49 protein-coding genes (1 of these 49 running past the window's edge) are annotated in these 57,671 nt (G+C 65.6%); 26 read left to right on the top strand and 23 right to left on the bottom strand.

The window, feature by feature from the left end; translation table 11 throughout:
* The 3 genes from GAK28_RS13025 to GAK28_RS13015 form a co-directional block, all read left to right on the top strand.
* Positions 1-781 carry the 3' portion of a YbhN family protein gene (locus GAK28_RS13025; RefSeq protein WP_291779654.1) on the top strand. 164 nt of this gene lie to the left of the window's left edge, so only the last 781 of its 945 coding nucleotides appear in the window; its start codon lies beyond the left edge, outside the window; the stop codon is at positions 779-781.
* Entirely contained in the window at positions 778-1,953 is a 1,176-nt protein-coding gene (locus tag GAK28_RS13020) for a serine hydrolase (RefSeq protein ID WP_291779651.1), read from the top strand. Before GAK28_RS13025 ends, GAK28_RS13020 begins: the two co-directional genes overlap by 4 nt.
* Positions 1,954-2,108: 155 nt before the next feature.
* Entirely contained in the window at positions 2,109-2,372 is a 264-nt protein-coding gene (locus tag GAK28_RS13015; RefSeq protein WP_291779648.1) for a T6SS immunity protein Tdi1 domain-containing protein, read from the top strand.
* A gap of 83 nt (positions 2,373-2,455) precedes the next feature.
* On the opposite strand, the gene GAK28_RS13010 is transcribed toward GAK28_RS13015, so the two are convergent.
* From GAK28_RS13010 to GAK28_RS12980, 7 genes are all read right to left on the bottom strand, one after another.
* Complete coding sequence (locus GAK28_RS13010; RefSeq protein ID WP_291779645.1) at positions 2,456-2,755, bottom strand: type II toxin-antitoxin system RelE/ParE family toxin; 300 nt, start codon at positions 2,753-2,755, stop codon at positions 2,456-2,458.
* Positions 2,752-3,021 (bottom strand): YlcI/YnfO family protein, encoded by a 270-nt coding sequence (locus GAK28_RS13005; RefSeq protein ID WP_291779642.1) that lies wholly within the window; start codon positions 3,019-3,021, stop codon positions 2,752-2,754. The genes GAK28_RS13010 and GAK28_RS13005 overlap by 4 nt, the downstream gene beginning before the upstream one ends.
* A gap of 52 nt (positions 3,022-3,073) precedes the next feature.
* Complete coding sequence (locus GAK28_RS13000; RefSeq protein ID WP_291779640.1) at positions 3,074-4,339, bottom strand: RNA polymerase sigma factor; 1,266 nt, start codon at positions 4,337-4,339, stop codon at positions 3,074-3,076.
* A gap of 51 nt (positions 4,340-4,390) precedes the next feature.
* Positions 4,391-5,161 (bottom strand): YciI family protein, encoded by a 771-nt coding sequence (locus GAK28_RS12995; RefSeq protein WP_291779636.1) that lies wholly within the window; start codon positions 5,159-5,161, stop codon positions 4,391-4,393.
* A 3-nt stretch (positions 5,162-5,164) separates the two neighbouring features.
* Positions 5,165-5,635 carry a VOC family protein gene (locus tag GAK28_RS12990; protein WP_291779634.1) on the bottom strand — a complete coding sequence of 157 codons (471 nt, stop codon included), beginning with the start codon at positions 5,633-5,635 and terminating at the stop codon, positions 5,165-5,167.
* 26 nt (positions 5,636-5,661) lie between these two features.
* Entirely contained in the window at positions 5,662-6,093 is a 432-nt protein-coding gene (locus GAK28_RS12985) for a YciI family protein (RefSeq protein ID WP_291779631.1), read from the bottom strand.
* 106 nt (positions 6,094-6,199) lie between these two features.
* Entirely contained in the window at positions 6,200-7,246 is a 1,047-nt protein-coding gene (locus GAK28_RS12980; RefSeq protein WP_291779628.1) for an HWE histidine kinase domain-containing protein, read from the bottom strand.
* A gap of 420 nt (positions 7,247-7,666) precedes the next feature.
* Between GAK28_RS12980 and GAK28_RS12975 the strand changes: the two genes are divergently transcribed.
* The 3 genes from GAK28_RS12975 (at position 7,667) to GAK28_RS12965 (ending at position 17,493) form a co-directional block, all read left to right on the top strand.
* Complete coding sequence (locus tag GAK28_RS12975) at positions 7,667-13,663, top strand: alpha-2-macroglobulin (RefSeq protein WP_291779625.1); 5,997 nt, start codon at positions 7,667-7,669, stop codon at positions 13,661-13,663.
* A 52-nt stretch (positions 13,664-13,715) separates the two neighbouring features.
* Positions 13,716-16,073, top strand: a complete 2,358-nt coding sequence (gene pbpC, locus GAK28_RS12970; RefSeq protein ID WP_291779622.1) for a penicillin-binding protein 1C — start codon at positions 13,716-13,718, stop codon at positions 16,071-16,073.
* 97 nt (positions 16,074-16,170) lie between these two features.
* Positions 16,171-17,493, top strand: coding sequence for a PAS domain-containing methyl-accepting chemotaxis protein (locus GAK28_RS12965; RefSeq protein WP_291779619.1), 1,323 nt, complete (start codon positions 16,171-16,173; stop codon positions 17,491-17,493).
* Between the two features lie 7 nt (positions 17,494-17,500).
* Here the strand turns inward: GAK28_RS12965 and GAK28_RS12960 are convergent, their stop codons facing one another.
* Entirely contained in the window at positions 17,501-18,103 is a 603-nt protein-coding gene (locus GAK28_RS12960) for a GAF domain-containing protein (RefSeq protein ID WP_291779616.1), read from the bottom strand.
* Positions 18,104-18,413: 310 nt separating this feature from the next.
* Here GAK28_RS12960 and GAK28_RS12955 point away from each other — a divergent pair, with 310 nt between their 5' ends.
* From GAK28_RS12955 to GAK28_RS12940, 4 genes are all read left to right on the top strand, one after another.
* The gene (locus GAK28_RS12955; RefSeq protein ID WP_291779613.1) at positions 18,414-19,178 is read left to right on the top strand and encodes an SDR family oxidoreductase; all 765 of its coding nucleotides are present in this window, start codon (positions 18,414-18,416) and stop codon (positions 19,176-19,178) included.
* A 108-nt stretch (positions 19,179-19,286) separates the two neighbouring features.
* Positions 19,287-20,681, top strand: a complete 1,395-nt coding sequence (locus tag GAK28_RS12950) for a sugar porter family MFS transporter (protein WP_291779611.1) — start codon at positions 19,287-19,289, stop codon at positions 20,679-20,681.
* A gap of 129 nt (positions 20,682-20,810) precedes the next feature.
* Positions 20,811-21,353 (top strand): DUF2058 domain-containing protein, encoded by a 543-nt coding sequence (locus GAK28_RS12945; protein WP_291779609.1) that lies wholly within the window; start codon positions 20,811-20,813, stop codon positions 21,351-21,353.
* A 5-nt stretch (positions 21,354-21,358) separates the two neighbouring features.
* Complete coding sequence (locus tag GAK28_RS12940; RefSeq protein ID WP_291779606.1) at positions 21,359-22,339, top strand: NAD(P)-dependent oxidoreductase; 981 nt, start codon at positions 21,359-21,361, stop codon at positions 22,337-22,339.
* A 37-nt stretch (positions 22,340-22,376) separates the two neighbouring features.
* Here GAK28_RS12940 and GAK28_RS12935 read toward each other — a convergent pair whose 3' ends face one another.
* The 3 genes from GAK28_RS12935 to GAK28_RS12925 all read right to left on the bottom strand — a co-directional run bounded on the left by GAK28_RS12935 (position 22,377) and on the right by GAK28_RS12925 (position 24,905).
* Positions 22,377-22,643 (bottom strand): methylated-DNA--[protein]-cysteine S-methyltransferase, encoded by a 267-nt coding sequence (locus GAK28_RS12935; RefSeq protein WP_291779603.1) that lies wholly within the window; start codon positions 22,641-22,643, stop codon positions 22,377-22,379.
* Positions 22,644-22,768: 125 nt separating this feature from the next.
* The gene (locus tag GAK28_RS12930) at positions 22,769-23,488 is read right to left on the bottom strand and encodes a bifunctional transcriptional activator/DNA repair enzyme AdaA (protein ID WP_291779600.1); all 720 of its coding nucleotides are present in this window, start codon (positions 23,486-23,488) and stop codon (positions 22,769-22,771) included.
* Positions 23,489-23,543: 55 nt separating this feature from the next.
* Entirely contained in the window at positions 23,544-24,905 is a 1,362-nt protein-coding gene (locus tag GAK28_RS12925) for an MFS transporter (RefSeq protein ID WP_291779597.1), read from the bottom strand.
* A gap of 157 nt (positions 24,906-25,062) precedes the next feature.
* Between GAK28_RS12925 and cyoA the strand changes: the two genes are divergently transcribed.
* The 6 genes from cyoA to GAK28_RS12895 all read left to right on the top strand — a co-directional run bounded on the left by cyoA (position 25,063) and on the right by GAK28_RS12895 (position 30,978).
* Positions 25,063-26,127 (top strand): ubiquinol oxidase subunit II, encoded by a 1,065-nt coding sequence (cyoA, locus tag GAK28_RS12920; protein ID WP_291779595.1) that lies wholly within the window; start codon positions 25,063-25,065, stop codon positions 26,125-26,127.
* Positions 26,128-26,197: 70 nt separating this feature from the next.
* Positions 26,198-28,171, top strand: a complete 1,974-nt coding sequence (gene cyoB / locus GAK28_RS12915; RefSeq protein WP_291779891.1) for a cytochrome o ubiquinol oxidase subunit I — start codon at positions 26,198-26,200, stop codon at positions 28,169-28,171.
* A 1-nt stretch (position 28,172) separates the two neighbouring features.
* Positions 28,173-28,796 (top strand): cytochrome o ubiquinol oxidase subunit III, encoded by a 624-nt coding sequence (gene cyoC, locus GAK28_RS12910; RefSeq protein ID WP_291779887.1) that lies wholly within the window; start codon positions 28,173-28,175, stop codon positions 28,794-28,796.
* Positions 28,793-29,191, top strand: coding sequence for a cytochrome o ubiquinol oxidase subunit IV (gene cyoD, locus GAK28_RS12905; protein ID WP_291779593.1), 399 nt, complete (start codon positions 28,793-28,795; stop codon positions 29,189-29,191). Before cyoC ends, cyoD begins: the two co-directional genes overlap by 4 nt.
* Positions 29,188-29,967 (top strand): SURF1 family protein, encoded by a 780-nt coding sequence (locus GAK28_RS12900; RefSeq protein ID WP_291779591.1) that lies wholly within the window; start codon positions 29,188-29,190, stop codon positions 29,965-29,967. The genes cyoD and GAK28_RS12900 overlap by 4 nt, the downstream gene beginning before the upstream one ends.
* 189 nt (positions 29,968-30,156) lie before the next feature.
* Positions 30,157-30,978 (top strand): DUF535 family protein, encoded by an 822-nt coding sequence (locus GAK28_RS12895; protein ID WP_291779589.1) that lies wholly within the window; start codon positions 30,157-30,159, stop codon positions 30,976-30,978.
* Here the strand turns inward: GAK28_RS12895 and GAK28_RS12890 are convergent.
* The 3 genes from GAK28_RS12890 to GAK28_RS12880 are packed head-to-tail and all read right to left on the bottom strand — an operon-like array spanning position 30,975 to position 35,032.
* The gene (locus tag GAK28_RS12890) at positions 30,975-33,449 is read right to left on the bottom strand and encodes a TonB-dependent receptor (RefSeq protein WP_291779587.1); all 2,475 of its coding nucleotides are present in this window, start codon (positions 33,447-33,449) and stop codon (positions 30,975-30,977) included. The two genes, GAK28_RS12895 and GAK28_RS12890, sit on opposite strands and share 4 nt — an antisense overlap.
* A gap of 21 nt (positions 33,450-33,470) precedes the next feature.
* Positions 33,471-34,490, bottom strand: a complete 1,020-nt coding sequence (locus GAK28_RS12885) for a FecR domain-containing protein (RefSeq protein ID WP_291779585.1) — start codon at positions 34,488-34,490, stop codon at positions 33,471-33,473.
* Positions 34,487-35,032 (bottom strand): sigma-70 family RNA polymerase sigma factor, encoded by a 546-nt coding sequence (locus GAK28_RS12880; RefSeq protein ID WP_291779582.1) that lies wholly within the window; start codon positions 35,030-35,032, stop codon positions 34,487-34,489. The genes GAK28_RS12885 and GAK28_RS12880 overlap by 4 nt, the downstream gene beginning before the upstream one ends.
* A gap of 287 nt (positions 35,033-35,319) precedes the next feature.
* Between GAK28_RS12880 and GAK28_RS12875 the strand changes: the two genes are divergently transcribed.
* Complete coding sequence (locus tag GAK28_RS12875; protein ID WP_291779579.1) at positions 35,320-37,038, top strand: glycosyltransferase family 39 protein; 1,719 nt, start codon at positions 35,320-35,322, stop codon at positions 37,036-37,038.
* A 378-nt stretch (positions 37,039-37,416) separates the two neighbouring features.
* Here GAK28_RS12875 and GAK28_RS12870 read toward each other — a convergent pair whose 3' ends face one another.
* Positions 37,417-38,034, bottom strand: a complete 618-nt coding sequence (locus GAK28_RS12870) for a YrbL family protein (RefSeq protein WP_291779576.1) — start codon at positions 38,032-38,034, stop codon at positions 37,417-37,419.
* Positions 38,035-38,153: 119 nt separating this feature from the next.
* On the opposite strand from GAK28_RS12870, the gene GAK28_RS12865 reads away from it, so the two are divergent.
* The 5 genes from GAK28_RS12865 (at position 38,154) to GAK28_RS12845 (ending at position 45,470) form a co-directional block, all read left to right on the top strand.
* Positions 38,154-40,064 (top strand): LTA synthase family protein, encoded by a 1,911-nt coding sequence (locus GAK28_RS12865; RefSeq protein WP_291779573.1) that lies wholly within the window; start codon positions 38,154-38,156, stop codon positions 40,062-40,064.
* Between the two features lie 110 nt (positions 40,065-40,174).
* Positions 40,175-40,582, top strand: coding sequence for a GntR family transcriptional regulator (locus GAK28_RS12860; protein ID WP_291779570.1), 408 nt, complete (start codon positions 40,175-40,177; stop codon positions 40,580-40,582).
* A gap of 23 nt (positions 40,583-40,605) precedes the next feature.
* Positions 40,606-41,514, top strand: coding sequence for an ABC transporter ATP-binding protein (locus GAK28_RS12855; protein WP_291779566.1), 909 nt, complete (start codon positions 40,606-40,608; stop codon positions 41,512-41,514).
* A 15-nt stretch (positions 41,515-41,529) separates the two neighbouring features.
* Positions 41,530-43,368, top strand: a complete 1,839-nt coding sequence (locus tag GAK28_RS12850; protein WP_291779564.1) for a hypothetical protein — start codon at positions 41,530-41,532, stop codon at positions 43,366-43,368.
* Between the two features lie 20 nt (positions 43,369-43,388).
* Positions 43,389-45,470, top strand: a complete 2,082-nt coding sequence (locus GAK28_RS12845; RefSeq protein ID WP_291779561.1) for a prolyl oligopeptidase family serine peptidase — start codon at positions 43,389-43,391, stop codon at positions 45,468-45,470.
* Here the strand turns inward: GAK28_RS12845 and GAK28_RS12840 are convergent.
* From GAK28_RS12840 to GAK28_RS12820, 5 genes are read right to left on the bottom strand one after another with little or no spacing between them, the layout of a single operon-like run.
* A complete protein-coding gene (locus GAK28_RS12840) occupies positions 45,464-46,333 on the bottom strand; it encodes a cobalamin-binding protein (protein ID WP_291779558.1) in 870 nt (289 codons plus the stop codon). The genes GAK28_RS12845 and GAK28_RS12840 overlap by 7 nt on opposite strands.
* The gene (locus GAK28_RS12835; protein ID WP_291779555.1) at positions 46,330-47,118 is read right to left on the bottom strand and encodes an ABC transporter ATP-binding protein; all 789 of its coding nucleotides are present in this window, start codon (positions 47,116-47,118) and stop codon (positions 46,330-46,332) included. Before GAK28_RS12835 ends, GAK28_RS12840 begins: the two co-directional genes overlap by 4 nt.
* Positions 47,115-48,152, bottom strand: a complete 1,038-nt coding sequence (locus GAK28_RS12830; protein ID WP_291779553.1) for an iron ABC transporter permease — start codon at positions 48,150-48,152, stop codon at positions 47,115-47,117. Before GAK28_RS12830 ends, GAK28_RS12835 begins: the two co-directional genes overlap by 4 nt.
* 51 nt (positions 48,153-48,203) lie before the next feature.
* Positions 48,204-48,518, bottom strand: a complete 315-nt coding sequence (locus tag GAK28_RS12825) for a DUF3011 domain-containing protein (RefSeq protein ID WP_291779549.1) — start codon at positions 48,516-48,518, stop codon at positions 48,204-48,206.
* Between the two features lie 17 nt (positions 48,519-48,535).
* Entirely contained in the window at positions 48,536-49,324 is a 789-nt protein-coding gene (locus GAK28_RS12820; protein ID WP_291779546.1) for a MipA/OmpV family protein, read from the bottom strand.
* A gap of 192 nt (positions 49,325-49,516) precedes the next feature.
* Here GAK28_RS12820 and GAK28_RS12815 point away from each other — a divergent pair, with 192 nt between their 5' ends.
* Positions 49,517-50,224 carry a response regulator transcription factor gene (locus GAK28_RS12815; RefSeq protein WP_291779543.1) on the top strand — a complete coding sequence of 236 codons (708 nt, stop codon included), beginning with the start codon at positions 49,517-49,519 and terminating at the stop codon, positions 50,222-50,224.
* 5 nt (positions 50,225-50,229) lie between these two features.
* Positions 50,230-51,522, top strand: coding sequence for an ATP-binding protein (locus GAK28_RS12810; protein ID WP_291779540.1), 1,293 nt, complete (start codon positions 50,230-50,232; stop codon positions 51,520-51,522).
* A 488-nt stretch (positions 51,523-52,010) separates the two neighbouring features.
* On the opposite strand, the gene GAK28_RS12805 is transcribed toward GAK28_RS12810, so the two are convergent.
* On the bottom strand, positions 52,011-52,310 hold the full coding sequence (locus tag GAK28_RS12805) for a hypothetical protein (RefSeq protein WP_291779537.1): 300 nt from the start codon (positions 52,308-52,310) through the stop codon (positions 52,011-52,013).
* 7 nt (positions 52,311-52,317) lie between these two features.
* Positions 52,318-52,599, bottom strand: coding sequence for a hypothetical protein (locus GAK28_RS12800; RefSeq protein WP_291779534.1), 282 nt, complete (start codon positions 52,597-52,599; stop codon positions 52,318-52,320).
* A 1,087-nt stretch (positions 52,600-53,686) separates the two neighbouring features.
* Between GAK28_RS12800 and GAK28_RS12795 the strand changes: the two genes are divergently transcribed.
* A complete protein-coding gene (locus GAK28_RS12795; RefSeq protein WP_291779532.1) occupies positions 53,687-55,249 on the top strand; it encodes a DUF6531 domain-containing protein in 1,563 nt (520 codons plus the stop codon).
* A gap of 4 nt (positions 55,250-55,253) precedes the next feature.
* Positions 55,254-57,476, top strand: a complete 2,223-nt coding sequence (locus tag GAK28_RS12790; protein WP_291779530.1) for an RHS repeat protein — start codon at positions 55,254-55,256, stop codon at positions 57,474-57,476.
* On the opposite strand, the gene GAK28_RS12785 is transcribed toward GAK28_RS12790, so the two are convergent.
* On the bottom strand, positions 57,473-57,671 hold a 199-nt coding region (locus GAK28_RS12785; RefSeq protein ID WP_291779527.1), incomplete at its 5' end, for an IS3 family transposase. The genes GAK28_RS12790 and GAK28_RS12785 overlap by 4 nt on opposite strands.

Here is a 57,671-nt window from a genome sequence, read left to right as displayed (position 1 = left end):
CTGGCATGTGGTCGGTTCCATCGTGGCGACGCTGGTGAGCTGGAGTTGCCTCGCGGCCTATGAAGTGTTCGCCGTGCAGACCGTCGTGCCCGGAAAGGTGCCCTTGAAGACGCGGATATTCTCCGGCTACACCACGCATGCCATCTGCAATGCCCTGGGCTTCCACGCGATCACCGGCACCGCCCTGCGTTACCGCGTGCTGTCGACGCAGGGCGTGCGTGCGCCCGACGTGGCACGCATCGTGGGCCTGGTCGGCTTTTCCGTCTCGATGGGTTTCGCCGCGGTGATCTGCATCGCGCTGCTCGTGGAGCCGGATATCGCCAATGGCTGGGGGCGCGCGCCGGGAGTGGTGTTACTCGTGCTTTTCGCGCTGTTGCTGCGTTGGCTGGCAGGCAAGCACGACGAACTGCGGATCTGGAAATTCTCCACGCCGGTGCCGTCCGTCCGCTCCGCTTCCGCGCAGATCGTGCTCGGCGTTATCGAGATGACCGGCGCGACGCTGGCAATGTATTTCCTCATGCCTCCGGAGATCGCCGGCGAATTCCTCGAGTTCGCACCGGTCTATGTCGGCGCGATCATCGCGGGCATCCTCAGCAATACGCCCGGTGGCATCGGTGCGTTTGAGGCATTGACGCTCGCGGCGTACCCACAGGAGCAACGCGCACAGGTGCTCGCCGCCCTGCTGGCCTATCGGGTCATCTATGGCCTGGGGCCGGCCCTGCTGTCCTCGATCGCGATGGGTATCTTCGAGCTGCGGCGTCGCGTGGTGTCCCGCGCATGATTCGTTCGCTGCGTTGCATGGCCTTGCTCGGCCTGCTGGTGCTCGGCGCCTGCGCCACGCCGCACGCGCGTCGTACCGATGTCCTGTTCTGGAACGAGCCGCAGCGGGAATCGGCGTTCCGTTCGATGGAAACGCATTACGCGAGCAACACAGTGCGCCATGGCATGCCGCATGCCTTGCCTGTCGGTACGCCGCTGCTGCCGCGCTTCGACGACGGCACAACCCTCGATAGCTACATGCACGACCACCATGTCGCCGGCATCATGGTGGTGCAGGACGGCAGGGTTCGCCTTGAACGCTACGGCCTCGGTGCGACGCGAACCACGCGCTGGACCTCGTTCTCCGTCGCCAAGTCGTTCACCTCGACGCTGGTGGGTGCCGCGCTGCGCGATGGAGCGATCCACAGCCTCGACGACAAGGTCGTCCGCTACATCCCGGAATTGGCGGCGGGCGCGTATCGCGACGTCACGGTGCGCCAACTGCTTACGATGACCTCCGGCGTGCGCTGGAACGAAGACTACGTCGATCCGGCGTCGGATGTCGCTCGCATGTACGAAGGCGAGCGCAGAAAGGGCGAGCCCTTGCTGGTCACCTACATGGCCCGTCTCCCGCGCGAATTCCCGCCGGGCGAGCACTGGGTCTACAAGACGGGCGAGACGGATCTCATCGGCATCCTCGTCGAGCGCGCCACCGGCAGGACGCTGGCGTCGTACCTTTCGGAGAAAATCTGGAAACCCTACGGCATGGCCGCGGATGCGATCTGGCTGAAGGATGAGGTGGACGGCACGGAGGCCGGTGGTTCCGGCGTATCCGCCACGCTCGCCGATTACGCGCGGCTGGGTCAGTTCCTGCTCGACGGCGGTGTCGCCGCCGGCAAGCCGGTGCTGGCGGACGGCTGGATCGCCGACGCCACGCGCAAGCACGCGGACATCGGCGTGCCGGGGCGTGGCTACGGCTACCAGTGGTGGACCTGGGACGACGGTTCCTTCGCGGGAATCGGCATCTTCGGCCAGCTGCTCCACGTCGATCCGAGGCGCCACCTGGTCATCGTGCAGCTCGCCGCGTGGCCAGTGGCCACCGACGACGCCCAGGCCAGGGCACGGGCCGCGTTCGTCAAGGCGGTGCTGCGTGCGGTCGATGCTCCGCCATCCGCCGGGATGGGAGTAAACTAGCGACTCCCCGCATGTATCCCTCCCTTCGTATGTCCCTTTCCTGGAACGACCTCACCTGCACGCCGGACAAGGCCGCCATCGACGCGCTCGCCGAATCCTGACGCTGGCGCATCGGCGACGCTTTCACTCCGCTCCTGTTCACCGCCCTGGGCGACATGTTCTACGAGTCGGACGAAGGCGGCGTGTTCTGGCTCAATACCGGCACGGCCGAAGTGGAGCGCGTGGCCGATGACGTCGAGGCCTTCAACACGCTGCTGCGCGAGGAAGTCGCCGACGAATGGCTACTGCCGCCGCTCATCGAAGCGTTGATCGACGCCGGCAAGCCCTGCGCCGAAGGCGAGTGCTACACCTACGTGACGCTGCCGATCTTCGTCGAAGGCGAGTACTCGGTGGAAAACCTCAATCCCGTGTCGATGTAGGAACACTTCGAACTGACCGGATCCATCCTGCAGCAATTGCAGGACGTGCCTGACGGCACGAAGGTCAACATCGACGTTACGCACTAGCCGAACCAGTCGTCCTCGCGCTGATGGCGAAGGGCGAGGAGGGTGACGTGGTCGGCGGCGATCTCGAAGAGCGCCACGTAGCCTGATGCTCCGAATGATACGACCAGTTCGCGCAGGAACGGGTTGCCTGCTTGCGCTTTGCGACAGGTGAAAGGGAAGTGTTCAAGCAGCGAGGTCGCGCGCTCAATCGTATCGAGCGCGCGCGCTGCTGCATGGGGATCGTGTTCGGAGAGGAAGTCGATGAAGCGGAGCAGGTCGGTTCGCGCGGTTTCCGTATAGCGAACCTCGTATGTCATCGTTTTCCCTTGGTCGTCTTGCCGAGGCGTTCGGCGATTTCCTTATGTACGTCGGCGGCGGCGTGGTAGACGCCGGTCCGCGCCGCATCTTCACGTGCAGCGAGCCCACGGGCGATGAACTCCCGCTGCATCCTGCGTCGGTCGATCGCCTCGGCCAGCGCGGTTTCCACGAATGACGAAAGCGTTTCGCCCGCATCGAGCACGTCCTCGGCCTGCTCGCGGAAGGCGGGCTCGACCCGGATCGAGGGAATGGTGGTGGTCTTCATGCGCGGTACTCGTGCATTGCAATTGCGATGCAGATTATCACGGCCCGGCGCGTCAGGCGATCAGGCATGCGTCGGCGCGGTGAGTGAGCAAGGTTTTCTCACGTTCGTTGCGGGTCATCGCGGCGGCGCGGAGAAAGGCCTCGCGCGCGTCGCCCAAACGCCCCAGGCGGTAGAGCAGGTCGCCCTGCACGCTGGGTAGTAGGTGGTAGTCACGCAAGAGAGGCTCGTCGAGCAGGGTCTGGAGGATCGCCAGTCCGGCGGCCGGCCCCTCCGCCATCGACACCGCGACGGCGCGGTTGAGTTCGACGACAGGGGACGGTGTCACCTCCACCAGCTCGCCGTAGAGTTCGGCGATACGTTTCCAGTCGGTGTCCTCGCCACGGATCGCGCGCGCATGGCAGGCGGCGATGGCGGCCTGCAGCGTGTAGGAGCCCGTGTGTCCGCCCAGGCGCGCGGCGCGCTCCAGCGCGGCGAGTCCGCGCCCGATGAGCAGGCGGTCCCATCGCCGTCGATCCTGATCGAGCAGCAGGACGGGCTGTCCATCGCGATCCAGGCGCGCTGCCGTGCGCGAGGCCTGGATCTCCATGAGGGCGATCAGGCCATGCACCTCAGCTTCCTGCGGCATCAGCTGGGCCAGCATGCGACCCAATCGAAGGGCGTCCTCGCACAGTGACGGGCGCATCCAGTCGTTGCCGGCCGTGGCGGCGTAGCCTTCGTTGAAAATGAGATAGATCACGCGCAGCACGGCCGCGAGACGTTCCATCAAGTCATCGCCGCGCGGTACTTCGTACACCACCTGCGGATCGGCCAGGCTGCGTTTGGCGCGGACGATGCGTTGCGCGATGGTGGCTTCGGCGACCAGGAAGGCGCGTGCGATCTCGTCGGTGGACAGGCCGCCGATCAGGCGCAGCGTGAGCGCGACACGCGCTTCTTCCGACAGCACGGGGTGGCATGCGGTGAAGATCAGACGAAGCATGTCGTCGCCGATGTCGTCGTCGAGCGCGTCGATCAGGGCGTCGTCGGCGGATTCGAGCAGGCCCTCCATGTCCTGGCCCAGTGCTTCCAGTTTGCGGCCGGCCATGCGTTCGCGACGGATTCGATCCACGGCGCGGTGTCGCGCGGTCTGCGTGAGCCATGCCCCGGGGTTCTTCGGCACACCCTCGCTCGGCCATTGTTCCAGCGCGGCGACCAGGGCGTCTTGTGCCAGCTCCTCCGCGAGCCCCACGTCACGGACGAGACGGACGATGGAGGCGATGATGCGTGGCGATTCGATCTTCCAGATCGCATCGATGGCGCGGTGGGCGGCGGGCGTCGTCATGGCGACGGATGACACCACCCGTCGCCATGCGAGGCAAGCCGCGCCGCGGCATCATCCCGCGACGGGAATCAAATCCCTCATGCGGTACAGCTCGCGGATCTCCAGGCGGGCCTCGTCGCCATCCGGGAACGGATAGGTCTCGGCCCAGGCGATGACCTCGTCGAGCGAGCGCACGCGAAGTACCCAGAAACCGGCCACCATTTCCTTGATCTCGGCGAAGGGGCCGTCGAACACGGTGGGCTGGCCCTTGCCGAAGCGCACCCGCTTCGCGTGCCGGCTCGACGACAGCCCCTGGCCGGCGATGAGGAAGCCGGCGTCCGCACCCTGGCGGTTGGCTTCCATCATGCGGCCGAGGATTTCCGGGCCCGGGTTCCAGTCGGTCTCGCTGCGCGGGTTGGCCTTGAGCATGACCATGTAGCGAGGCGTTTCCGATTCGCCCTCGGCAGGGTCGCCGAAGCCACCGAGCCCGCCGGGGCAGCCAATGGGCCGGATCTCGACCTCGGCGTGGCCGTGGGCGTCTTCCTCGGGCCAGTCCTTTACCCAGGTCACGGCATCGTCCATCGACTCGACATCGATGATGCTGAAGCCCGCGACCAGCTCCTTCGCCTCGGCGAAGGGACCGTCGACGGTGACGGCCTTGCGGCCGGGACCGAAGTGCACGCGGATATCTTCGCGGCTGGGCCGCAGGCCTTCGCCGGCGAGGAAGCGGCCGTCGGCGGCCAGCGTGTCGACGTAGTCGGCCATCGCTTCGAGCAGCTCGCGATGCGGCCGCACCCCGGCCTCGCTATCAGGGTCCGCCTTGCGGACGATCAGGAATCGCATGAGTCAGCCCCCTTCCGGCACCGCTTTCGGCTTGCCGGCGTTGACCATCCAGGATACGCCGAAGCGATCCACCACCATGCCGAAGCGTTCGGACCAGAACGTCTCGCCGAACGGCATGCCGACCTGGCCACCTTCGGCGAGCTGGTTGAACGCCTTTTCGCCCGTCGCCACGTCGTCGAAGCCGAGGGCGATGGAACAACCGTGGATGCCTTCGTACGTGAAGTGGGAGGGGCAGTCCGAGGCCATGATGACCTGGCCGTGGACCTCGACGCGGGCGTGCATGACCCGGTTGTCGTTTTCCTTGATCTGTTCTGGCGTGGCCTGCGGGCCGCCATCGGGGTCGCTGGACGGCGGCGGCGTGGGCGCGTCCTTGAAGCGGCTGAGCATGACGACCTTGCCGCCGAGCGCCTTCGCGTAGAACGTGACGGCTTCCTCGCAGGTGCCGTTGAAGAACAGGTAGGGCTGGATGTACATGGCGATGTCCTCGTGGCGGATGGGGGTCACTGGCGGCCGGCGATTTCGGCGCGCAGGCGATCTTCCTGCTCGCGGGCTTCGGGGGTGAACTCGGCACCGAAGTCCTCGTTTTCAAAGACGCGACGGATCTCGATCTCCGAGCTGCCCGGGCCGTCGAAGGGGGTGGGGCAGCGCTTCACCCACTCGATCGCCTCGTCGAGCAAGCTCACCTGGATCAGCCAGAAGCCGGCGATCAGCTCGCGCGTTTCGGCGAAGGGGCCATCGATGACCTCGCGGCGGTCGCCGGTGAAGCGCACCCGGGCGCCCTTGCTGCTCGGGTGCAGGCCGTCCATGGCCAGCAGGACGCCGGCCTTCACCAGCTCCTCGTTGTAATTGCCCATGGCCGTGAGCAACTGCTCGCTGGGCATTTCACCGCTTTCGGAGGCTTTCGTGGCGCGGACGATGACCATGAATCGCATGACGTTTCTCCGTGGGGTGGGCGGAAGTATTCCCGCCCTTCATGAAGTACGTCGATTGGGTCTGGTCCGAATCGACACGACGGGAAAAAAATTTTTCCTTTTTTTCTCAGCCGCCTTCGACGGAGGCGGGTGCCGTCTCCAGCCGGCTGGCGAGCCGTGACCCCGCACGGGCAGGCGCCTCGAAGATACAGCGCACGCCATCGGGCTCGAAGCGGACCTGGGCCATGCCCCGGGCCTGGTCGGCGAGCACCCGTTCGATGAAACGGGTGCCGAAGCCCCGCTGGCTGGGCAGGTGCACGGGCGGGCCGCCGCTTTCCTTCCAGTCGATGCGCAGCATGCCGCCGCTGGTCTGGCGGTAGGTCCAGTCGATGCGGACCGTGCCCTTGGCCGTCGACAGGGCGCCGTACTTGCCAGCGTTGGTCAGCAGCTCGTGAAGGGCCATGGCGACCGACACCGAGGTCTCGGGTCGGAGCATGAGGGCTGGCCCGTCGGCGCGGATCCGGTTGCCGCCCGGATCGTGCGGGGCGATGGTGGCGTCCACGACAGCGCGCAGGGCCACCTCTTCCCAGGAGCGGGCAATGAGTAGGTCGTGTGCTCCGGCCAGGGCGAGCAGGCGCTGTTCGAAGGTCTGTCGGGATTCGGCGAGGGACCGGTCGTCGCGAAAGCTTTGCGCCGCGATGGCCTGGACGACCGCCAGGGTGTTCTTCACCCGGTGGTTCAATTCGTTGATGAGGATGCGCTGCGCTTGCTGGGCATCGCGATGCGCGGAGACGTCGACGCAGCTTCCCCAGTAGCCCGCGAAGTGATCATCACGGTAGTAGGGTGCGCCGTTGTCGAGCAGCCAGATGTACTCCCCATCGTGGCGGCGCAGCCGGTACTCCATCGAAAAGGGTTCGCGGGCCTGGAAGGCCCCGAGATAGGTCGCCAGGCAGCGGTCGTAGTCGTCGGGATGGACCCCCTGCGCCCAGCCTTCGCCGACTTCCTCTTCCATCCGTTTGCCCGTGAAGTCGAGCCAGGGCTTGTTGAACCAGTCACAGAGCGCGTCCGTGCCGGAACGCCAGATCATGACTGGCGCGAAATCGGCCAGATCGTGGAACGCGGCGTCGCCGATCGCCAGCGCACGCTCGAAGGGAGTGTCTCGGTACTCGCTCATCGTGGTCACCGTCGCTAGCCGCGCCACATGTCACGTTCCCCCCCCTGCGCGACCTGTCCGTGATAACGCGCGCCCGCCCCCCGCGCGCGCGTCGTCCGCCGAGGAGAGACAGTGGCGGACGGGACGACGATAGCGCAATGCGCGGGCGTCGGACATATCACCATGGCATGACGTGAAGCCGCTCACGACGAGGGCCGCCCGTAGAAATTTTCAGAATCCTTCCATGGCGAGGTGGTCGCCACAAAAAATTCCGAAGAATGGCGGCGCTGTGTCAGAATCCCGTCGCCCGCGCGACATCCGTCGCGCGCAGGCTGTGCATGGGGATAACGGTCCTGCTGGCGTCGCCACTCGCGTGGAGGCGATGTCGTCGTATCCGCCGTCACGGTATCGGTCGTCATTCGACTCAAGGATCAAGGGAACATGGATCTTCTGCGCTTCATCCTCCTGCTGCCCGTGCGCCTCGTGCGCGGCCTCTTCGGCCTGCTGGGTCGCCTGTTGCGGCCGATCTTCGGCAACATGGCCTGGTCCGCGCCCGCCTGGGTGCCCGCGACCGGGCAGGTCGCCCGTCGCCATCCCCTGAAGTTCGTGGGGACCCTCGCCGGCGTGCTGGCCCTGGCCGCGGCCGGCTGGTTCGGCTGGCACTGGTGGGAGAATCGCCCGCGTCCGGTGGAGCCCAACCGGATCACCTTCGAGGCTCCCGCGCCCGACATTTCCGATTATTCACGTACCCCGGTCACGATCCATCCCTTCACCGTCGTTTTCTCCGCGTCGGCCGCGAAGCTGGAGTCGCTGGGCAAGCCGGTGACCGACGGCATCGCGATGGACCCGAAGCTGCCCGGCCAATGGAGCTGGGAGAACGATCGCACGCTGAAGTTCGTTCCGGCCGGTGACTGGCCGGTGGGCCGCAAGGTCGACGTGCGCTTCGACAAGGCCAAGGTGTTCGCGCCGCATGTGCTGTTGGCCGATGATCATCTGAGCTTCAACACCGAGCCCTTCACGGCCCGTGTGGTCAATGGCGAGTTCTATCAGGACCCGCAGGACCCCACCCGCAAGAAGACGATCATCCAGGTCGGCTTCAACTATCCGGTGGACGCCGCCCAGTTCGAGAAGCGCATCGCGCTCGACCTGCGCGAGCGCGATGCCAAGCGTGGCGACACGCTGAAGTTCAGCGTCACCTACGACGAGCGCCGTCTCAACGCCTTCATTCATTCCCAGCCCTTGCAGCTGCCGCGCGATGACGGTTCGGTCGGCCTGAAGCTCGACGATGGCGTGACCAGCAGTCGTGGTGGTGGCGGCACCGAAAATGCGCTCGAGACCTCGGTCCGTGTGCCCGGCCTTTACAGCCTCAAGCTTGACGAGATGTCGGCCACCCTGGTCGACAACGAGCGCTACGAGCCCGAGCAGGTCGTGGTGATGAATTTCAGCGGCGAGGTCAGCGACGCCGAACTGGGCAAGCACCTGCGTGCCTGGATCGTGCCGGAATCGGCCCAGGTGTCCGCGAGCAGCATCGGCGAGGCCGATCTGCGCCAGTTCACCCCGCTCAAGCCCGAGGTGGTGCCGACCGAGAACGACTGGTCGCAGGCGCAGAGCTTCCGTTATCACGCGCAGCCCGGGCAGCGCATCTACGTGCGCGTCGAGAAGGGCATGACCTCGTTCGGCGGCTATGTGATGGCCAAGCCGCGCGTGGAGCTTCTCACCGTCCCGGACTACCCACGCCTGCTTCGTTTCATGGCCGATGGCGCGCTTCTATCGCTGTCGGGCGACCACCGCATCTCCGTGGTGTCGCGCAACATGCCCGGCATGCGCGTGGAGGTCGGTCGCGTGCTGCCCGACCAGCTCCAGCACTTGGTCACCCTCAATTCCGGCAGCTACGCCAAGCCGCAGATGTATGGCCTGAGCCCGGACAGCATCGTCGATCGCTTCGTGAAGAAGGTGAACTTCCCGGACGACGGCCCGGGCAAGGCCCATTACGAAGGCGTGGATCTCGGCCAGTATCTGGCCGCCGGCAAGCGCGGCGTGTTCCTTATCAAGCTGTCTGGCTACGACCAGAAAGAAGCGCAGGACCAGCTCGACGCCCGTCGCAAGGCTGCTCGCGAGGAAGCTGCGCGCCAGGCGGGTTCCGATCCGGACGCCGCGGCCGCGGCCGTGGAAGCCAGCGATGATGCAGGCACCCACTACGATTGGCCGCGCGACGAACGCCTTGTGGTCGTCACTGATTTGGGCGTGATCGCCAAGCGCTCGCAGGACGGCAGCCAGGATGTCTTCGTGCAGTCCATCCGTTCGGGGTCGCCGGTGGGTGGTGCCACGGTGTCCGTGATCGCGAAGAACGGCAGCACGTTGTTCACCCAGACCACGGGTGCCGACGGTCGCGCGCACTTCAGCAACCTCGGTGGCTTCGCGCACGACAAGACCGCGGAGATGTTCGTGGTGCGCCAGGGCGAGGATCTCTCCTTCCTGCCTGTGACCTCCTACGACCGCACGTTGGACTTCTCACGCTTCGACATCGGTGGCGAACCCAACGCGCATAGCCAGGGCCAGCTTTCCGGTTATCTGTTCTCCGATCGCGGCATCTACCGCCCGGGCGATCTGTTCCACATCGGCATGATCGTCCGCGCCAACAGCTGGTCGCGTAGCGTCGCGGGCATGCCGCTGATCGCCGAAGTGGTCGATCCCCGTGGCACCACGGTGCGCCAGCAGCCCGTGTCGATGGACCAGGCCGGCTTCGCCGAACTGGACTACACCACGGCCGAGACCTCGCCCACCGGCAACTGGACGGTCAACCTGTACATCGCGAAGGACGGCAAGCCGTACTCGCAGATCGGCAGCACTTCGGTGCAGGTCAAGGAGTTCCAGCCCGACCGCATGAAGGTCTCGGCGAAGCTCTCCACAGCCGTGGCCGAGGGCTGGACCAAGCCCGACAAGCTCAAGGCGCTGGTGGACGTGCAGAACCTGTTCGGCACGCCGGCCGCTGACCGTCGCGTGGAAGGCTCGCTCGTGCTGCGTCCCGCCTACCCGTCGTTCCCGAGCTATCGCGACTACCACTTCTACGACATCCGTCGCGCGAAGGAAGGTTTCGAGGAAAAACTCGCCGACGTGAAGACCGACGACAAGGGCCACGCCGAGTTCACGCTCGACCTGTCGCGCTACGCCGACGCCACCTACCAGCTCTATTTCCTGGCGAAGGCCTACGAGGCCGAGGGCGGCCGCAGCGTAGCCGCTGCGACGCAGGGCATGGTCTCGTCGAACGACTGGCTGGTGGGCTACAAGTCGGTGGACAACCTTGACTACGTGAGCCGTGACGCGAAGCGCACGGTGAATCTCGTCGCCATCGATCCGACGGCCAAGCGCATCGACCTGTCGGGTCTCAAGCAGGCCATCGTCGAGACGCGCTACGTCTCCGTGCTGACCAAGCAGGACTCGGGCGTCTTCAAGTACGAGTCCAAGGCCCGCGAATCGGTCGTGTCCGAAACGGCGCTGACGATCCCGGCCGCAGGCCTGGATGTCACGCTGCCCACCGACAAGCCGGGCAACTTCGCCCTGGTGGTGAAGAACGCCGACGGCAAGGAAGTGAATCGCGTAGCCTGGTCCGTCGCGGGTGACGGCAACGTGTCGCGCTCGCTGGAGCGCAACGCGGAGCTGCAGCTAAACCTGTCGAAGAAGGACTACGCGCAGGGCGAGGCAGTGGACATCGCGATCCGCGCCCCCTATCCGGGTAGTGGCCTGATCACCATCGAGCGCGACAAGGTCTACGCGCACGCCTGGTTCCATGCGGATACCACCAGCACCGTCCAGCACATCACCGTGCCCGCCGATTTCGAGGGCAACGGCTACATCAACGTGCAGTACGTGCGTGATCCGTCCTCGGACGAGATATTCATGAGCCCGCTGTCGTTCGGCGTGGTGCCGTTCTCGGTGAACATGGACGCGCGGCGCAACGCCATCGCGGTGGAGTCGCCGACGCTGGTCAAGCCGGGCGACACGGTGACCTTCCACGTGACCTCGCCGGTGCCCACGCGCGCCGTCGTGTTCGCGGTGGACGAAGGTATTCTTCAGGTCGCCCGCTACAAGTTGGGCGATCCGCTGCAGTATTTCTTCCGCAAGCGCATGCTGGAAGTCTCCACGTCGCAGATCCTCGACCTCATCATTCCGGACTTCCAGAAGCTGATGGCGATGGCCGCTCCCGGCGGCGACGCGGATGGCGCTATCGGTCGCCAGCTCAACCCGTTCCGCCGTAAGCGCGACAAGCCCGTGGCCTACTGGTCGGGCATCGTCGACGTGGATGGTTCGCGCGACCTTACCTACAAGGTGCCGGACTACTTCAACGGCAAGCTGCGTGTGATGGCGGTGAGCGTGTCGCCCGACACGATCGGTACCTTCGAAGGCGCCACCACGGTGCGTGGCGACTTTGTGCTCTCGCCCAACGTGCCCACCACCCTGGCGCCGGGCGATGAAGCCGAAATCAGCGTCGGCGTCGCGAACAACCTCACCGGGCTGGGCGGCAAGGACGTGCCGGTGGCGGTCACGCTGAAGACCGGTCCGCAGCTCCAGGTGGTCGGCGACGCCTCCAAGACCCTGACCCTTGGCGAGATGCGCGAGGGTGTGGCGATCTTCCGCGTGCGTGCCACCGACAAGCTCGGCTCCGGCAACCTCAGCTTCACCGCGGGCGCCAACGGCAAGTCGGCGAAACAGAGTGTGGACCTCTCGGTCCGTCCGGCCTCGCCCATGCGCACCGACCTGGCCTTCGGTCGTGTCGACGCGCATGCCCGTGGCGATGTCACGGCGCTGCGCGACATGCACGACGAATACGCACGTCGCGACGTGTCGTTCTCCACCGTGCCGGTCGTGCTGGCGCGTGGGCTGGCGGCCTACCTGGTCGACTTCCCGCACTACTGCACGGAGCAGGTCGTGAGCGCGGCGATGCCGGCACTGATCCTCGGCAAGCGTCCCGAGTTCGGCGACGTGAAGCCGGCGCAGATGTTCGACGGCGACAAGGCGCCTGCCGATCCGGTCGCCGCGCTGTTCGACGTGCTGCATGCGCGCCAGAACGGGCAGGGCGGTTTCGGCCTGTGGACGGCTACGCCGGATACGAACGTCTTCGTGACCGACTACGCGGTGCATTACCTGATCGAAGCCTCGGATCGCGGCGTCGCCATTCCGCGCGACATGCTGACCTCGGCCGACAATGCGCTCAAGCAGATCGCCGCCGACGACAGCGACGACTCGCTGCAAGCGATGCGCCAGCGCGCCTACGCGATCTACCTGCTGACCCGCCAGGGCAATGTCACTACCAACGATCTGGCCTCGGTACAGCGTCGCCTCCAGGACATGCATCCGAAGGAATGGAAGAACGACCTCGCGACCGCATGGCTGGCGGCGTCCTACCAACTGCTGCACCAGGATCGCCTTGCCGCGGACCTGATCGCGGGTCCGCGCAAGCTGCTTGCGCGCAAGGGCACCGACGAAGCGTATTCGTATGCCTCGTACTACGACCCGGCGATCCGCGATGCGACCGTGCTGTACCTGCTCGCCAAGCACTTCCCCGAGCAGGCCCGTGGTCTTCCGGCCGATACGGTGGACAACCTGGTCCGTCCACTGGGCAAGGGGCACTACAACACCTTGTCCTCGGGCATGATCATCCTGGCGCTCGATGCATGGGCGGCGCAGGCACCGGACGACGTGAGCAAGCTCAGCATCGGCTCGGTCGCGGCCGATGGCACTGTCACGCCGATCGGCGCACCGAAGGGCTCGCTGGTGGACGCGCACTGGAAGGCCGGCGCGCAGCGGTTGCGCTTGGTCAACGACGCCGACGCCTCCGCCTGGAACGGCGTGGCCCAGGCCGGCTTCGATCGCAAACCGTCGACGCAGACGCGCAAGGACGGCATCGAGGTCACCCGCTCGTACACCGATACGAAGGGCAAGGCGGTGGACACGGTGTCGGTGGGTGACGAGATCGACGTGCACCTGCGCATTCGCTCTACCCGCAATGACGAAGTCTCCGACGTGGCCATCGTCGATCTCCTGCCAGGCGGCTTCGAGCCGGTACTCAACACCGAACCGCCGGCCGACGCGCCATCGAGCGACGAAGCGGTGTCGTCGACCGATAGCGACGTCACGACGGATCAGGGTGACGGGTCGGAAGCAGAGGGCGAAGGCGAAGCCGACGAAACGCCTGCGTGGCGTTCCCCGATCGGCACCTCGGCGTCCACCTGGTCGCTTGACTATGCGGACGTACGCGAGGATCGCGTCGTGGTCTACGGCGTCGCCACGACGGACGTCGCGGAGTTCGTGTACCGCATCAAGGCCACCAACGCCGGCAAGTTCATCATTCCGCCGGCGCTGGCCCAGTCGCTGTACGACACGAGCGCCCAGGCCACGGCCCCGGGCGGCGGCACGATCACGGTGGAAAGAAAGCCGTAACCCTGTAGGAGCGCGCTTGCGCGCGATCGCGCTCCTACAGATACGCCATCCAATGAAACGCCTGCTCCGCATCAAATGGCACAACGCCCTCGTGGCGTTGTTGTTGCTCGCCGCGATTCCCGTCGGGTTTCGCCTGTGGCCGCATGAGCCGCTACGCGCGTGGTTCCCGTCGTCCACGGCGGTCTACGATGCCGATGGCCGGCTGTTGCGGCTCACGCTCGCCAGTGACGACCGCTACCGTCTCTGGGTGCCGTTGAAGGACATCTCGCCCGCGCTGGTCGATGGCGTGCTGTTGCACGAAGACCGCTGGTTCCGCTGGCATCCAGGTGTCTCGGCATGGGGCCTGATGCGCGGCGCGTGGATGACCTACGTCCGCCATGGCAACCCGCAAGGTGGCTCCACCCTCACCATGCAGCTTGCCCGCCTGATCTGGCATCTGGACACGCGAAGCCCGGGCGGCAAGTTCGTGCAGGCCATGCGCGCGGTGCAGCTGGAGTTGCAGTACTCCAAGCACGACATCCTGGAGGCCTACCTCAACGCCGCGCCCTACGGCCGCAACGTGGAGGGCGCTGGCGCGGCGAGCCTTGCCTACTTCGGCAAGGCGCCCGCGAAACTCAGCCTGCCCGAGGCACTCACGCTCGCCGTGATTCCACAGGAGCCGGCGCGCGGCCTTCCCGGCAACGTGGGTGGCAACAGCGTCATCGACAACGCGCTCAAGGTCTCGCGCGATCGCCTCTTCGCACGCTGGGTGAAGGCCCACCCCGCCGACGCATCGTCTCGCGCGCTGTTCGACCTTCCGCTGCGCCTGCGCCCGTTGTCGCGCCTGCCGTTCGAAGCACCGCACTTTGTCGAGCAGGTGCTCGCCGAGCGACGCATCGACGGCGACGACGACATGCGCGTGACGACGACACTCGACCTCGGCCTGCAGCACAGCCTCGAACGGCAGGTCCGCCAGTACGTCGCCCGTTCGGGCGATCGCGGTATCCGCAACGCCGCGGCGATCCTGATCGATACGCGCGACATGGGGGTCAAGGCCATGGTGGGCTCGGCGGATTACTTCGATTCGTCGATCTTCGGCCAGGTCAACGGCACGCTGGCGAAGCGCTCGCCGGGCTCCACGCTGAAGCCCTTCATCTACGCCCTGGGCTTCGACCAGGGTCTGTTGCATCCGGAGACCATGCTGCGCGACGTGCCGTCGTCCTTCGGTCCCTACACGCCGGAAAACTTCGACGGTCATTTCCTGGGCCCCATCACGGTGACCCAGGCACTGGTACGCAGCCGCAACATCCCGGCGGTGCAGGTCGCCTCGCGACTGTCTAATCCGAGCCTGTACCAATTCCTTCGCGATGCCGGCGTGTCGCGCATGGCCAGCGAGAAGCACTATGGCCTCGCGCTGGTGCTGGGCGGTGGCGAGGTGACGATGCAGGAACTGGGCGGCCTCTACGCGATGCTCGCCAATCGCGGTGAACTGCGTCCTCTCCGCTTGCTTGCCGGCACGCCGCGCACGAAGGGCACGCGCCTGCTCAGCGAGGAGGCGAGCTTCATGGTCATGGACATGCTCCGGCAGAATCCGCGACCGGACGATGCGGTGGCGGCGCAGCCGTCGCGCTTGCCGCTTTACTGGAAGACGGGCACGTCATGGAGCTTTCGTGACGCGTGGACCGCAGGAAGTTTCGGTCCCTATGTGCTCGTCGTCTGGATCGGCAACTTCGACGGCTCGGGCAATCCGGCCTTCGTCGGTGTGGACGCCGCGGCGCCTTTGTTCTTCCGTATCGCCGACGCGCTGCGCGCCGAACGTCCGGGCTTGGCCGAACCCGTGCGCCGCAATCCGCCCAACCTGCACCGAGTGCCGATCTGCCTCGCCAGCGGCGACCTGCCCAATGCCTGGTGCCCCCAGGTGGGCAGTACCTGGTTCATACCGGGCAAGTCGCCCATCCGGGTCAGTACCGTGCATCGACCCGTCATCGTCGACACGCAGACGGGCAAGCCGGCCTGTCCTCCTTACGATCCGCGTACCACGCGGACCGAGGTGTACGAGTATTGGCCCTCCGATCTCGCGCGCGTGTTCGCCCAGGCAGGCATGCCTCGGCGTGTGCCTCCCCCTCTGCCGGACTGCCAGGGCGGCGGCCAGCTTGCCGGCGATCCGCCGAAGATCACCTCGCCGCTGAAGGGCAGTACCTACCAGATACGGGTATCCCGCCTTGGCAGCGAGAAGATTTCCTTCACCGCGACCAGCGACGCCAGCGCACGCACGCTGTACTGGTTCGTCGACGATGCCTACCTGGGCAGTGTGCCCAGTGGCCAGGTGCTGATGTGGGCGCCGGAGCGCACGGGGCGCTTCCTGGTTCGCGTGGTGGACGACCAGGGGCGCAGCGATTCGCGCGAGCTGGGCGTGGGTGCCGTGGAGTAGCGAGCGCATCAATCTATATGTGTATTCGGCAACGGCAGTTCAGCCGGCCTCGAAAATCGTCGATAAGGACGACCGTCATAGAGCGCTGGGGGTCGCCATGGCCATCGACATCATCGCCGGGATCCGAGGCCTGTTCGGCGGATCCTCGGACGACATACGCGGCAAGCTGGATGCGATAAATCGTACCCAGGCCGTCATCGAATTCGCCCTGGACGGCACCATCCTTGCGGCCAATCGCAATTTCCTGGATGCCATGGGCTATCAGGAAGGCGAGGTCGTGGGCCAGCACCACCGGATCTTCGTCGATGCGGAAGAAGCCGCGTCGCCGGAGTACGCCGCCTTCTGGGAACGCCTGGGCTCCGGCCAGCCGGATGTCGGCCTGTATCGGCGTCGGGGTGCGGACGGTCGGGAGGTCTGGATCCAGGCCAGCTACAACCCGGTACTGGATCGCCGGGGCCGGCCGATGAAGGTGGTGAAGTTCGCCACCGACGTCACCGAGCAGCGCCTGCGCACGGCCGACATGGAAGGACGGCTCGCGGCGATCGACAAGGCACAGGCCGTGGTCAGCTTCACCCTGGACGGGATCATCCTGGAGGCCAACGACAATTTCCTCGCCACCATGGGCTACAGCCGTGACGAGGTGATCGGCCAGCACCACCGCATGTTCGTGGACCCGACGGATCGGGAAAGTCATGAATACCGGGAGTTCTGGGAAAAGCTGGGCCGAGGCGAATACGACTCGGCGCTGTATCGTCGCGTCGACCGCCGTGGCCGGGAGGTCTGGATCCAGGGCAGCTATAACCCGATCCTCGACATGGCCGGGCGTCCCTTCAAGGTGGTGAAGTACGCCACCGACGTCACGGCGCAGACCCGGGCCACGCGCACCTTGCACGCTTCGCTGGCGGAGTTGGCCGATACGGTGCCCGCCATCGCCGAACAGGCGCGCATCACCAATGCCCTGGCCAACGAAGCCAGCCGCTCAGCCACCGATGGCGGAGCGCTCGTGGAAGCGGTGATCGCCACGATGTCGGCCATCCAGGCCGGCGCCCACGACATCGCGGAGATCGTGGGATTGATCGACTCCATCGCCTTCCAGACGAATATCCTCGCGCTCAACGCGGCTATCGAGGCGGCGCGCTCCGGCGTGCACGGCAAGGGTTTCGCCGTGGTGGCCCAGGAAGTACGGATGCTTTCGCAACGCAGCGCCGATTCCGCCCGTGACATTCGCGCGTTGATCGAGCGCACGCTGGAACGCGTACAGGAAGGCAACGACCGCAGCGGAGAGGCGGGCGCCGCCATGCGCGACATCGTCGCGTCGGTGACGACCCTCCTGGATCGCGTGTCCGATGTCGCGCAAGCCACGAATACACAGGCAGGTGGCATCGATACCGTACGGCGAGCCGTGGCCGAACTGGCCTGAAAACACCTCAGCGCTTGCCGCGCTCGGCCATGTAGAGACGGATTTCATCCTCGGCCAGTGCGGCGAGGGCGCGCATGCCGGTGGACTGGGTGTCGTCCAGGCGTCGTGGCCGGCTGTCGAAGACGCAGAGCGTGCCGATCGCGTGGCCGTCCGGTGTGCGCAGCGGGTATCCCGCGTAGAAGCGGATGTGCGGATCGCCGGTTACCATCGGGTTGTCGCGAAAACGTGCGTCCTGGCGGGCATCCTCCACGTTCATCGGCGCGCTGCCCATGATCGCGTGGCTGCAGAAGGCCCATTCGCGCGGTGTTTCGGCCAGGGGCGTGCCAAAGCGGGACTTGAACCACTGGCGGCGCGCGGTGAGCAGGGAGAGCAGGGCGACCGGGGATCCGGTGAGCTGCGCGGCCAGCCAGGTGATGCGATCGAAGGCGTCGTCGGGAGGCGTATCGAGCAGGCCCGTGCGCGCGACGGCCCGCAACCGTGCCGCCTCGTTGTCGGGCATCGGATAGGCGGGGTCTCGGTCGGGGCGCAATTCCGCCGACCACGGGGCTCCGCCGTCAGTGGAGCGTGCCGTGCGTTCCTCGAGCAGGGCGAGCACTGCGCTGCGTCGCATGCGGCGATGGCCACCGGGCGTCTTCCATGATTCGATCGCGCCGCTCTCGACTCACTTCTGTGCCGTGCTGATGGAGATGCCAAGCAGGCGCGCCGCATCGCGCGTGGTGATGGCGGGGTCGTCGGAAGGCGTGTTGTCGTGTCTGACCAAGAGTCGGGCATACGTTGGGATAACGAATCGACGCTAACACACGCTTGTCTTCGTTGTGCCAAGCCTGGGTTTACGAAATCAACGTTCGTGAAAGCCAGATTTCGCGAACGGACGACGAAGCATGGGATATCGCTATGCGCTTTCCGCCGGGAGTCCCTCCATGCCTTCGTTAGCCACCTATCCGAGCCTCGCCGACCGTAACGTTATCGTTACAGGGGGCGCGAGTGGCATCGGCGAGTCGTTTGTCGGACATTTCGTCGCGCAGGGCGCGCGTGTCGCCTTCCTCGACACGGCCGAAGACGCCGGGCACCGGCTTGCGGAGCGCTTGTCCGACGCGCGGCACGCACCGATATTCCTGCCTTGCGACCTCACGGATATCGCCGCGCTGCGCGATGCCGTAGCCCATGTGCGCGCCACCTTCGGCCCGGTGGACGTACTGGTGAACAATGCCGCCAACGACGTGCGCCACGACTTCGCGCAGACCACGGTGGAGGAATTCGACCGCAGCGTCGCGACGAATCTTCGCCATCAGTATTTTGCGACGCAGGCCGTTTTGCCGGATATGCGCAGCCGTGGTGGTGGCTCGATCATCTGCCTCGGCTCGACGGGATGGATGAAGAAGAACGCGGGCTATCCGATGTATGCGATGGCCAAGGCGGCGGTGGAGGGCTTCGTGTTCGGCATGGCGCGCGAGCTGGGTCGCGACCGCATTCGCATCAACTGCCTTGTGCCTGGGTGGGTCATCACGGAGAAGCAGCAGCGCCTCTGGCTTGACGAGGCGGGCGAGGACGAGATCCGTCGTGTGCAATGCCTGCCCGGTCACTTGATGCCGGAAGACCTCGCGCGTGCAGCGCTGTTCCTCGCCGCTGACGACAGCCGTATGTGCACGGGACAGAACATCATCGTGGATGGTGGATGGGTCTGAACCATCGCCGCGACGATCACCGTCGCCAGACGCGCCGACGACGGAACGAACACATGACGGGGCATCCAATTCCGAGAACCCTTTCACATTCCTGAAGGTTCCAGACCCATGGATACCGCAGTCAAACAAGAGGTCGACACCGCCCATCCCAAGGCGGCGATCGTCACTACCTGTATTCTTGCCGCGCTGGCGGGCCTCATGTTCGGCCTCGACATCGGCGTGATTTCCGGCGCGACCCAATTCATCCAGGCCGAGTTCAAAATCAGCGACCACATGATCGAGTGGATCGTCAGCTCAATGATGGCGGGCGCAGCCGTTGGTGCGCTCGGCGCGGGCTGGATGTCCTCGTCCCTGGGACGCAAGCGTTCGCTGATTCTGGCGGGCGTCTTATTCATCGCCGGCTCGCTGTTCTGTGCCTTGGCGGGGTCGCCCGAGATCCTGATCGTGGCGCGCTTCGTGCTCGGCCTCGCCATCGGTGTCGCGACGTTCACCGCGCCGCTCTATCTGGCTGAAGTAGCACCGGAACGCATCCGCGGCGCGATGATCTCGACCTACCAGCTGATGATCACCACCGGCATCCTGCTGGCCTTCCTCTCCGATACGGCATTCAGCAGCTCGGGCAACTGGCGCTGGATGCTTGGCGTGATTGCCGTGCCTGGCGTGCTCTTCCTCCTTGGTCTGTTCTTCCTGCCCGACAGCCCTCGCTGGCTGTTGCTGAAAGGACGTCGCAAGGACGCGCAGATCGTACTCGCGAAGCTGCGCGGCGACGAGAAAGTGGTGGACAAGGAGATCGCCGATATCGAGGAGCAGCTGAAGACCAAGCAGCACGGCTGGAGCATGTTCACCGAGAATTCCAACTTCCGTCGCTCCGTCGGCCTCGGCGTGCTCTTGCAGGCCGTGCAGCAGTTCACCGGTATGAACGTGGTGATGTATTACGCGCCGCGCATCTTCAAGGACATGGGCTACGACACGCAGGCGCAGATGTGGTTCACCGCCGCCGTCGGTTTGACCAATGTGCTCGCCACGCTGATCGCCTTCGGCCTGGTCGACCGTCTCGGTCGCAAGCCAATCCTCTATGTCGGCTTCACCATCATGGCGATCGGCCTGGGCGTGGTCGGCACGATGATGGGCATCGGCATCCATACGCACGCCCAGCAGTTCTTCACCGTTGGCATGCTGCTGCTCTTCATCGTCGGCTTCGCCATGTCGGCGGGCCCGCTGATCTGGACGCTGTGTTCCGAGGTGCAGCCGCTGAAGGGCCGCGACTTCGGTATCGCCTGTTCCACCTTCACCAACTGGGTGACCAACATGATCGTCGGCGCGACCTTCCTGAGCCTGCTCAGCGGCATCGGCAACGCCCAGACCTTCTGGCTCTACGCCGCGCTCAATGCCGTCTTCATCTTCATCACCTTCTGGCTGGTGCCGGAGACCAAGGGGGTGACGCTGGAGCAGATCGAGCGGAACCTGATGAGCGGCAAGCCACTGCGCAAGATCGGTCGTTGAGGTTCACGAATCGCGGATGCGATCCGCTCCCACCCCTTGGGTAGAGACTTCGCTACCAGCGGGTGGGAGCGGATCGCATCCGCGATTAAGGGCTAGAATCGGTGGCTCGCAATCCAGAACGCCACCGTCATGCGCAATCCCCTCCAGGAACAGCTCCTCAAGGCCGGCCTCGTCAAGAAGGACAAGGCCGCCAAGATCGTCCGCGACCAGGCCAAGCAGCGCCAGGGCAAGGCTCCGGCCGCCCCGGTGGAGGACAAGGTCGACACCCGCCAGCTCCAGGCCGAACGCGCCGAGCGCGACCGGGCTCTCGCCGCCGAGCGCAACGCCAAAGCCCGGGCCAAGGAAATCCGCGCCCAGGTGAAGCAGATCGTGGAAGTCACCCGGGTCAAGCGCGAAGGCGAGATCGCTTACCGTTTCACCGATGGCGAGCGCATCGCCAGCGTCCTGGTCAACGAGGCCCAACGCGGCCAGCTGGCGGCAGGCATGCTGGCCATCGTCCGCCATGGCGATGGCTACGAACTCGTGCCGCGCATCGCCGCCGACAAGATCCACCATCGTGCGCCCGACCTGATCGTCCTCGACCACGGCCGGAAAGAGGGCGATCCCCTGCCGCCGGACGATGACGACGAGTTCTACAAGCAGTTCGTCGTTCCCGACGATCTGGTCTGGTAACGCCCGTGGCCATCCTCGTCACGGGAAGCGCAGGTCATCTTGGCGAGGCCCTGGTACGTCGCCTTCGCGCGGACGGTCGTGCGGTGCGCGGCGTGGACATCAAGCCGTCGGCCTGGACGGACCATGTCGGCTCCATCGCCGACGAGGCGTTCGTCCGTGAAGCAATGCATGGCGTGGATGCCGTGATCCACAGCGCCACGCTGCACAAGCCACATGTCGCCACGCACAGCAAGCGCCAGTTCGTCGACACGAACGTCGCCGGCACGGTCGCCCTGCTGGAAGCCGCCGTGGCCCATGGCGTGCGCGCCTTCGTCTTCACCAGCACCACCAGTGCGTTCGGCGCGGCGCTCTCGCCTGCACCGGGCGAGCCGGCGGCGTGGATCGACGAGGACGTGGCGCCGATTCCCAAGAACATCTACGGCGCGACGAAGATCGCCGCCGAAGGCATGTGCGAACTCGTCGCGCGCAAGGACAAACTACCCACGCTCGTGCTGCGCACCTCGCGGTTCTTTCCCGAAGACGACGATAACGCCGGCGTGCGCGCCGAGTTCGACTCGGTGAACATGCAGGCGAACGAGCTGCTCTATCGCCGTGCGGACATCGAGGACATCGTCGAGGCGCACCTGCTCGCCGTGGAGCGCGCCCCCGCGTTGCGCTTCGGTCGCTATATCGTGTCCGCGCCGACGCCTTTCCATCGTGCCGATGTCGCCGCCTTGCGTGCCGACGCGCCGGCCGTGGTGCGTCGCCTGTTTCCCGATGTCGATGCGCTGTACGCCTCGCGCGGCTGGAAACTCTTGCCGTCGCTGGATCGCGTGTACGACAGCTCGCGTGCCGTGCGCGATCTTGGCTGGACGCCGAAGCGGGACTTTGCCTTCGTGTTGGACTGCCTGCGCCGCGGCGAGGACTTCCGCAGCGACATGGCCCGCGCCATCGGCAAGAAGGGCTACCACGACGAGGTGTTCGAGGTGGGCCCCTACCCCGTGTAGGAGCGCGCTTGCGCGCGACCCATCCCGCGATGCCCTCCTAAGCGGCGAATTTGCGCTCGTGCCGCAGCAGCCATTCCTTGCGCCACAGCCCGCCGCCATAGCCGGTCAGTGAACCATCGGCGCCGATGACCCGGTGGCAGGGAATCACGATGGCGATCTGGTTGGCCCCATTGGCCCGCGCGACGGCACGCACCGCCGTCGGCCGGCCGGCGCTGGCGGCGATCGCTGAATAGCTGCGCGTGGTGCCGGGCGGGATCGTCATCAGCTCGTCCCAGACCGATCGGGTAAACGGGGAGCCGTGCATCGCCAGGGGCGTCTCGAAGCGATGGCGCTTCCCGGCGAAGTAGTCGTCCAGCTCCGTCGCGATCCGGTCGATGACCGGCGTGCGGCCGAAAGCGATGGTGGAGCGTGCCGCTTCACGGAGCTTCTTCAGTTCGCCGGGGAGCGCCGCCCGGTCGAAGAACTCCAGCGGGTGCAGGGAGGCGGTGTCGGTGACGGCCAGCAGGGTGCCGATGGGCGTTTCCAGCCAGTCGGCCTTGAGCAGGTCGCGACCGCGCAGGTGCAGCGGCGTATCGCCCAGCAGTCGGGTGACGGCATCGCGGAATCCGCTGCCTGAGTCGAAGCCTGCGATTGCTGGGCCTCGATCACGGAGGCCCCGCCGGCCAGCTTGTCCATGCCAAGGCTCGTACGCCGCAGTCGGGCCATGTCCAGGAAGGTCAGCCCCAGGTGACGCTTGAAGGTGCGTCGGACCGTGGACGGGTCGTAGCCCAGGGCGACGAGGTCGTCCTCCGACCAGATCCGCTCGGGATCGTCCTCCAGCTTGCCCAGCAGCACAGAGACCATCGGCTCGCGCTGGCCGAGGGGATCGAGCGGACGGCAGCGCAGACAGGGCCGGAAGCCGCCCTCGAAGCAGGCGGCCACCGAATCGTAGAACCGGGTGTTGTCGATGTTCGGCTTGCGCGCCGGACAACTGAGCCGGCAGAACACCCCGGTACTGGTCACCCCGACATAGATGTGGCCGTCGTAGGAGGGATCGCGCTCGAGCAGGGCGCGATACAGGGTCTCATGGTCGGGGAGATCGAAGAGCATGGGTACAAGGGTACCCGGGCGACCAAGGACCTGGCGACGAAATTCGGGCAGCCATTCCATGTAGGAGCGCGCTTGCGCGCGATCGCGCGCAAGCGCGCTCCTACACAGGGTTGGGTCAGGTCGGCGAGGTCTTGGAGCGCTCCGTCTCCAGCGCCTTGTTGATCCGCAGCGCCACCAGGGTGCACACGACACCGGAGAGCAGGTAGGCGCTCACCGCCACCAGGCCGAAGCGCTGCGACAGGCCCAGGGCCACCAGCGGGGCGAAGGCGGCGCCGATCAGCCAGGCGAAGTCGGTGGTCAGGGCCGCGCCGGTGTAACGGTAGCGCTTGGCGAAGTTGGCCGTGACCGTGCCCGCCGCCTGGCCGTAGGATAGGCCGAGCAGGGCGAAGCCGAGGATCAGGAAAATGTCCTGGGCCAGCTTGCCGCCGTTGAGCAGGAAGGGCGAGGCGATGGCGAACAGACCGATCAGCACCGCCATGGAGCCCAGCGTGTTGCGGCGACCGATCTTGTCAGCGATGACGCCCGAGGCCACCGTGGCCAGGATCGCCACGAAGGCGCCAATTAGCTGAACAATCAATACGTTATTGATGTCCTGCGAATGCGTCAGGGCGATCCATGAGAGCGGGAACACCGTCACGATATGGAACAGGGCGTAGCTGGCCAGGGCGGCGAAGGCGCCGATGAACAGGTTGTAGCCCTGGGCCTGGACCATCTCGATGATGCCGATCGGCTCCAGTTCGCGCTCTTCCAGCAGCTGGGTGTATTCCTCGGTGACCACCAGGCGCAGGCGGGCGAACAGGGCCACCACGTTGATGGCGAAGGCCACGAAGAACGGGTAGCGCCAGCCCCAGCCAAGGAAGTCCTCGTGGGACAACTGGGTATTGAGGAACAGGAACAGGGCGCCGGCAATCAGGAAGCCGGTGGGCGCGCCCAACTGGCCCAGCATGGCGTACCAGCCGCGCCGGCCCTTGGGCGCGTTGAGCGCCAGCAGGGAGGGCAGGCCGTCCCATGAGCCGCCCAGGGCGATGCCCTGAAGGAAGCGCAGCACCGCCAGCACGATGATCACCCCGTAGCCTCCCGAGGTGTTGGCCGGCAGGAAGGCGATGCAGACCGTGGAGGTGCCCAGCAGGAACAGGGAGGCCGTGAGCTTGGTGCTGCGGCTCCAGGTCCGCTGGACCGACATGAACAGGGTGGTGCCGATGGGGCGGGCGATGAAGGCCAGGGAGAAGATGGCGAAGGCCAGCAGGATGCCGTCGAGCTGGCTGAGGAAGGGGAAGAAGACCGTCGGGAAGACCAGGACCGAGGCGATGCCGTAGGTGAAAAAGTCGAAATATTCCGAGGCCCTGCCGATCACCACGCCCACGGCGATCTCGCCGGGGGCCACCGGCGCGTGCGCCGCGCTGCCATGGTGGTGGTTGAGGTCCCGCTCGTCCTGCGCGCCGGTCCCGGCGTGAGGGGCGTGTGAAAGGCTTGACATCATGATCCTTCCCCGCTTTTCGTGGCGTTGGGGACAGCATATCGAGGATCGCGTCCCGGACAATCCCCGTACATGGGACAATGTGTCCTATGGTCCGCAAAAGCGGATCGGCGTACCTTTTTGTGTCCCCACGATTGCCTCCATCATGCGAATGTCCATGAAGATGTTGCGCGGATTGCTGATCCCCGCCCTGGCCCTGCTCCTGTCGGGCTGCGATGCCGTCCTGATTTCCCCGGCCGGCGACATCGCCCGCCAACAGCGCGACCTGATCGCGATCTCCGTGGTGTTGATGCTCATCATCATCATCCCGGTCATCGTCATGATCCTGCTCTTCGCATGGAAGTACCGCGAGTCGAACAAGGCCGCCCACGCCGAGTACGACCCGGAGTGGAGCCATTCCACGGTGCTGGAGCTGATCGTCTGGTCGGCTCCGCTGATGATCATCATCGCCTTGGGCGCCATCACCTGGACCAGCACCCACAAGCTGGACCCCTACCGTCCGCTCGACCGGATCGCGCCGTCGCAGCCCATCGCCGAAGGCACCAAGCCGCTGGTGGTCGAGGTCGTGGCGCTGGACTGGAAGTGGCTGTTCCTCTACCCGGAACAGGGCATCGCCACGGTCAACGAGATGGCCGCCCCGGTGGACCGCCCGATCGAGTTCCACATCACCGCCTCCACGGTGATGAACGCCTTCTTCGTCCCCTCGCTGGCGGGCATGATCTACGCCATGCCGGGCATGGAGACCAAGCTCCACGCCGTGATGAACAAGACCGGCGACTTCGAGGGCATCTCGGCCAACTACAGCGGTGCCGGCTTCTCCGACATGCGCTTCCGCTTCCATAGCCTGTCCGACGGCGACTTCAACGCCTGGGTGGCGAAGGTGCGCGCGGGCGGCGGCGAGCTGGGCCGCGACGACTACCTCAAGCTGGAACAGCCCAGCGAGCGTGAGCCGGTGCATTACTACGGCAGCGTCAGCCAGGGCCTGTACGACCGCATCCTCAACCGTTGCGTCGAATCCAACCGCATGTGCCAGAACGAAATGATGGCGCTGGACAAGCAGGGCGGCCAGGGCATCGTGGGCACGTACAACGTGACCTCGCCGGATGCCTCCACCCTGTCCCGCCTGGGCCTGTCCGAGGCCGAGAAGCGTTACGTCGGTGCGCTGTGCGTCAGCCGCACCACCGACGGCGTGGCCGTGTCCCCTGCCGGACGTCCGCTGTAAAGCGGCGGCCACCTTACGAATTCAAGCCTAGCCGAGCCCGGTAATGAACACGCCAGATCTAGCTAAACTGATCTTCGGTCGCCTCACCCTCGAGGCGATCCCCTACCACGAGCCGATCCTCCTCGGCACGTTCGCCATGGTCGCCATCGGCGGCATCGCCCTGCTTGGCCTGATCACCAAGGCGAAGCTGTGGGGCTACCTGTGGAAGGAATGGTTCACCAGCATCGATCACAAGAAGATCGGCATCATGTACATGGTGCTCGGTATCGTGATGTTGCTTCGCGGCTTCGCCGACGCGCTGATGATGCGCGCCCAGCAGGCCCTCGCCTTCAACGGCAACCCCGGCTTCCTGCCGCCGCACCACTACGACCAGGTCTTCACCGCCCACGGCGTGATCATGATCTTCTTCGTGGCGATGCCGCTGGTCACGGGCCTGATGAACTACGTGGTGCCGCTGCAGATCGGCGCGCGTGACGTGGCCTTCCCGTTCCTCAACAACTTCAGCTTCTGGATGACCGTCTCCGGCGCGCTGCTGGTGATGGCCTCGCTGTTCGTGGGTGAGTTCGCCCGCACCGGCTGGCTGGCCTATCCGCCGCTGTCCGGCCTGGCGCAGAGTCCCGATGTCGGTGTCGACTACTACATATGGTCACTACAGGTGGCCGGTGTAGGTACGACGCTGTCCGGCATCAACCTGGTCGCCACCATCGTCAAGATGCGCGCCCCGGGCATGAGCATGATGAAGATGCCCGTGTTCACCTGGACCTCGCTCTGCACCAACGTGCTGATCGTCGCCGCCTTCCCGGTGCTGACGGCCTGCCTCGTGCTGCTCTCGCTCGACCGCTACGCGGGCACCAACTTCTTCACGAACGACTTCGGCGGCAACGCCATGATGTACGTGAACCTGATCTGGATCTGGGGCCACCCCGAGGTCTACATCCTGGTGCTGCCGGTGTTCGGCGTGTTCTCCGAGATCGTCTCCACGTTCAGCCGCAAGCGCCTGTTCGGTTACGCCTCGATGGTCTACGCCACCGTGGTCATCACCGTGCTGTCGTACCTGGTGTGGCTGCACCACTTCTTCACCATGGGATCCGGCGCGAGCGTCAACTCGTTCTTCGGCATCACCACGATGATCATCTCGATCCCCACGGGCGCGAAGATCTTCAACTGGCTGTTCACGATGTACCGTGGCCGGATCAAGTTCGAAGTGCCGATGCTGTGGACGATCGGCTTCATGGTCACCTTCGTGATCGGCGGCATGACCGGCGTGATGCTCGCCGTGCCCCCGGCCGACTTCCTGCTGCACAACAGCCTGTTCCTGATCGCCCACTTCCATAACGTCATCATCGGCGGCGTGGTGTTCGGCATCTTCGCGGCGATCAACTACTGGTTCCCGAAGGCCTTCGGCTACAAGCTCGACGCGTTCTGGGGCAAGTGCTCGTTCTGGTTCTGGCTGGTCGGCTTCTATGTCGCCTTCATGCCGCTCTACGTGCTGGGCTTCATGGGCGTCACCCGCCGCATGAACCACTTCGAGGATCCGTCGCTGCAGATCTGGTTCCAGATCGCCGCCGTCGGCGCCGGCCTGATCGCCCTGGGCATCGGTTCGTTCATCATCCAGCTGTACGTCAGCTGGAAGCGTCGCGACGAACTGCGCGACGTGTCGGGCGACCCGTGGCACGGCCGCACGCTGGAGTGGGCCACCTCGTCGCCGCCGCCGGACTACAACTTCGCCTTCACCCCGGTCGTTCACGACTCGGACGCCTGGTGGCAGATGAAGGAACACAAGGCCGAGCGCCGCACGGAAGGCTACCTGCCGATCCACATGCCCAAGAACACGGGCGCGGGCATCATCATCGCCGGCTTCGCCTTCGTCTTCGGCTTCGCCATGATCTGGCACATGTGGATCCTGGCCGGCCTGTCCTTCGTGGCCCTGCTGGTGACCGCGATCGGTCACACGTTCAACTACAAGCGCGACTACTACATCCCCGCGGAAGAAGTGGCTCGCACCGAGACCGCACGTACGGAAGAGCTTGCCAACCATGTCTGATATGCACGCCACTTCCGCGACCGGCGCGGGCCAGAAGCTCCAGTTCTGGATGAAGGAAGACCACCACCCGGCCAACGGCACGTTGCTCGGGTTCTGGATCTACCTGATGAGCGACTGCCTCATCTTCGCCTGCCTGTTCGCTACCTACGGCGTCCTGGGTCGCAGCTACGCAGGCGGCCCTTCGGGTGCCGACCTGTTCGAGCTGCCGCTCGTGGCGATCAACACCACGATGCTGTTGCTCTCCTCCATCACCTACGGCTTCGCCGTGCTGGAGATGCAGAAGAACCGCAAGGGCACGATGATGGCCTGGCTGGTCGTCACCGGCCTGTTCGGTGCCGCGTTCCTTGGCATCGAACTGTACGAGTTCGCGCACCTCATCCACGAGGGTGCGGGTCCGCAGCGCAGCGCGTTCCTGTCGTCCTTCTTCACCCTGGTCGGCACCCACGGCCTGCACGTGACCTTCGGCATCGTCTGGCTGATCACGCTGCTGTTCCAGGTGGGCAAGCACGGCCTCACCGCCGCCAACAAGCGTCGCATCATGTGCCTGTCGATGTTCTGGCACTTCCTCGACGTCGTCTGGATCGGCGTCTTCACCTTCGTTTACCTGATGGGAGTTCTGCCGTGAGCGCGCACGCCGAATCGCACGATCATCACGACGATCACGGCCACGACGACGCGCCGCACAGCACCATGAAGGGCTACATGACGGGGTTCTTCCTCGCCGTGGTGCTGACGGCCATCCCGTTCTGGCTCGTGATGGACAAGGTCATCCCCGACTCGCGCACGCTCGCAGTCGTGCTGTTGATCTTCGGTGCCATCCAGATCGTGGTCCACATGATCTACTTCCTGCACATGAACACGAAGTCGGAGGGCGGCTGGAACATGCTCGCGCTCATCTTCACCCTGGTGCTGGTCGTGATCACGCTGTCCGGCTCGATTTGGGTCATGTACCACCTCAACACCAACATGATGCCGGGCATGACGCATGACATGACCCAGCAGGTGAAGAACCTGCCTTGAGCAGGATCGACGCCAGTGACGAGAAGACGCCGCGCCGACCGCGCGGCGTCTTCGTTATGGGCCTGCTGGCCCTGTTCGGGGTGGCCTTGTTCGTGGGCTTCCTCGCGCTGGGCACCTGGCAGGTGCATCGCCGTGCGTGGAAGCACGAGCTGATCGCACGCGTCGACGCACGTGTGCATGCCGAAGCGGTCGACGCACCGCGCAAGGGCCAGTGGCCGGTGGTGTCCGCCGCCAACGACGAATACCGTCGCGTGCGCCTTACCGGCACGTTCCTTGAGGACAAGAGCGTCCGCGTTCGTGCCAGCACCGAACTGGGCATGGGCTCGTGGCTGCTCACGCCGATGCGTCGCAAGAACGGCGACATCGTCATCGTGAACCGCGGCTTCGTCTCGCCCACCTGGTGCGCCGGCAAGGCCACCTGCGCAGTCGGGCCGGACGGCGAAACGGTGGTATCGGGCCTGTTGCGCATCAGCGAGCCGAAGGGTGCCTTCCTGCAGGCCAATGAGCCGGCCAACGACCGCTGGTTCTCCCGCGACGTCGCCGCGATCGCGGCGGCGAAGGGGCTGGGCGACGCGGCGCCGTACTTCATCGATGCCGACGCGGCCTCCTCCCCCGGCAAGGGCGAGGGCAACGAGGGCCCGGTGGGTGGCCTCACGGTCATCGCCTTCCCCGACAACCACCTCCAGTACGCCATCACCTGGTATGCACTGGCCGGCATGACGCTGGTCGGGGCATGGATCGTCTGGCGGGACCAGCGGCGCAGGCGTAAGGCGTAAGTCGTAAATCGCGGGGCGCAGGAGTGGCCGCCCCACCCGTCATTTCAATTTCCGCGCACTGGCACGTCATAAGAATATGAACCTGCAGCACCACGCCCCCAGACGCTCTCCGACCTGCCCCTTGGCTGGCGCGACCGGCCAGGCCACGGTGGTCTTCGCCTCCTGCTCGAGCATGCCCGACGGCGCGCCGTGCTGCGCCGGAAGCAGATCCTGCCCGAAGGGCGCCTGCGCTACTTCCTGAGTAGCCTGGCCGCGCTGCGCCGTCAGGCGTCCTGGCTCAAGCTCGTCGGTGCCTCGCGGGCCCTGCGGGTAGCGGCGGAGCTGAATCCGCGGGTTTATGAGCGCTGGCAGCCCCACTACATCTCGCGCGACTTCGATCTTGCCGAGCGCGGCCGGATCGTGGATGCCCATTACCGATTCATCACCCGCGAGCTGCCGGAGCGCCTGCGCGTTCGCCTCCTGAAGGGCCACGATGTCCGCCTGGCGACCTTGCCGCTGGGCGGTGGCGAGATGGCCTACCTGCATGCCCGGGCCCCGGAAAGCGAAAGCTGCGGCGAGCTGGGCCTGTTCCTGCTCAACGGCGACAAGGAGGCGATCGCCTCCTGCGCAATCACCTTCGCCGGTGACGAAGGCCTGCTGGTCGGGGCGATGCGCGGGCCCTGGGCCTACATGGGGCGCGGCCCCGTGGCGGCGTTCACCCGAGCCAGTGGCGGGCTGCGTCCCCGCGATCTTCTCTTCGCCGTGGTCCGCGCGCTGGCTCGCCACTATGGATTCAGTCGCTTGCGTGGGGTGGGTGCGGCGGCGCATCCGCTGGATCGCAGGGCGGGCGTCACCGCGACCTCGTATGACCGTTTCTGGCGGCGCCATGGTGGCGTGGCCGGCATGCGAGGGTGCTATGAGCTTCCGCTGGCATCCACGCCCTGCGAACGAAGCGATCGCGAAGCGTTCCGCCATGAGGTGTGTGAAGTGACCCTGCGCGCCTTCGCTCGCCCCTCGGGTGCGTTGGCCTAGAAGTCGTAGCTGCCGGTGAGCAGCACCACGCGACCCTGGCGGATCGGCACGAAGGTCTCGTCGAAGTTCACGGCGTAGAGCGTGCGGGCGAAGAGGTTCTTCACCCCGAGAGTGACGCGCCAGTTCTCGCCATAGCGGGTCACATTGGCCTCGACGCTGGCCTGGCCGGGAATGCCGAAATACTGGCCGTCGTTGGACGTGCGGCCGAGGCTGTGGCTGCGGGCGAGCACGCCTGCGGCGACACCCCATGGCCGCAGGCTGCCTTCGCTGAAACGATAACTCGCCCAGACGGCGGCCTGATGGCGTGGCGCGCCCGTGACGCGGGTATCGTCGTTGTTGTGGATGCGCGTCTCGGTCAGGCTTGCCAGAACGTCCAGGCCCGGCGCGACGCGTCCGGCGAATTCCACTTCCAGGCCGTGATTGGTCTGTCCGGGGCCCGGTGTGGCGAAGAACGGAGGCTCCGGCGAGACGAGGCTCACGCTGTGGTCGACGCGGATGCGATACAGCGCAGCCGTGAGCCGGGCCTGATGATCGAAGAGGTCGAACTTGCCGCCGACCTCCACCTGCCGCGAGGTCGCGGCTGGCAGCGGTTGGCCGTCCTTGCCCAGCAACGGGTTGGGCTGGAAGCCGGTGGATGTGTCCGCGTAAAGCGAGACCTCCGGCGTCAGCTTGTAGACCACGCCGAGCTTCGGAATCCAGCGCGACTTGGTGACCCGGCGCGGCGTGCCGTCGGCAAAGCTCGTATCCAGTCGATAGCTCGTCCGACGTAGCGCGGCGAGGATGTTCCAATGTTCGCCGACGGCGATCTGGTCCTGCAGGTAGAGCCCCGAGTTGGTCTGCCAGGAGCCACCCAGCAACTGCACCGTCGTACTGATGGGAATCTCTGCTTCGGCGAACTTGGTTTCGGCGGAGAACGCATCGCCGCCACCACGCAAGTCATAGGGCAGGGGGCGTGTGGCGACGAAGGCATCACCCTTGTTGGTCGGATGCTCCGCGATGTTTTCGGTAACGCCGCTGGTACCGTTGTCGCCCGCATGCGTGCGCGCCAGGTCGAAGCCGACCAGTACGTTGTGCGTGACATCGCCGTGCCGGAATCGTGCGGCGATGTCGTTCTGCCAGGTCCAGTAGTCGGCCGTGTAGCGGAAGCTGCGGGCGACGGGCGTGAGCATGCCGAAGAAGTTATCGGACTCGTACGTCCAGTTGCGGCCATCGCTGCGCTGGCGCACGTACTGGCCCTGGCTGTGGAAGGTCCAGTCGTCTGAGAAATCGTGGTCCAGTTCGAATACGGCACGTGTCGTGCGGAAGGTGGAGAGGTCATCCGGCGTGCCGGGCACGTCGCGTACTGTCGAGCGGGAGCTCAGCGTGGAGCCGAGCAGCACCGCGTGCTCCGGCCCGGGTACGCGGTTGTCCACAAACTCCAGGCCACCCATGATGCGCGTGTGTGCGCCTTGCCAGGCCAACGAAGGCGCGAAGTAATGGCTGCGCCCGCCGCCATCGCCTTGCGGTGTTTTCGCGGCCCGCTGGCCCGCGGCCACGAGGCGATAGGTGAAGGCGCCATCCTTCGACGCCGTGCCGGCGAGATCGATGCCAAGGCGCGCGCCGTCGTACTCGCCAGCGGAATAGGTCAGCGTACGCACCGTTTCCGCCTGCGGACGCTTCATCACGACGTTGATCGAGCCACCGAAATTATTGTTCTGCGAGGTGTCGCCGAGAATGGCTTCAGGGCCACGTAAGACTTCGACGCGTTCGATGCCGACCAGCGGCGGCAAGTCCTCGGTGCGCGCGACGCCATTGGGCATGCCGTCGGTCATGCCGAGTCCGGCGTCGAAACCACGGATGAGGAACAGTGGCGATCCGCCATAACCGTCCACGTACTGCACGCCGGCGACGTAGCGTGCGACATCGCCCAGCGCCACGGCCTGCTGCGAGGCGATGACATCGCGGTTCACCACCGAGACCGATTGGGGCACGTCGGTAATCGAGGTTTCCGTGCGCGTCGCGGAGCGCGTGGAGTCGGCCTTGAACCCGCCATCGGTGATCAGGCCGCGCACGTCGACGGTGGCCAGGGGAATCACGCTCGACGGGTCAAAGGCGAGGCCCGCATCCGGGGCCACCGCATCGCCCGGTTTGGGTTTCTGCCGCACGACGACCGTATGCGGATCCGACGATTCGCGTTCGAGATCGGTGCCGCGCAGCAGTTCATCGAGCGCGGCGCCGGGCGTGAGTACGCCCTGGGCACCGTCGGTACGCCAATTGGCGACCGAGCCCGAGGACGTCACCACCTGCACGTTGGTCTGCTTGCCCCACGCGAGCAGCGCGGTGGACAACGGCTGCGGCGCGATCGCGAAGGATACGGCCGTGGCGGGCCCGGGAACGTCGAGACCATCCGCGGCAACGGCGGGAGGAAGCGCGAACAACAGCGCGAATGCGCCGGTGGATACGCGCCGACGCCCGCGAACCGTGTACTGCAAGAGTGGCGGCCCCAAAGCGGATTAACGCGGCCTGATACTCCGCGCGGTCGAAGTCTGACGGGCGAGTTCGAGCCGATCGGCATACGAATCCACCCGCACCGGGAAGACGCGCGGTAGCGCGGCGATCCAACTGTCGATGGTATCGACCTGCACCGTGCCGGTAAACGTCAGCTTGCCCAATGCCGGGTCCGCCAGGCGGATCGGCCGCGTGGCATAGCGGTTGACGTTGGCCACCACCGAGTCGAGCGGCTCGTTGACGAATTCCAGGCGGTTGTCGCGCCAGGACGTCGCCGAGCCGGCATCGACGTTGAGGAAGCGCATGGCCTGCGTCTCAGGATCGAACGAGACCTGGCTGCCGGCGCCCAACTCCACGGGGCCGTTGCCATCGCCCTGCGCCGGTGAGACGCGAACGCGGCCTTCCGTGACGGTGACGGTGACGCGGTCACCCGTACGGCGCACGTTGAAGGCGGTGCCCAGGTCGCGGATACGCAGGGGGCCTGCATTGACGATGAAGGGGCGCGTCGCATGGGCGACATGGAAATAGGCTTCTCCATCGTCGAGGTCGATCGCGCGCTCGTCCTTGCCGTAGCGGGCCGTCACCGAGGTGGCGGCACCCAGTTCGATGCTGGAACCGTCGGGCAGGGCGATATCGCGATGGCCGGCCCGCTCGCTGGCGTACTGGTGCGATACGGCATCCGTGGACGTATGGAAGGCCAGGAACAGGCCTGCACCGGCGATCGCCACGGCGGCGACGCTGGCCGCAACGCCCATGGCGAGGCGCGGGCGCCGTGTCGGCAGGGCGCGGACGGGCGCCGCGAAGCGCTCGACGATGGCATCGCGCTCACGCGCGTTCATCTCACCGACCGACTCGGCCAGGGCGGCGACGCTGTCAAAGGCGTGCGCATGGCGAGGATCGGCTTCCAGCCAGTCGCTCCATTGCACGAGTGCCTGCTCGGGCAACGCGGGATCGCGCAAGCGTGCCCACCAGTCCGCGGCGGTATGTTCGATATGCCGGTCGTATCCGGACGGCGTGCTGTTCATCGGGGGCTCTCCGCACGGTCACGGCGTTCACGGCAATGCGCCAGGGCGTTACCGACGTGGTAGCGAACCATGCGTTCGCTGAGGTTCATGTCGCGGGCGATGGATGCGAAATCCCGCCCGTTGATCACATGCATGACGAAGGCGCGGCTGGTTTTCGGCGGCAGTTCATCCAGCGCCTCGCGCAGGCCGCGCCACTGCTCCACCGCCGACGCATGCTGCTCGGGCATGGGGGTGACGTGCCAGTCGTCGTGCTCCGGGTCCACCGGTGCCGCGGCGCGGACGTTGCGCATGCGCAGGCGGTCCACGGCGAGGTTGGCGGCCGATCGGAAAAGAAAGGCGCGCGGGGAGTCGATGGCGGTGTCCGGCCCGAGCGTCAGGAGCTTCAGGTACACCTCCTGTGCCACTTCCTGGGCATCGGCGAGCGAGTTCAGGCGGGCACGAAGGAAGCCCACCAGCGCCGCGTTGTGTTCGCGGAACAAGGCGACCACCTGGTCGGCCCTCGTCCCGCTGGCCGGCGCTCCCGCCGGCGGGGTTGGTTCCATGGCTCTGACCGCGTTCATGGGGCTATATCGAGTCTATAAGGTCGCACGGTGGGAAATCGGCGCCCGTACGGGCAGGGACGAACGCCGATTTCCGCACCGGCGAACCCCTTAGACGTGCGACGTCGGGAAAATTGAAATGACTTCGCCGATAAATTTGCTGCGATATATCGCAGTGACGCCGCAACCGCCGCGATCCGGGCGTCAGCCCATTTGCCGAAAACGACTAAGCCCTTTGTAAGGGTCCGGACAGGCGCGTCCGCTAGGATGACCGACGACCTGTCCGGCCCATGGCTTTCATGCTTTCCAACGACGAACGTTCCTTTCGCCGCGAGTTCGGCTGGTTCATGCTCATCGCCCTGGCGGTGCTGGCCGCCGGTATCGGCCTGCGCGACCCCTGGCCGCCCGACGAACCGCGTTTCGCGCTGGTCGCCCGGCAGATGCTGGAGTCCGGCCAGTGGCTGTTCCCGCACCGCGGGATGGAGCTCTACTCCGACAAGCCGCCCATGCTCATGTGGACGGAAGCCTTCTGGATGTGGCTCACCGGTGGCTGGCGCGGCGCCTTCCTGCTGACCTCCCTGTTCTCGGGCCTGGGCACGCTGGCCGTGGTCTGGCACGTGGGGCGTCGGCTCTGGAGCCCGCGCGTGGGCCTTTACGCCGCGATCATCGTCCTGTCGACGATGCAGTTCGTCGGCGTCATCCGCCATGCGCAGATCGACCCCCTCAACCTGTTCTGGATCACCCTGGGCAACGCCGGCATCCTGCTGCACTGCCTGCGAGGTCCGGACTGGCGGATGTACTGGCTGGGCTGTTTCGCGGCCGGGTTGGGCGTCATCACCAAGGGCGTGGGCGTCATCGCCCTGCTGATGCTGCTGCCCTACGCGGTGATGCGCGCACGGCAATGGCCGGGCGTGACCCTCACCCGTGGCGACGGCTGGCGCTGGGCCGGCGGTGCACTGGCCTTCCTGCTCGCGATCGCCCTGTGGCTGGGGCCGATGCTGGTCACGGCTTACGGCATGCGCACGCCGGAATACCTCGCCTACGTGCACGACATCCTGTTCCGCCAGACCGCCGAGCGCTACGCGAACTCCTGGGCACACGAGGAAAAACCTTGGTTCTTCCTGTTGGTGATCCTGCGCACCTGGATTCCCACCTGGCTGCTCGCTGTGCTCATCGTGCCGCGCTGGCGCGAGGCCTGGCGCCTGCGCGAGCCTCGCGTGTGGATGCCGCTGGTGTGGTTCCTGCTCGTGCTGGTGTTCTTCTCGATCCCGCGCGGCAAGCGCGAGATCTACCTCCTGCCGGCATTGCCGATGGTGGCGCTGGCGATGGCGCCCTATGTGGCCGACCTGCTGAAGACCCGCTGGCTGCCGAAGGCCGCGTTCTGGGTGACGATCGCCTGCGCGGCGGTGTTTGGTGGCGCTGGCCTGTGGGCATGGAAGACCGCCCCGAAGATCGCGCGCCGCTTCGCCGAGGGCTACGAACTGCCCGGGCATGGCGAGGCGCTGTGGCTGTGCGTGGTCGCCGTCGGCGTCGCCTTCCTGGTGTCGGCGCTGGTGTTCCGGCCGAAGCGCGGCGTGGCCGCGTTGCTCGGCGGCATCGCCCTGGCCTGGATCGTCTGGCCGATCGGCACCTATCCCCTGCTCGACGCCAACCAGTCGGCCCGCGGCACGATGATCGCGGCCGACCAGGCGATCGGCGCCGACGGCCAGCTCGGCCTCGTGTCATGGCGCGAGGAAAACCTGTTGCAGGCGCAGCGCCCGGTAGCCGAGTTCGGCTTCTCCCGTGACGCGGTTTACCAATTGCAGGATGCGCGCGCCTGGCAGGCCGCCGACCCGGCGCATCGCTGGCTGCTGGTGAACGACGACGCGATCGACACCTGCGCCATCCGCGAAAAGGTACGCCATGTGGGCGCAGCCAACCGGATGAGCTTCTCGCTCATCCCGGGCGACGGCTGGGTCCCGGGCTGCGTGTCGTCGATGGAAACGCGGATCAAGCCCGCGGTGGAATGACCCGCTTTACTTAGGAGACCGCGAGGCGATAACCCATCGCTTCGCGCTGGGTTCCAGCGTTCGCTGGAACGACACATCACCTCACGTCGTTCCTGTGAAAACAGGAACCCAGCGCCTCGGTTCACCAGCATGGCGAGAGCGTCGCATCGGCCTTTGCGTAGGAAGCCGCGACGCGATAACCGATCGCCCCGCGCTGGGTTCCAGCGTTCGCTGGAACGACGGTCTCCCAGCCTCGTCGTTCCTGTGAAAACAGGAACCCAGCGCCCCGGTTCGCCAGCATGGCGAGGGCGTCGCATCGGCTTTTGCGTAGGAGGCCGCGAGGCGACAACCGATGGCCTCGCGCTGGGTTCCAGCGTTCGCTGGAACGACCGTAGGTGGCTACTTCGGCGCCTCGGCTCGCGTCCGCTTCAGCATCCGCTCGTACTTCTTCTTCGTCCGCGAGGCATTGTGCGAACGGCTCATCAAGCAATGCGGGATCAGGTTCTTCTCGCCGAAGCCGTCGATCATCACCAGGCGCGGACCGCCACGGGAATCCTGGCCATAGACGACATTCCACGCATGCAGGTCCGCCGCGATCACGTCGTGCGACAGCAGGCGCGCGTAGAACTCCTCCAGCGCGGCCTGGGTGCGTTCGGTGAAGCCTTCGGCCTGGACCCACGCATGCAGGGTGGGGGCGAGGCTGCCGTCGGGCGAGCGGACTTTCTCCACCACCTGGCCAAGGCCGATGTCGGTCATCTCGATGCCGACCACGCGGGCGACGGGCGAGGTGGTGTAGTCGCCCTTGTAGATGCTGGTGACATACTCGCGGAACTCGCGCACGAAGTCCTTGTACGGACCGGCGCGGCCGAGCCGGCGGATCCAGGGACCGTTGTCCCAGCACTCCTTGATGGAGGCGGTGGAAATGACCTTGATCAGCAGGTCGGGGTCGTCGGGGTGCTGGTAAACCTCGCGCACGTGTCCCGTGGCGATCGGCTTGGCCTGGGCCAGTCTGAACATCGTCATCCTCATGCGACCGCCGAAAGGCTGCCGTAAGTCAATCGTGAAAGCGTTATATTGTCACAACCCGTGTCACCACCGTGCGGCGAACTCCGCCGTGCCCAGCCGGACCCACCCCAGTGCGTAAGCTTACATGGCGATTCATCGTCGCCACCCTCGTCTTCCTCACGTTGTCCCGCCTGGGACTGTCCTTCTGGCAGTGGCACCGCGTCCACGATGCCGGCGGCCTCTGGCCCGTGCTCTTCGGTGGCTGGCGCATCGACCTCTCCCTGGTTGCGATGGTCGTGGCCCTTCCGGCCATCCTGTCGCCCTGGCTGGGGCACCGCGCATGGCCGACGCGAATCACCGCCTGGTGGTACCGCGTGTGGTGGGTGCTGTTCGCCCTGCTCGAAGTCTCCACGCCGCAGTTCATCGTCGAATACGACACGCGGCCGAACCGCCTCTACTTCGAATACCTCACCAGCCCGCATGAAGTCGCGGCCATGCTCTGGCACGGCTACAAGCTGTCGGTCGGCCTGGGCCTCGTTGCGCTCGTGCTGATCGCCTGGATCGGCTTCCGCCTGCTGCCCACGCGTCGCCCTGACCGTCGCCCGGTCCGCGGCTGGATGCGTCCGGTGGCCACCGTGCTGTCGTTCGCGGTGCTCTTTCTCGCGGCACGCGGCACCTTGCAGCATCGTCCGCTCAACGCGTCGCAGGTGGCCTTCACCAACGACGCCATGGTCAACACGCTGCCGCTGAACTCGCTCTACAACGTGCTCAACGCGGCGATCGCCCTGGGCAACGAGCGCTCCGCATCGGCCGTATACGGCAAGATGGCCGACGACGAGATGCAGTCCATCGTGCGCCAGGCCGCCGGCCTCGACGGCGCGCCGCTCGACCCGACGTATCCGAGCCTGCATCGCCAGGAAGCCACGCGCCAGGGCGATCAACCGCTCAACCTCGTGATCATCCTGGAAGAAAGCCTCGGCGCGCAGTTTGTGGGTAGTCTGGGTGGCGACGGCTACACGCCTGAACTGGACAAGCTCTCCAACGAAGGCTGGTGGCTCACCCGCACCTACGCCACCGGCACGCGTTCCGCGCGCGGCCTGGAGGCGGTCACCACCGGCTTCATGCCCACGCCGGCCGAAGCCGTGCTCAAGCTGCCGCGCAGCCAGCGCGACTTCTTCACGATCGGCGCACTGCTCGACACGTACGGCTACAACACGCGCTTCCTCTACGGCGGCGAGGCGCACTTCGACAACATGCGCTCGTTCTTCTTCGGCAATGGCTTCAAGGAAGTGGTCGACAGCGCCAGCTTCAAGACCAAGCCGGCGTTCGTCGGTTCGTGGGGCGCGTCCGACGAGGATATGTTCAACGAACTGCATCAGCGCCTGATGGACGATGGCGACAAGCGCACCCTGACGGTGGCCTTCTCGGTGTCCAACCACACCCCGTGGGAATACCCGGCCGGTCGCATCAAGGCCGAAGGCGAGCCCGCCAGCAACGCGAACGCCGTGCGCTACGCCGACTGGTCCATCGGCCGCTTCTTCGAGCGGGCGAAGCAGTCGCCGTACTGGAGCCACACCGTGTTCCTCATCGTGGCCGACCATGACGCACGCGTCTTCGGCGCGAACCTCGTGCCGGTGCAGCACTTTCATATCCCGGCGCTGATCCTCGGCGCGGGCGTGCCGGTGAAGAAGGACGACCACATCGTCAGCCAGATCGATCTCGCGCCGACCCTGCTGTCGCTGATCGGCATCAGCAGCGAGCATCCGATGCTCGGCGCCGACCTGACCAAGCGTTACCCCGATCGCGCGATCATGCAGTACGGCGACAACTACGGTTACCTGAAGGACGACACACTCATCGTGCTGCGCCCGAACCAGCCGGCTTCGCAGTACCACTACATGATCGACGGCGAGAAACTCGATCCGCAGGCGGTGGACCCGCAGTTGGAGAAGGTCGCGCTCGCCCACGCGCTCTGGCCGAGCTGGGCTTACAGCAAGCAGCGTTACCGCATGCCGAAAAAGGCCGACACCCCCGCCCACTGAGTGATCCAGCCGCCGCATGGTGCCCCCATGCGGCGGTCTGCCTTCCGGCCTATTGCCCCGGTAACGCATCTGTAGTGTACTACTTGCACTAGTACACATGGTTCAGCATCATGGCCCGTACCCAGGCATTGCCCATCCAGATCGCCACCGGCGATCCCCGTCCCATCGGCAGGCAGATCGTCGATGCGGTGCGCATGCGCATCGCCACCGGCGAGCTTCGGCCTGGCGCTCAGCTACCCAGCGTGCGTGGTCTCGCGCAGCAGCTGACGATCAATCCGAACACCGTCGCCAAGGCCTACGCCGAGTTGACCGCCGAAGGTTGGCTGGAATCCAGGCAAGGCCTGGGACTCTATGTCGCCGAACCTCGCCAGCGACTCAGCGCCACGGAGCGTGACCGGCGCATGGACGAAGCGATCCAGTCCTTCGTACACGAGGTGGTGGCGCTGGACTATCCGCCGGAACGTGCGATGGCGCGGCTGGACAAGGCGCTCACCGTGCTGGCGAAGAAGACGGCCTGAGCACCGGACAGGGGAGGGGGCACATGAACGATGATCCGGTGATCCGTACGGTCGGGCTTTGCAAGCGCTACGGCGGCAAGCTGGCCATCGACCATCTCGACCTGGAGATCGCGCGCGGCAGCATCCACGCGATCGTGGGCGCCAACGGTGCGGGAAAGTCCACGCTGTTCCGCATCCTGCTGGGGTTCCTTCCCGCGTCATCGGGCGAGGCCTTCATCCTGGGGCGTGACTGTCGCTCGCTCACCCCGGCCGATCGCGAGCGCATCGGCTTCGTCAACGAAGAGCACACATTGCCCGGCTGGATGAGCGTGGATGCGGTGACCGCGATGCAACGCAGGCAGTATCGGCACTGGAACCAGGACGCGTTTGACGAGACGATCGGGCACTACAACGTGATCGGTACGCAAAAGGTGTCGCAGCTTTCGCGAGGCGAGCGTGCCGGCTTCAATCTGGCGCTCACGCTGGCGCAGCAGCCGGAATTGCTGGTGTTCGACGAACCCACGCTGGGCCTCGACGTCGTAGCCAAGCGGGCGTTCCTGGAAACGCTGCTCTACTCCAACGCCACGAGAAACTGCACCGTGGTGTACTGCTCGCACCAGATGGAGGAGATCGAACGGGTCGCGGACAACCTCATCATCATGGAGCGTGGTGCCTTGAGGAACATGTCGCCACCGGACGATTTCCGTTCGCGCGTCGCGCATTGGGTCGCGGATATTCCGTTTCGCGGTCCCGATCTTCGCCTGGTTCCGGGGCTGCTCGAAGCCCAGCGCCTCGACGGCCTGTATCACTACCTCGTGCTCGACCAGGGGGAAGCCTTCGCCGATTTCCTGCATGCATGCGGCGCCCGCGATATCCACCACTTGCCGGTCAGCCTCGATCGTGCGGTGAACGGGTTCCTCGCCAAGCATCACGCCACGCCACGCGCGGCCTGACCGGAGGATCGCACCATGCGTGACTTGCTCAAGGCCGAATGGCAGCGCTACCGCACCTGGGTGTTGCTCTATGCGCTGGCGCATCTCCTGGTGCTCGCGTTCTTCATGCGCATCGCCGACCTGGGTCAGCAGCCGCTCAACGTGCGCCGCCTGTTCGGTGCGGGTTACCTCGTCACTGGGCTCTTGCTGGGCCTGCACCAGATGGGTACGTGGCGTCGGCCGAACCAGTGGCTCAATCTGTTGCACCGTCCTGTCGCGCCTCGCCGTATCGCCCTCGCGCTTTTCGCCGCAGGTGGCCTCGCGCTTTTGGTCGCGGTCGTGCTTCCGCTGTTTCTCGCCGTCGCATGGCAAGCCTTCGGTAGCGCACGCATCGTCGATCTTCGTCACGTGTTGCTTCCTATCGGAGCGGAATGGGTCGCCCTGTGTGCCTACTTCGTAGGGGTGTACGGCATGCTGGCGGACCGACACTACTCGGCGAGCGCGCTGGTGTTGCTGCTATGGATCGTGCTCGCCAGGGCCTCCGGGCCTGCCGCGTTAGCGGTACAGGCCGTGGCGACCGCAATCGCCTTCGCCATGGCGATGGTGGCATTCCGGCCCGACCTGGGCGCGCCACCCCGATCCGTGCTCGCGACCTGTCTTGTCGCCGTACCCTTGCAGGTCGCCGTCTACACCTTGATTCTCGTCGCCGGCTTTGTGGTGGAGATGGGCTGGATCATGCTCGGCACGCATCCGGGCAACATGCCCGTGCCGCCGGCAGGCGGTGTCACCGAAATCGTGCGCCTGTCGCCACGCGATCGCATGCTCGCCGGCCTGAAGGACGCGACATCGCCGGAGGCGCCGCTCTGGCGCGAGCAGGTAGCGCTCTCCGAGGTGCGAACCCTGGAACGGGCCGTGGCGCCGACGACGCACCGCCAGGACATGAGCAACGGATCGCCCATGGCGTTCGACGACAGCGATGCGCGTATCCAGTGGACCTTTAGCCATGATCGCATGCGATACGAAGGCACGAGCGTCGTTACCGGCTTGCATGTAGGCGAGTTGGGCGTCGGAGCCAACGATGCACCGTTCCCCGCCGTGGCGACACCGGCACCGAACCTGGGGCATCCGGAAAAAAGTGACACCATAATCGTCGCGGGCAACACGTTGTATCGCTATATCGCCTCGACGAAGCGCATCGTGCCGCGTCTTGCGCTCCCTGCGGGCGAGCACCTGCTCACGACGTCGGCGATCGGCGGAAGCGTCGCGGTGCTCGGCGATCGCGCCTTGTACTTCTACGACAGTCGTCACCTGCTCAACGGAGACATGCCTGCACCGCGCCAACGCCTGGCCATTCCGGGCCATAACGGCGACCTGGGCACGATCGAGGTCGTGGAGTTGGTCGACGGCTACCTCATATCGTTCGCCTTCACCGCACAGGCGCATGACATGCGTGGGGCCTCGCCGTTCCAGTCGGTATGGCGCGTTGATGACCAGGGGCACACGACGTTAGTCGCGACGCGTACGTTGATGGCCGACTATCCACCGGTATACCGCTACCGTGCATGGTGGCCATCGCCAGCCATCCATGCGCTTCGTGAGGCTTCTGTCGGCCTGTTTGCCACCGACGATCCGCAAGACGACAACGATACGCCGCCAATACCGTCATCTGTGCGCACATTGGCCTTCATGCTCATGGGAGCAAGTTTCCTGGTGGGGCTATGGCTGGCATCGCGGCGCACGATGTCGGTCAGGACGCGCCTGGCCTGGGCGTTCGTCTGCGGCATCGTCGGCGTGCCGGCGGTCGCCTGCTTGTGGCTCATGCTACCCGCTGCCGAACCTGAGCCAGGACCGCGCACCGAGCCTGCCCACGCCTGATACCTAATCGGAGGATCGACATGCATACGTTCCGGCCATGGCTGGGGGCGCTGGTCGCGCTCGCCTTCGCGACGGCATCGACGGCCAAAGATTTCGCGCTACAGCTCAAGACGGAAGCCGCGCGTCCATCAGCACCACACTTCCCGCGCGCCGCGTTCCTGCAACGGCCGACGATCGAAGAAGCTGCGCTTTCGCCCGATGGCGAGCATGTCGCCTTCCTTCGTCGCCGCGGCGATGACACCGGCTTGTGGTTGCTCGATACCGATCGTGGCGTCGAGCAGCCCCTGCTTGCACGCAGCACGGCGAATCGGTTGGCGTGGACCCATGACGGGCGCTGGTTGCTTGTCATATCGCCGGAGAAGATCTTCGCCCTGGCGACGGACCGCACCGAAGGTGCCCATGTAGTGACATCGCTGGGCGATGCGGAGCGACGGGAGTTCATCGATGTCGATCCCTCGCGACCGGCTTCCGTCATCGTTCGCGAGCGCCGTCATGACGCGATGGGACGTCCGACGGACTGGGTGTTGTCCCGTATCGATATCGACGGACGTACGCAGGTGCTGGACATCGACCCGGATCGCGTGGAGGGCTATGTGTTGGCCCGCGATGGACATCTTGCCTACGTGCAACACCTTCGCGGCGATGCGCTGGTCACCACGCGTGTCGACGCGAATGGCCATCGTGTCGACATCCTGCGTTGCGGCGTCCTGCGCCGTTGTGCGTGGTGGCCGCTACTCGACAAGGACGGATCGGCGCGGATCGTCATGGACAGCGACGGCATGCCCAGCCGCCTGCATCGACTGGACACCGATGGCACTACGATGGATATCGCGGGTGATCCGAATGGCGTGGCAGATATCGAGGCGATCGTCGCGTCGGACGACGGCATGCCTGCCTTGCTCGACTATCGTGCCGCGCACGCCACCACCCAGGCACTGGACGACACCAGGGCGGTGCGACTGATGATCCTGCGGCGCGCGCTGCCGGACCGTGCGCTCTCCATCGATATCGGCCGCTCGCGCTGGCTGGTAAGAGAGCGCAATGGCGATCTGCAGGGAACCCGCTTCCACCTCTTCGATATCGTCGACGGATCGCTGCGCGAGATCCTGGCTGATGCGCCACAGGGCGCACGTGACGCGGCATCGAGACAATGGTTGCCGGCGGCGGATCTTGCGCGGCAGTTGCCATTCACCTGGACGGCGTCGGACGGCATGCGCCTGCACGGTTTTGTCCGTGTTCCACCGGGCAAGGATGCACGGCGTGTTCCCCTCGTGGTCCTTGTCCATGGCGGTCCCTGGGCCAACGTGGCGGCGGGCGATATCGGATCGGGACTGGCAGTGTTTCTCGCCAATCGGGGCTATGCGGTGTTCGAGCCGAACTATCGTGGCTCGACGGGCTTCGGTACCAACTACATGCTGGCGCCACGCGGCGACTTCGGTAATGGACGCGTCCAGCGCGATATCGTCGAGGGTACGCGGGCGGTGCTTGCCGAGGGCGTGGGCGATAGTGACAAGGTGGCGATCGCCGGCGCATCGTTTGGTGGCTATAGCACGCTGCTGGGCGTGACCTGGCAACCGGATCTGTTCAAGCTCGGCGTGGCCGTCGTGCCGCCCACGGACTTCGCCTGGGACATCGCATGGCTGGCCCGTACTCACGAAGCCGATGTGCTGTCACGGAAACTGCCCTACGAACGCTGGATGGCGGCGCTGTCACTCGATCCGTCGGACGACGTGACGATGTCCGCGCTGCACGCGCAGTCGCCTCTGGCGAACGCTGCGCGCATGTCCCGGCCGGTGTTGATCGTCGCGGGCGGCGAGGACCAGCGCGTGGCGCTGCGTGGTGTCCTTGGCTATGCCGCGACGCTACGCTTGCTTGGCAGGCCGTTGAGCCTGCTTGTCGATCCCTCGGCAGGCCACACCTCGGATGCGCCGCTCGCGAGGGAGGCGATCTTTCATGCGATGGCGGTCATGTTCCATCGTCATCTGGGCGGCGACGCGGACGATCCACCGGATGCGGCGCTACGCGACTACCTGACGCGCAACATGCGACTGGATGCGAACGAACTGGCCCAGGAAAAAGACGCCACGATTCCCGCTCAGTGATCGGCGCGACGCCGGGCGTCATCGAGACGGCGGCACAAGGTCTCGACCGCCGGCAAGATCGACGGCGAGGGTAGCACCAGCGTCGGTGCGTCGATGACGAAGACGTTGCCGTGCTTCACGGCGGGCAGGAAGGCGCTGGCCTTCCACATGTCGAGGCTCGCCTCGTCGGCGCCGACGGTGACGATAGCGTCCGGTGCGCGCGCGAGTACGGCCTCCCGGGTCACCGTCGGCGCTGCCTGGTTCAGGTCGGCGAAGAGGTTCGTGCCACCGCAGAGCTCGATGGCATCGTCAATGATCTGCGCGTGGCCGATCGTCATCAGTGGCTTGTCCCACACCTGGAAGAACACCTTCAGGTGCTTGCGCCCGGCGTAGGTCGCGCGCAGCTTCGCCAGTGCGGTATCGAACGCGGCAGCCTGGCGATCGGCCTCGGCACCCGTGCCCGCCAGGACACCAAACCGACGCACGGCCGGTGCGATGTCGGCCAGTCGCGTGGTTTCCGCATAGAACACAGGAATACCCAGGCGCGACAGCTTCTCGACCTGGGCGGCCGGCGTGCCGCTCTTCCACGCGACCACGAGATCCGGCTTGAGGCTTACGATGCGTTCGAGATCGAGCGTGGTGGCGTCGCCGATCACGGGAATGGCCTTGGCGCCTTCCGGATGCTCGCTGAAACGTGACGTGCCGACGACATGGCTTCCCGCGCCGGCGGCGAACAGTGCATCGGTGATGTTGGGTGCCAGGCTGACGATGCGCTGCGCGGGAGCGGCCAGCATCACCGTGTGTCCGGCATCGTCGGTGACGCTGACGGAAGCCTGCGCGACAGGCGCGATCGTCAGGGCGAGAAGGATCAGTCGACGGATCATGGCGTGGTATCGGTGAGGCGTCCGGCGCGGAAGAACCGCTCGCCGTCGATATCGACGCCGTGGATGGGATGGTGGAATGCCGCGCTTAGGTGATCGCTGGTGATCACCGTGGCGATGTCACCGGCGATGGCGTGGCCCTGGCCGTCGAGCAGGATCGCATGCGTCGCATGCCGTGCGGCGAGGTTGATGTCGTGCACGCTGTAGACGATGGCCCGTTCTTCACGAACCGCCGTGCGCTCCAGCGCATGCAGCACCTTCATCTGCTGGTGCAGGTCCAGCGAGGACAACGGCTCGTCGAGCAGCAGGAACGCCACATCCTGCGCGAACAACGCGGCGATGTTGACGCGCTGGCGTTCGCCGCCGGACAGCGTGGTCACGTCACGATCGGCCAGCGCCTCCAGTTCGAACAAGGCGAGCGCGCGCCGCGTGGTGTCGTCGCCATCGTCGCCCCAGTGCCAGAACGGCAGGTGCGGATGCCGTGCCGCGGCCACCGCGTCCCAGACTGTCAGGCTGAAGGCGTCGACGACCGACTGCGGCAGGAAGCCCCGGCGTCGGGCCAGTTCGCGAGGACGGTACGTCGCGAGGTCGCGGCCGTCCAACTGCACGGCGCCGCCATCGGGCGCGCGCAACCCGGCCAGGGTCCGCAACAGCGTGGACTTGCCGGCGCCATTCGGGCCGATGACGGCCCAGACCTCGCCGTCGACGATCCGCAGGTCGAGCACGTCGACCAGCACGCGACCGTCCACGTCCAGCCTGAGCGATTCGGTGGCGAGCGTCGTCGTCATCGCCGCCGTGCCAGCAGGAAAAGAAACGTGGGTACGCCGATCACGGCCATCACCGCGCCCACGGGCAACTGGATCGGGTCGGCAACCACGCGAGACGCCGTGTCGGCGATCATCACCAGCGTGCCGCCGCCGATCGCGCTGGCGGGCACGAGCACGCGCTGGTCGTTGCCGATCACCCGACGCAGCGCATGCGGCACAACGAGGCCCACGAAACCGATGGTGCCGGCGGTGGTGACAGCCACGGCGGTGGCGATCGAAGACACCACGAAGATCGCCGCTTTCACTGCGCCCGGACGTACGCCGAGCGCGCTGGCGGATTCCTCGCCGCGGGCGAGCAGGTTGAGCTGGCGTCCCAGCGGTACGACGAACAGCAGGCCCACGAGCAGGCAGAGCACGGGAAGGCCCCACCAGCTCACGCCGCTGAGGTCGCCCATCATCCAGAACAGCATGCCGCGCAGGTTACGGTCCGGCGCGAGCACCAGCATCATGCTGACGATGGCACCCGAACCCGCCGCGAGCATCACGCCGGTGAGGATCAGGTCGGTGGCATCGTCGCGCTGGCCGGCCCGTTGCCGGGAAAGCAGCTCGCGATGGGCGAGCACGAAGACCGCAAGGCAGGCGAGCAACGCCCCGCTGGCGGCCCCTGCCGCGATCCAGAACGCGCCGGCCCCGGCGAGCATGGCACCCAGGGCGCCCACCGCCGCGCCACCGGACAGGCCCAGAGTGTACGGATCCGCCAGCGGATTGCGCACCAGCACCTGCATCAGGCAACCGGACATGGCCAGCAGGCCACCTACGCCGAACGCGGCGATGGTGCGGGGGATGCGCAGCTCACGGACGATCGCGCGGGCCGGTGTATCCGCATCGGTCCATAGGGCAGCCCAGGCATCGTCCAGGCGCACCTCGCCGCTTCCGCACAGCAGGCAGGCGAAGGCGACCACGGCGGCCACCACGAGCATGACCGCCCAGACGCGCATCGCCGAGGCGAATGTCGCGTTGCGGGGTATCCGTCGGTGGGTGTCGCCTTGTCGCACGCCGGCTCCATCACCGCAGGGGGCCTGCGACTCCAGCGGGAGAATAAAGGATCAGTCCACGAGGATGTCGAAGTCGGCCCGGCAGCCCTTGTCCACCCACACGGCGTGGCGCGACCAGCCCCAGCTGCGGCCGTATTCGCATTCGGAGACGGAAAGGCGTTCGCGCAGGCGCACCTTGAGCAGGCGGCCATCCACGTTGCACCGCTGGTAGGCGTTCTCGTAGCTCGCGCACGACAGGCCTCGCGATTCGCCGCGATCGTGTTCGTGATCGCCGTCGTGCCACTTGGGGTCGGCGGCGCAGCCGGCGAACAGGATCAGGCCGACCAGCGACAGGTAGTGAAGGATGCGGGTGAGGGTGAGGCACATGACGGTCGCTCCTGGGCTCAGAACCGGTAATCGACGGAAACGCCGGCGAGGTAGCCCGTCTTTTCCTGCACGATCGGGCTGTTGGCGACATCCTTGAGGTAGCGCGTGCCTTCGGCGGTGACGCGGGTCATCCAGTGTTCGCCGAAGCGATGCGTCCAGGTCACACCTGCCGTCGCGGCATGCAGGCCGGCGCCCGGCGAAAACGCCTGGAAGCGCGTGTTGGCGGCTTGCCGGGCGGTGACGCTGAAGTAGGTTTGGTTGTAGGCATCGTTGCCGTAGTGCAGGGCGGCGTTGAGGTCGATGCTGTCGCGTTCGCCGCTCCAGGCCACCACGTGGCCGGTGAGGTGGTAACTCATGCCGTAATCGGCGTGGTTCACGGCCTTGCTGGCGATCAGCCCGATGTCGGCGCGCTGGCCGAGCTTCACGCCCAGGCCCACGTTGGCGAGGACAGACGGCTTGATGTCGCCCATGCCCTTGAGGAAGTCGGAGCCCGGGCGGGCCACGTCGTCCTGGTCCTTGCGGCCCGGGTCCATGCCGGCCGAGGTGGTGATGAAGAAACTGTCGGTTAGCCGGAAGCGGAAGCCCACGCCCTGCATGCCGTCGATGAAGAAGCCATTGCGGAAGGTGAACGAGGCATCGGCCAGCGGACTGGCACGGTATTCCTTGCTGCCGGCGTAGCGGGGCAGGTAGGCGACGCCGCCACCCACGTACGAAGGCGGCTTGGCACCGTCGGCGTCCTGGGCATGGACGACGGGTGCGATCAGGGTGATGGCGAGAACGAGCGGAAGGGGATGGAACGTTTTCAAGGCAGGCACTCCGGGCCAGGGGAACAGGCCAGGATCGTAGGTACCTCGCGGCGAGAAGACTGTGGGATGTTTGCAGGGCAAATGTGCCCGTCTGTACGCGTCGGTTACAAATAAACACAACTTCGACGCCGTTTTCGATTGTTAGCGTGTCGGGCGCGGTGTTACGTTGCCGCCAGCCCCGTTCGTGACGCCATGCATAAATTACTTCTCATCGAGGACGACCAGCGCCTCGCGTCGCTCGTATCGGAATTCCTCTCCCGCTACGAATTCGACGTTCATATCTGCCCGCGCGGTGATACCGCCGTGGCCGCCTTCCACGATGTCGCCCCTGCGGTGGTCGTGCTCGACCTCATGCTGCCCGGCATGGATGGCGTGGAGGTGTGCCGGCGCCTTCGCCAGCTCGGTGACATTCCCATCGTGATGCTCACGGCCCGCGTGGATACGATGGACCAGATCGCGGGACTGGAGATTGGCGCCGACGACTACGTGCTGAAGCCGGTCGAGCCACGTCTTCTGCTGGCCCGCCTGCGCGCCGTCATGCGGCGCCATACGCCGAGCGAGCGGGTCGGCGAGGCGTCGCGTGATCATGTGATGGTGTTTGGCAATTTGCGCATCGATGAGCTATCGCGTGACGTGACCTGGAAGGGGGCGGCGGTGGAGTTGAAGTCCACGGAGTACAACCTGTTGCTGGCGTTCGCGAAGGCGCCAGGCAAGGTGCTGAGTCGCGACGAGCTGATGAAGCAGCTGCGTGGCATCGAATTCGACGGGCTGGATCGCACGATCGATGCGGGCGTCTCCCGCTTGCGCAGGCGCTTCGACGACCTCGCGCAGGAACCGCAGAAGCTGAAAACGGTATGGGGCAGGGGCTACCTGTTCAATCCCTACGCGTGGGATGAGTGATAGGCATGCTTCGTACTTTCTATAAGCTGTATATCTCGCTCATCATCAGCGTGGCGATCGCGGCGTTCGTTGTGACCCCGGTGATGCAATACCTGTTCGTGGCCAAATTCACGCAATCCGATGCGCAGGATGTCCGCGCCACGATGTATGTGATGCGCGACATGTTGGCGGAGGTTCCGGTAGACCAGCGCAAGCAGATGATCGACGATGCGAGGGCGCCGTTCGCCCTGATCGACTTCGACCTCACGGAGCGTTCGAAGCTGAACCTGTCGGAGAAGGATCGTCGCGCACTGGACAGCGGCTACTCGGTGGCGGTGGGGTCCGATAGCCTGTTGCTGGCCATTCCGGGGTCTGATCAGGTATTGCACACGAACCAGATGGATGTCCCCGGGTCGGGGCCGATTTTCCGCGTGATGGCGTGGGTGACGATCGTCTTCGTGGTCTTCGGTGGGCTGTTCCTCTGGTTGCGTTCGCATTGGCGTGATCTGGAGGCGCTGCGCGAGGCGGCGCAGCGCTTCGGCGATGGACAGTTGCATGTACGTTCGGGGCTGCCCTCGCGGTCCAGCGTGTCGCCACTGGCGACACGGTTCGACAGCATGGCGAGCCGCATCCAGACGCTGGTCTCCACGCAAAGCGAAATGATCAACGCGATATCGCATGAGCTGCGCACGCCCATAGCGCGCTTCGGGTTTGCGCTGGCATTGGTAAAGTCGGCGAAGGACGAGGACGAGCGCCGACGTTATCTGGATACGATGTCGCACGATATCGGCGAGCTGGATCAGTTGGTAAGCGAGCTGCTGTCGTATGGTGCGCTGGGACAGCCGGGGCGCGACCCGGAGTCGTGCGAGGTCGATGTCACGGAGTTCATCGACAGCGTGACGGGAAGCCTCTCGCTGGAGATGGAGCTTCGCGAGATCCAGTGCCACGTATCGATTTTCCCAATCGACGCGACGGCGACGATCGATCCAAAGCTGACGGCCCGTGCCCTCATCAACATCGTACGCAATGCATTGCGCTACGGCCGCGAGCGCATCGATATCAAGGCCACGGTGGATCGCGAGATGTTGGTGATTCATGTCGATGACGATGGCATCGGCGTGCCCGAGGCCGACCGGAAATCCATCTTCGAGCCGTTCCATCGACTGGATCGGAGCCGTGATCGCAATACGGGTGGATTCGGCCTCGGGTTGGCGATCGTGCGGCGGGCGATCACGTCGCAGGGCGGGAGTGTCGCCGTAGGTGATTCGCCGACGGGTGGTGCGCGGTTTACGTTGTTGTTGCCGGTGCGTGTGGCGTAGTCGCCTGCTTCTTGGAAAGGTTGGCTGCTTTGCAGCCCGTGTTTTTAACGGCTTGCGCCGTACAGCCGCTTCGTAGGGGTGGCTCGCCTTCGGCATCGCGCGCGGCGCTCGTACGTGACCGAGTGAGCCGTCGGGCCGCCGCCGGGGCGCGCCGGCTCCGCCGTCCCTCGGGAAAGGAGGGCCGCTGTGCGGCCCGTGTTTTATGGCTTCGCCCCTTCGGGCTCGGGCAGGTGGTCGGGATTTTTCGACTCGGCTCCTGCCTCGGCGAAAAAGGCCGGTCATCCTGACCGGCCCCGCTGCGCGGTCTTGTCCGACCACCCGCCCTCGGCTCCTCAAGTCGCGCCCCGGCGGCGGCCCGACGGCTCTCCGTACGTAGCGGCACCCTGGCCCGCTATCGCGGGCCCCCTGTAGGAGCGCGCTTGCGCGCGATCCGCGGCAGCGGGCCAGATTGCCGCTTCGCGGATCGCGCGCAAGCGCGCTCCTACAGATTAGGTATGCCAGCGGGAGAGGATCCAGAACGCTACCGCGCCGGATGTCGCCAGGCCCATGCCGGTCATCGCGCCGCGAAACAGCAGGAACGTCGTGTCATCTGACGGATGAATCCATACCTGGATCATCAGGTGATCCATCGCCAACAACGCGACGAGGGCGCTGGCGAATGCCGCGACGGCAAACCCGCGCGCACCACGCCGTGCCGTATTCATCCCGTGCTTCTGGTCGACGAAGATCATCACGTTGACCACCATCAAACCAATCGCGATGGTTGCCTGAATCAGTTCGATACCCATCCCATATTCAACCCTCATGCGATGCGTCTCCGTGCCGTGGGCTATCAAACAACACCTGCGTATGCGCACGCTGGACGCAGATACGACCCACCGCCATCATCGCGGCCACACCGCCCAGGGCCAGTGACAGCTCACGGCGATCTCCCTCGCCTTCGTCATCGCGCATCCATTCGGCCAACAGGCTGGCCGTGCCTTGCGCATACGCCAACCATTCACTCGCCTCGTTGAGCAACGCGTCGGTGAACGCGTCGTCATCCTCCAGAATCCAGCGTTCGTTGGTGTCCTTCATCTCGGGCTCCTTGCGTAGGTGCCGCACCGTTTCGCCCAGGTGTGGCACGCCATGCAGGCATGGACGTGCCACGGGTAATGCAACGCCAAGTTGACGTTTTGAAACGCATCGCTCCGGGACGACAAGGGACTCCGGCGTGTCCGTGAGCGGACGCCGGGCGGCTTGATATCGGAAGTGGTGCGGACTCAGGGCCCCGTGAACCGGCGCGCGGCAACACGCCGGGTACTTACGGCTTGAGAAAACTCACGGGCGCGGCCGAGGCCGCCGTTCGTCAACCGCGTTCGGGATAGGCCAGAACGGCCCGGACACCGGAGCGGGGGCCACCGCGGGGAAGCGGCGGGCGGGAGACTGCCGTATGATGTTCGACGGTCATTGGGGTTTGATTCCTTTAGGTAGCTTTCTCTACTTAGGGATACTCAGTGACCCGTGCGTCGGGGGAGGGCCTTAACCTCCCCCGGCGTGCGTCACCGAAGCGATGACTGTCGACATCGCCAAATACCGACGCTATCGACAGCCTCCTCACCGTATCAAAACAACACAGAGTTGTCTGTAGGCGCCGCCCGCGAGCTGCAGTTTTTATTTCCCCGTTCCCTTATCGCGCCGCTTTTGTAGGAGCGCGCCTTGCGCGCGACAGCGGCTGGCGATGCAACGATAATTGCTCGATATCGCGACATGGGTCGCGCGCAACGCGCGTTCCTACAGAAATAGAAAACCGCGTCATAGACGGCGACGACTCGTCGCTTCGCCGCTCGATAACTCACCGCATCGCAAAAGACATCGCCCTCGCCTCCATCCCGCCCTCTCTCGTCGCACCATCACCCCATGCCTTCATGTGTCATGCCACATCTGCGACGCACGATGCCTTTGGCGGCGCGACGTTGATCTCATGATCGCATTGGGCGACGACGCATGACTTCACTGCCGTTTTCGCACAACGTTGAATGCCAGCGCTTGGTACAAAGACACGCTTTCGTCCAGTGCATCTCACGGCCTCCGCCCGTAGCGCATATCAGACGATCGAAATACCAGGGGTTACCGCCACGATGGCGGGAAACCAAGGGAACGAATTCACTCTCAAGGAGCGGTCATGAAGACTATGTTGGCCATCAGTGCCCTGTTCGCTTTCGCGGCCCATGCCACCCCCGCCGATAAGGTGTGGTTCGCCCTGGATTCGCCCTCGTTTCCACCCGCAGACAACATGGTGCATTACCCGTCCGCCGATGCCGCCTGTAAGGCCGCCTATAAGGCCGATGTGGCTAAATACAACTCGGACACCACACACGTCCTGGCGTATGTGGCGCCCACCTTCGCACCGATGTCGGGAAACCCGTACATCTACAACTGCGACACCTTGGCGCGGGCGGGCGAGGGCCCCCCGGAACACATTCCCCACATCATCGCCGTCGTCGAAGCCCCCTGCGACGTCGACAAGGTCTTCGACTTCGTCACCGGCGAATGCGTTCTGGATGGCGATGCGCTTGCCCGCAAGCAGTTTGGCGATCCCGACGACGACCCCAACAACGATCCGAACGATTGCCAGGGCAATCCGATCAACGCCGCCATCGGCAACAAGTTCCAGCGCGAGAGCGACTTCGCGGATGCCGATGGCGAGTTGGCCTTCATCCGCTTCTATAACAGCGCCGATGGCGGCTGGCGCCATACCTATGGCGCGAACCTGCTGGTGGGCATGGGCGCGGCGGCACTGACCTTCGACGATGGACGCGCTTCGGTGTTTTCGGTCAAGGGCAGCGTAGCCACCGGCGAGTCGTCGGAGCGCGGCAGCCTCAGCCGTTCCGGATCGAAATGGATCTATACCTCCCCGGCGAACGAGGTCTATACCTTCAATGGCCAGGGCCAGCTCACCAGCTACCGAGCCGCCAACGGCCTGACCCAGACCCTGACCTACGGCTTCGACGCCAACTTCAACAACAAGGTCACGGTCAAGGATTCCCGTGGCCATACGCTGGTCTTCGTCAAGGACTTCTCCGAACAACTGGTCTCGTTGTCCTCGTCGGGCGTGAGCGTGGCCTATACGTATAGCGACGAAGGACAGTTGCAGCAGGCGACGCGCACCGTGCAGGGCAAGACCACCTCGCGACGCTACGTGTATGAGGATGCCGAGCACCCGCGCTTTCTCACTGGTCTGATCGACGAGCGGGGCGTGCGTGCCGCGACCTGGGCCTATGACAGCCAGGGCCGGGCGATCTCCAGCGAGCACGCCGGCGGCGCCGACAAGACCGTCATCGCCTACGTGGACGACGCCACCACCACGGTCACCAACCCGCTCGGTCACGTCGTGACCTACACCTATGCCACCGTCGGCGGCACGCGCCGCATGACCGCCGTGGTGGGCGAGCCCACCGTGGGCTGCCCGATCGCCAACTCGCACTACACCTACGATGCACGCGGCCAGATCGCGACGCAGACCGATGCGCTGGGCCATGTCACGGCGTTCACCTACGACACCCAGGGCCGCATCGTCACCCAGGTCGAGGCCCAAGGCACGCCCGAGCAGCGCACCACGACCACGACCTGGGACGGCACCAGCTTCCGGCCCAAGACCGTGACCACGGCCGACCGTGTCACGGCATACACCTACGACGCTCAAGGCCGCCCACTCTCCACCACCACCCGCTCGCTCAAGGACTGACCCGATGACGAAAGGACTTCGCTGGACCCCGCTGGCTCTTGCCCTCGTCTCGGTGCTGGCCCAGGCGGCCACAGCCGACCGCGTGGCGACGATGACGTATAACGCCGCCGGCCTCGTCGAGACCGTGGACGGCCCCCGCACCGATGTGGCCGATATCACCCGCTACACCTACAACGCCCAGGGACGCCCTGCGACCACGACCGATGCGCTCGGCCACGTGACTACCTATGACGCCTATGACCTGTACGGTCACCCGGGCAAGGTCACCGACGCCAATGGCGTCGTGACGCTTTTGACCTACACGCCCGAGGGCTGGCTGGCGAGCACCACCCGGGATGCCACCGGCACCCCGTCGACCACGACCGTGGTCTATGACGCGGTCGGCAACGTCATCCAGACCACCGATGCCGATGGCGTGGTCCTCAAGTACACCTTCGACGGTGCCAGCCGCCTGACCGACCTCACCGACGGCCAGGGCAATCGCATCCACTACACCCTGGATGCGGCCGGCAACCGGACCAAGGAAGAGACCTTCGACGCCAGCGGTGCGGTGCGACGTACCATCTCGCGCAGCTTCAACAGCCTCAGCCAGCTACTGACCGTGACCGACGCCCTCAACCGCACGGTGCTGTCCTTCGATACCACCGACGGCTACGACGCCGAAGGCCACCCGGTCCATTCGGCGGATGCCAAGGGCGTCCAGCGCAAGCAGGGCTACGACGCCCTCAACCGCCTGGTCAGCACCATCGAGGACTACAACGGCACGAATGCGGCCACGGCCAATACCACCTCGGTGTCCAGCCACGACAGCAGCGACAACATCACGGGCATCAGCGATCCGGACGGCCTCAACACCGTCTACGACCACAATGGCCTGGGCGATCTCACCGGCATCCATAGCCCGGACACCGGCACGACCACCTTCACGGTGGATGCTGCGGGCAACCGCCTGACCCGGACCGATGCCAAGGGCATCACCACGACGTACGCCTACGACGCGCTGAACCGGGTCATCTCGGCCAGCTACGCCGATGCGAGCCTCAACGTGGCCTATCACTACGACGAGGCCAATACGGTCACGGGGTGTAGCGCATCCGCTCCCGTGGGTCACTTGACCCGCATCGCCGAGCAAGCCGTCAGCACGACCTACTGCTACGACGCGCGGGGCAACGTCATCGAGAAGCGCCAGACCCAAGGCAGCACCACGGATACGATCGCCTATAGCTACACCCTGGCCGATCGCGTGCGGACCGAGACCCGCCCCAGTGGCGCGGTCGTCACCTACAGCTACGACACCCTGGGCCAGATCGCGGGACTGACGGTCACCCCTGTGGGCGGTTCCGCGCAGCCCGTCGCCAGCAACGTGACCTATCTACCGTTCGGCCCGATCCAGTCCTACACCCTGGGCAACGGCCAGACGCTGACCCGTACCTACGATGCCAACTACCGCGTCACCGACATCGTCAGCCCTGCGCTGGAACTGCATTTCGTGCGTGACGCCACCGGCAACATCACCGGCGTAAGCGAGGCCGGCGCGGGCTCGGAAAGCTATCGTTACGATCCGCTGTACCGCCTTGCCGGCGTGGACGATCCGAGCGGTCAGGCCATCGAGGCCTATACCTATAACAAGACCGGCGACCGCCTGAGCAAGACCGGCAATGGGCTTGCCACTGGCGTATATGGCTATCAACCGGGCACGCACTGGCTGACCAGCATCGGCACGGCCTCGCGCTCGTACGACGCCAACGGCAACACCACGGGCAATGCGTTTGCGGGCGACGCCTGGGGTTATGGCTACAACGGTCGTAATCGCATGACGGTCGTGCAGCGCAATGGCGTCACCGTCGGGACCTATGCGTATAACAGTCTGGAGCAGCGGATCGCCAAAACGGCCGATGGAGCCACGACACGCTTCGCCTACGGTGGAGATAGCCAGCTCCTTACTGAACAAAGTTTGGATAAGGCAAGGGAGTACTTATGGTTGAGCAGTATGGTCGTGGGCATCTTGGACACGGGGTCCAGCACGTCTTTGGCTTACGTTCAAGTCGACGCGCTTGGGACGCCGCGTATGGCCATGTCCAATGCAGGGGCACTGCTCTGGCGCTGGCCCTACGCGAGCAATCCGTTTGGTGAAACCAAACCCGCTTCGGGTACGGGCTACGTGCTTAACTTGCGCTTTCCAGGCCAGTATTTTGATCTTGCCCCTGATTTACGGACACCTATCTAAGCGACATTGGCCAGCTCGTACTGCTCTGGGCTGAGGTAGCCCAGGGTCGAGTGCAGCCGGATCCGATTGTAGTCAACCTCAATGTAGTCAAACACATGAGCCTTGGCCTGCTCCCGTGTGGCGAGGTGTTCACCATGGATGGCCTCGACCTTCAGACTGTGGTTCCAACTCTCCATTGCTGCGTTGTCGTAGCAG

Origin of the sequence: Luteibacter sp., from assembly GCF_009912395.1 — a bacterium.
Taxonomy (GTDB): Bacteria; Pseudomonadota; Gammaproteobacteria; order Xanthomonadales; family Rhodanobacteraceae; genus Luteibacter.
Note: the sequence above shows the minus strand (reverse complement) of the source record. Positions and strands in the feature narration are given on the sequence as shown.

What these genes read in the sequence shown, in the direction of transcription:
- GAK28_RS12860 (WP_291779570.1), top strand. Translation starts at nt 40,175, where the DNA reads ATGGCCCGTACCCAGGCATTGCCCATCCAGATCGCCACCGGCGATCCC.
- GAK28_RS12945 (WP_291779609.1), top strand. Translation starts at nt 20,811, where the DNA reads ATGCGCAATCCCCTCCAGGAACAGCTCCTCAAGGCCGGCCTCGTCAAG.
- GAK28_RS12960 (WP_291779616.1), bottom strand. Translation starts at nt 18,103, where the DNA reads ATGCGACGCAGCGCAGTGCTCGCCCTGCTCGAGGAACGCACGGCACGC.
- GAK28_RS12795 (WP_291779532.1), top strand. Translation starts at nt 53,687, where the DNA reads ATGAAGACTATGTTGGCCATCAGTGCCCTGTTCGCTTTCGCGGCCCAT.
- GAK28_RS12840 (WP_291779558.1), bottom strand. Translation starts at nt 46,333, where the DNA reads ATGATCCGTCGACTGATCCTTCTCGCCCTGACGATCGCGCCTGTCGCG.
- GAK28_RS12825 (WP_291779549.1), bottom strand. Translation starts at nt 48,518, where the DNA reads ATGTGCCTCACCCTCACCCGCATCCTTCACTACCTGTCGCTGGTCGGC.
- GAK28_RS12885 (WP_291779585.1), bottom strand. Translation starts at nt 34,490, where the DNA reads ATGAACAGCACGCCGTCCGGATACGACCGGCATATCGAACATACCGCC.
- GAK28_RS12965 (WP_291779619.1), top strand. Translation starts at nt 16,171, where the DNA reads ATGGCCATCGACATCATCGCCGGGATCCGAGGCCTGTTCGGCGGATCC.
- GAK28_RS13015 (WP_291779648.1), top strand. Translation starts at nt 2,109, where the DNA reads ATGTTCTACGAGTCGGACGAAGGCGGCGTGTTCTGGCTCAATACCGGC.
- GAK28_RS13020 (WP_291779651.1), top strand. Translation starts at nt 778, where the DNA reads ATGATTCGTTCGCTGCGTTGCATGGCCTTGCTCGGCCTGCTGGTGCTC.
- pbpC (WP_291779622.1), top strand. Translation starts at nt 13,716, where the DNA reads ATGAAACGCCTGCTCCGCATCAAATGGCACAACGCCCTCGTGGCGTTG.
- GAK28_RS13010 (WP_291779645.1), bottom strand. Translation starts at nt 2,755, where the DNA reads ATGACATACGAGGTTCGCTATACGGAAACCGCGCGAACCGACCTGCTC.
- GAK28_RS12995 (WP_291779636.1), bottom strand. Translation starts at nt 5,161, where the DNA reads ATGCGATTCCTGATCGTCCGCAAGGCGGACCCTGATAGCGAGGCCGGG.
- GAK28_RS12810 (WP_291779540.1), top strand. Translation starts at nt 50,230, where the DNA reads ATGCTTCGTACTTTCTATAAGCTGTATATCTCGCTCATCATCAGCGTG.
- GAK28_RS12950 (WP_291779611.1), top strand. Translation starts at nt 19,287, where the DNA reads ATGGATACCGCAGTCAAACAAGAGGTCGACACCGCCCATCCCAAGGCG.
- cyoA (WP_291779595.1), top strand. Translation starts at nt 25,063, where the DNA reads ATGAAGATGTTGCGCGGATTGCTGATCCCCGCCCTGGCCCTGCTCCTG.
- GAK28_RS12985 (WP_291779631.1), bottom strand. Translation starts at nt 6,093, where the DNA reads ATGCGATTCATGGTCATCGTCCGCGCCACGAAAGCCTCCGAAAGCGGT.
- GAK28_RS12870 (WP_291779576.1), bottom strand. Translation starts at nt 38,034, where the DNA reads ATGTTCAGACTGGCCCAGGCCAAGCCGATCGCCACGGGACACGTGCGC.
- GAK28_RS12880 (WP_291779582.1), bottom strand. Translation starts at nt 35,032, where the DNA reads ATGGAACCAACCCCGCCGGCGGGAGCGCCGGCCAGCGGGACGAGGGCC.
- GAK28_RS12790 (WP_291779530.1), top strand. Translation starts at nt 55,254, where the DNA reads ATGACGAAAGGACTTCGCTGGACCCCGCTGGCTCTTGCCCTCGTCTCG.
- GAK28_RS12800 (WP_291779534.1), bottom strand. Translation starts at nt 52,599, where the DNA reads ATGAAGGACACCAACGAACGCTGGATTCTGGAGGATGACGACGCGTTC.
- GAK28_RS13000 (WP_291779640.1), bottom strand. Translation starts at nt 4,339, where the DNA reads ATGACGACGCCCGCCGCCCACCGCGCCATCGATGCGATCTGGAAGATC.
- cyoC (WP_291779887.1), top strand. Translation starts at nt 28,173, where the DNA reads ATGCACGCCACTTCCGCGACCGGCGCGGGCCAGAAGCTCCAGTTCTGG.
- GAK28_RS12850 (WP_291779564.1), top strand. Translation starts at nt 41,530, where the DNA reads ATGCGTGACTTGCTCAAGGCCGAATGGCAGCGCTACCGCACCTGGGTG.
- GAK28_RS12930 (WP_291779600.1), bottom strand. Translation starts at nt 23,488, where the DNA reads ATGGAATGGCTGCCCGAATTTCGTCGCCAGGTCCTTGGTCGCCCGGGT.
- GAK28_RS12955 (WP_291779613.1), top strand. Translation starts at nt 18,414, where the DNA reads ATGCCTTCGTTAGCCACCTATCCGAGCCTCGCCGACCGTAACGTTATC.
- GAK28_RS12990 (WP_291779634.1), bottom strand. Translation starts at nt 5,635, where the DNA reads ATGTACATCCAGCCCTACCTGTTCTTCAACGGCACCTGCGAGGAAGCC.
- GAK28_RS13005 (WP_291779642.1), bottom strand. Translation starts at nt 3,021, where the DNA reads ATGAAGACCACCACCATTCCCTCGATCCGGGTCGAGCCCGCCTTCCGC.
- GAK28_RS12980 (WP_291779628.1), bottom strand. Translation starts at nt 7,246, where the DNA reads ATGAGCGAGTACCGAGACACTCCCTTCGAGCGTGCGCTGGCGATCGGC.
- GAK28_RS12815 (WP_291779543.1), top strand. Translation starts at nt 49,517, where the DNA reads ATGCATAAATTACTTCTCATCGAGGACGACCAGCGCCTCGCGTCGCTC.
- GAK28_RS12855 (WP_291779566.1), top strand. Translation starts at nt 40,606, where the DNA reads ATGAACGATGATCCGGTGATCCGTACGGTCGGGCTTTGCAAGCGCTAC.
- GAK28_RS12805 (WP_291779537.1), bottom strand. Translation starts at nt 52,310, where the DNA reads ATGGGTATCGAACTGATTCAGGCAACCATCGCGATTGGTTTGATGGTG.
- GAK28_RS12845 (WP_291779561.1), top strand. Translation starts at nt 43,389, where the DNA reads ATGCATACGTTCCGGCCATGGCTGGGGGCGCTGGTCGCGCTCGCCTTC.
- GAK28_RS12875 (WP_291779579.1), top strand. Translation starts at nt 35,320, where the DNA reads ATGGCTTTCATGCTTTCCAACGACGAACGTTCCTTTCGCCGCGAGTTC.
- GAK28_RS12935 (WP_291779603.1), bottom strand. Translation starts at nt 22,643, where the DNA reads ATGCACGGCTCCCCGTTTACCCGATCGGTCTGGGACGAGCTGATGACG.
- GAK28_RS12835 (WP_291779555.1), bottom strand. Translation starts at nt 47,118, where the DNA reads ATGACGACGACGCTCGCCACCGAATCGCTCAGGCTGGACGTGGACGGT.
- GAK28_RS12975 (WP_291779625.1), top strand. Translation starts at nt 7,667, where the DNA reads ATGGATCTTCTGCGCTTCATCCTCCTGCTGCCCGTGCGCCTCGTGCGC.
- GAK28_RS12925 (WP_291779597.1), bottom strand. Translation starts at nt 24,905, where the DNA reads ATGTCAAGCCTTTCACACGCCCCTCACGCCGGGACCGGCGCGCAGGAC.